Source organism: Clostridium muellerianum (genome assembly GCF_012926525.1).
GTDB classification, from domain to species: Bacteria; Bacillota; Clostridia; order Clostridiales; family Clostridiaceae; genus Clostridium_AM; species Clostridium_AM muellerianum.
Genome location: NZ_JABBNI010000036.1, coordinates 115,343 through 173,013 on the forward strand (window position 1 = coordinate 115,343; position 57,671 = coordinate 173,013).

Below are 57,671 nucleotides of genomic sequence, written 5' to 3' on the forward strand. Positions count from 1 at the left end.
AGTAAAAATCATGTTAGAAACAGCTGGATTTGATATGATTGATTTAGGTAGAGATGTTCCACTTCAGAGTTTTGTAGATAAAGCTAAGGAAGTTAATGCTTCATTTGTTTGTATGTCAACCTTGATGACAACAACAATGGGTGGAATGAAAACTGTTGTAGAGCTACTAAAAGAAGCTGGAATAAGAGAAAATCTTAAAGTTGTTATAGGAGGAGGTCCTATTTCAAAGAAGTTTTCTGATTTGATTGGTGCAGATGGATATTCTGCTAATGCAATTGAAGCAGTTAAACTAGTAAAAGGATTACTTAATATAGCATAGAAAGAAGTGAGGAATATGTTGTCACCAAAAGAACGTTTAAATAAGGCTTTTAATGGAGAAAAGGTTGATAGACCACCATGTATTTGTCCTGGAGGCATGATGAATATGGTCACAACAGAGTTAATAGAAGAAGCTCAAATAAAGTTTCCTGAAGCACACACTAATGCACAAATGATGGCTGGTTTAGCAGAAGCTGTGTATGAAAGAGGTTGTTTTGAGAATTATGGAGTTCCATTTTGTATGACCATTGAGGCGGAAAATTTTGGAGCAAAGGTTGATATGGGAACAAGGATTTATGAGCCTCATGTTGTAGAATATGCAATTGATTCTGTTAAGGAATGGAAGAAGATTTCTCAAATTAATTTTACAGAAGGAAGAGCAAAGGTAGTTATTGAGGCAATTAAATTATTGAAATCAAAAGGTACTGATGTTCCTATCATAGGTAATTTAACTGGACCTATTAGTACAGCAAGTTCTATAATGGAACCTTCTACCTTTTATAAAGAATTAAAAAAGAGCAATAAGGAAGCACATGAATTTCTTAATTTTGTTACAGATGAATTAATTACATTTGCAAAAAAACAAATAGAAGCAGGTGCTGATATAATAGCTATTTCTGATCCTAGTGGTACAGGTGAAATTTTAGGACCAAAATTATTTGAAGAATTTACTGTTAAATATATTAATAAAATTATTGAAGTTGTAAAAAAAGAGAATAAAGGTACAATTGTGCATATATGTGGGCAAATGAAGAGGGTGTATTCAGAAGTAAATAAGGTAAAAAGTAATGCCTTAAGTTTTGATTCTATAGTTAACATGAGTGATGCTAGAAAAAATTTAAAAGATAGAGTGTTAATGGGAAATGTAAGTACTTATACAATTGAGTTTGGGGAACCAAAGAAAATTGAAGAATTAACTGCAAAGTGTGTAAAAGATGGATCTAATATTATATCTCCAGCTTGTGGACTTGGAATGAAATCTCCTTTAAAAAATGTGAAAGCAATGCTAGAATATTTATCAAAAGGGGATGGAGATACTAATGTCTAAGATTTCTATTAAGTCACAGAATAAAAGCTTTGAATATACACCTGATAAAAATTTACTGCAAATTTTACTTGAAAATGATGTTTTTGTAAACAATCCTTGTAATGGAAAAGGGTCCTGTGGAAAATGCAAAATTAAACTTTTAGAAGGAAATTTACCTGATATCGGAGAAACAGAAGAGAAGCTTTTAAAAAAGGAAGAAATTGATTCAGGTATAAGACTTTCTTGCCTTGTAGTACCACAAGGGGATATTGTAATTGAAATTTTACAAAAAGAAGGAAAACATGACATACTTACAACAGGTTATACACCTGATTTTGAGTTTAATCCTTTAATTCATAAAGAGGTCTTTGAAATAGAAAAACCTACATTAGAAAATCAAGGTTCTTTTGAAGAACTTATATGTAAAACATTTGATGTTGAAAAGTTTGATTGGAGATTACTTCAGCAGCATGAATTTATAACTGGAAAAGTTACAGGAGTTTTTAATGGAAGAGAATTAATTGCAATTGAGTGCGGCGATACCACAGATATTCTCTATGGAGTTGCAGTTGATATTGGAACTACAACTGTTGTAACAGCATTAATTGACATGAAGACAGGTAAAGAATTAGCTACAGCTTCAATGATTAATGCTCAAAAGAACTTTGGATTGGATGTTTTAACTAGAATAACTTATGAAGTGGAGCATCCTGAAGATGGAAAAGAAAAACTGCAATATGCAATTGTAAATTCTATTAATGAGATGATTGGAGATATATGCAATAAATCAAAAGTAGATAGAAAAAATATTTATGAGATATCTATTGCAGCAAACTGTACAATGATGCATCTTTTGTTAGGGATTGATGCTACATCTATAGGAATGTCTCCATATTCACCAATATTTACAAAGTCAAAAAATATATTGGCTAAGGATATTGGATTAAAGGCAGCACCAGGTGCTAGATTATATTGTCTACCATCAGTTTCAGCTTATATAGGTGCAGATATTGTAGCTGGAGCATATGTTTGTCAGCTGCATAAAGCAAAGGAAAATGTTCTTTTTATAGATATTGGAACCAATGGAGAAATTGTTTTATCCAATCATGGAAAGTTGTTATCATGTTCTTGTGCAGCAGGTCCAGCTTTAGAAGGAATGAATATTAGTTCTGGAATGAGAGCAGCAGAAGGCGCAATTGAGGATGTAAAAATAACTGAAAGTGGAGTTGAAGTTCAGGTTATCGGAGATCAAAAGCCAATAGGAATATGTGGAAGTGGTATATTAGCTGTCGTAAAAGAACTGCTTCGTACAGAACTTGTAAAAAAGGATGGAGCATTTATAAAGAAAGAAAAGTTAGAGGAATCAGATTACAGATATGATATGATTCAATTAGATGGCAGAAAACGACAGTTTATTTTAGAAAGCAGTCCAGACCAAATACTAATTACACAAGGAGATATTCGCCAAGTGCAATTAGCAAAAGGAGCTATTCTTTCAGGTTTTTATGCTTTATTAAAAAAGGCTAATATTGATATGGACAATCTTGATAAAGTCGTTGTAGCAGGACAATTTGGAGCTCACCTATCAGCTGACAGTTTGGTAGGAATAGGAATTTTGCCAGAAAAAGTTGAAGATAAGCTATTATATGTAGGAAATTCATCCAAAACAGGTGCATATATGGCTCTTATGTCCGGTAAGGTAAAGGAAGAAATTGAACAACTAGCTCATCAAATAGACTATATGGAATTAGGTGCATCTGAAGGTTATGAAAAACTTTTTGCCGCATGCCTTATATTCCCTAGTTAGAATATAAATATAAGTTCTCTCAAACTAAAAATTTGGGAGAACTATTTTATTTTATGTTATAATGTGGCTAAAGATATAGTAGGATTTAGTGACAAAATATTTTTAGTTTAGATGTTATGGTAATTATAAGGAGGAGTAAGTTTGGTTATAGAAGTTGATAATAATATTTTGGATAAGCTTACTGAAACTGAAAGGATGGTAGTTGATTATATTAATTCAAATGAAAGTAATATACCTAATATGTCTATAGTTGATGTAGCAGAAAAATCATTTACTTCACCAGCAACTGTTTCTAGAACTATAAAAAAGTGTGGATTAGAGGGCTTTTCAGAATTGCGATATAAAATTTCAGCTAAGGAAGACTATAATCATGATTCTAAAAAGGTAAATGAGATATTAGGAAAATCTTTAATAGAGGTAACAAAGACAATAGAAAATATTTCGGTAAAGAATGTATTAAAAACTGTTAAGTTGATAAAAGAGTCAAAACGTATATATATTTTAGCTAGAGGTCTTACAGAACTTGTTGCTCAAGAATTTAATTTAAAACTGCAATTGCTTGGATATAATACATTTTTAATAGTTGATCCTAACATTATGAGGAAGATATGTAAAACCTTAAATGAGGATGAGCTTGTAATAGTTTTTTCTTTGAAAATTGGATCTCCAGAAATAGTAGAAGCAGCTGAAAGTGCAATTAAAACAGGAGCTAAATTGATCACTTGCTGCTGTGTTACAGGCAGCAAATTGGAAGAAATATCAGATATTACATTAATTGGGTACAAGCAATCTAGAACTGCTATAAAAGAATTTGAAGTTACTTCAAGATTACCACTGTTTATTATATCAAGAGCTATTATAGATTATTTAATAATTTAACTTATAATGGAAAGGTATGTATATAACCAAATTAAAAATAAATCAAAGAATGTAAAGATAATTAACAAAGTTAAACCAGATTCAGTAGTATATGATAATTATGAGTACATAGTTAACAGTGATATAGATGATAGTGAAGTACCACCAGGAAGATAATCCAAATATAAAAAAGAGATTTTCAAATTATTGAAAATCTCTTTTTGGTATTTTCAAAATCATTTATGTGTATGCAACACAGATAAAAACTCATCTTATTTATTTAATTGTACAAGAAATGTACGAAAGTTATGAAAACATTTTCTATATATACAAGTTAAAATAGAATTATAAATAAAGCACAAGGGAGAAAAAGAAAATGAGAAGAATTTTATCTACCAGAGAAATGCTAAAAAAAGCGAAATTAAATGGATATGCAGTACCAGCATTTAATATTCATAACATGGAAACATTGCAAGTTGTTGCAGAAACTGCAGCTGAATTAAAATCTCCAGTTATCATAGCAGGAACTCCATCCACCATTACTGACTATGCAGGAGCAGATTATATAGTTGCAATGGCAGAGGTAGCAGCAGCAAGATATGATATTCCAATATCTATTCATTTAGATCATTTTGAAAATATTGCTGAAATTAAAAATTATATAGATATTGGTTTTAAATCATGCATGATAGATGCATCAAAAAAAGCCTTTGAAGAGAATATAAGAATTGTTAAAGAAGTAGTAGAATATGCACATAAATATGATGTAACTGTTGAAGCAGAACTTGGTAAGTTAGGTGGAAGAGAAGATGATTTAGTAGTAAGTGAGAAGGATGCAATGTATACAAATCCAGATGATGCTGTAGAATTTGTAGCCAGAACAGGTGTAGATTCGCTGGCAATAGCTATAGGTACAGCTCATGGATTATATAAGGGGGAACCTAAACTAGACTTTGATAGATTGTTGGAAATTAGAAAAAAAGTTGAGGTTCCATTAGTACTACATGGTGCTTCAGATGTACCTGATGAATTAGTGAAAAAAGCTATATCTCTTGGAATTTGCAAAGTAAATGTAGCAACTGATTTGAAAATCCCATTTTCAAATGCTGTAAAGAAATACTTTAATGAAAATCCAGCTGCTAATGATCCGAGAAAATACATGACACCAGGAAAAGAAGCAATGAAGGACATAGTAAGACATAAAATAATAGTTTGTGGAAGTAATGATCAAGCTTAGAAAGACAGGTGGTGAAGAGATGATTTACACATTAACAACAAATCCAGCTATAGACATGAATTGTTATTCAAGCAGCAGTGAACCATTTAAAGTAAATAGAACTAATAATTTATCATATTCACCTAATGGCAAGGGGGTAAATGTATCACTAGTTTTAAATCATTATTCTATAGAAAGTAAGGCAATTGGCTTCTTTGGAGGATTTACAGGAAAGTATATTGTAGATGAGTTAAATAAGAGAAATATATCTACAATACCCTTTTGGATAGAAGAAAATACAAGAATAAATGTGTTTATAACTGTTGAAGGTAACAAGGAATTTAAATATGTAAATAAGGGGCCATTTGTTCCAGAAGAAACTCAAAAAGACTTATTAGAATATTTATCATCAAATTTAAAAAAGGAAGACTATTTGATAATAAGTGGAAGTTTGCCTCAAAGTATAAAACAGGATTATTATAATGAAATTTTAGATATATGTGCTGAAAAAAATGTAGAAGTTGTATTAGATATTAGTTCTAAAAAATTAAGGGAATTATTAAAATATAAACCATTATTAATTAAACCTAATGATGATGAAGTTAAAGAAATATTTGGGGTTGATTTAAAGGATGAAAATGACATAAAGAATGCATTGAAATATATTAATAAGCTTGGTGCAAGAAATATACTTTTAACTTTAGGGGAAAATGGCATGTATTTTTATGATGGTAAAAAAACTTACTATTGTACTGCACCTAAAATTAAACTTTTAAGCTCTGCATGTGCAGGTGATTCATCATTAGCAGCATTTTTAAGTGAATGGATATTTGAAGGTGATATTGAAAAAGCACTTAAAAAAGCATCTGCCACAGGAGCAAATGTTGCTGAGTCAAGTGCATTAGGAGACCTTAAGAAGGTATCCACATATATGCAAATAATAGATGTTAAGGAGGTAATGTAAATGAAAAAAATTGTTGCTGTTACAGGATGTCCTACAGGAATTGCTCATACATTTATGGCAGAAGAGGCGTTAAAAAAGGCAGCTGAAGAATTAGGTGTGGAAATAAAAGTAGAAACCAACGGTGCAGTTGGAGTTGAACATGAATTAACGGACAAAGATATAGAAGAGGCAGTTGGAGTAATAGTTGCATCAGATAAGGATGCCAGAGCTGACAGATTTATAGGAAAACCAACTATAGAGACTTCAGTTGTGGATGGAATACGTAAACCTAAAGAATTAATTCAGGCTGTACTAGATGGAAAAGTGCCTGTAAAAGGTGGAAAGGCATCAGAAAAATCCAGTACAAAGAAAAGTTCTGATGAAGTTGTAGGAAAACAATCTTTAACTAGGGATATATATAAGCATTTAATGAATGGTGTTTCTTACATGTTACCATTTGTTGTAGCTGGTGGTGTACTTATAGCAATATCATTTTTATGGGGTATATATTCCTTTGATCCAAAATCATCACAATATAATGCTACAGCAGCTATGATTAAGGGAATAGGCGGCCAAGCATTCTCAGTAATAGTTCCAATATTTACAGCATATATCGCTAATTCCATTTCTGGAAGGCCAGGTATGGTTGCAGGATTTGTTGGTGGACTTATAGCCAATACTACAGGATCAGGATTTTTAGGTGGTATTATTGCAGGATTCTTTGCTGGATACTTAATGCTTTACTTTAAAAAGTTATTATCAGGGTTACCAAAACAATTTGAAGGTTTAAAATCAATATTTATATTGCCGATAATAGGAATATTAATAACTGGTGTATTAATGACTTTACTAGGTGGACCAATAGCAGCTATAAATAAAGGTGCTATGGGATGGCTGGCATCTCTACAACAAGCAAACCCAATTTTATTAGGAATAGTTATAGGTTGTATGAGCGCGTTTGATTTTGGAGGTCCAGTAAATAAAGCAGCTTATTTAACAGGTACAATGCTTCTTGCACAGGGAAATTATTACTTCATGGCTGGTGTTTCAGCAGCATGTATAACGCCACCACTTGTAATTGCTTTAGCTACAACCTTTTTTAAGAAAAGGTTTGATGAAGAAGAAAGAGCTGCAGGTTTGGTAAACTACATTTTAGGTTGTACTCACATAACGGAAGGAGCAATTCCTTTTGCAGCTAAAGATCCATTGAGAGTTATTCCAATATTAATGATTGCATCTTCTATATCTGCTGTATTAAGTTACTTAATGAGAATTCAAGTACCAGCTCCACATGGTGGATTCTTAATATTACCACTAGTTAGCAGTCCATTATTATGGGTAGGTGCAATATTAGTAGGGTCAGCAGTTGGCGCAGTACTATATGGAACATATAGAGGATACGTTCAGAAAAAAGCAAAATAATTAGGTTTTATATTGTTATAAAGTATAGTTTAAGAGTAAAATTTAGAACTTATTTGTTATAAAGGGATGGATGATGAACTATGGAATTAAATAAATTAATAACAGAAAATACTATAGAATTAAATATAACTGCAAAGGATAAAGAGGATCTCATTGATAAAATGATTGATGTGTTAGTAAAGGATGGAGTAATACTTGATAGAGATAAATTCAAAGAAGATATTTATCATAGAGAATCCTTAAGCAATACAGGTATAGGCTTTGGAATAGCTATACCACATTCTAAATCAACAGCTGTAAAGGAACCAAGGATTGCCTTAGGAGTAATTAAAAATGGTGTTGATTATGATTCAATAGATGGAGAACCAGTAAATTTAATATTTATGATAGCAGTAAATGATTCACAAAGTGATCTTCATTTACAGGCGTTAGCTAACTTATCAAGAAAATTAATGCATGAAGAATTTAGAAATAATATACTAAATGCAAAATCAAAATCAGAAATACTAGAGATAATATAATAAGGTGAATTGAAAATAAGACTGTTGTATTGAAAGCAACAGCCTTATTTTTATATTAAGTTGAAATTTTAAGAACAATACTTCAAACACTGCATAATTCAAAATTCAATAATGCAGTGTTTATAAAAATTACTTATAAACAAGAAATCCATTTATTAAGAGTTATTTCGGGCGTCACCATTTTGTCCGTATTAAATTTGATATCAATGGCATTTGTAACAATTGCACTCTTACAAGCCTTTTCAATATCCTTTAATGTATGTCCAAGCCATCCTCCATTGGTTGCAAATGGAATTATAGTCTTGCCTGACAAATCATATTCAGATAAAAAAGTTGCAACTGCCGGTGCATAAGTATACCACCATACAGGAGTACCTATAATAATTGTATTATAGTCTTCCAAATTTACTCTAAGAGGTTTAATTTCCGGTTTAAATCCACGGTCTACTTCTTGTTTCCCTTGATCAACTACTGAATTGTAATCACCTGCATAAGGTTTTACTGTTTCAATTTCACAAATATCTGCATCAGTAGCCTTCTGAATCTGTTCTGCAATTTTCTTCGTATTCTTTGTGTATGAATAATACACAATCAACTTTTTTTCCATATAATCTATTCCTCCCAAACTTCTTTTGCTAGTGAAAATGCTGCCCATGCATTTGGCCAGCCCACATAAAATGCTAAATGTGTAATAATTTCAGCAATTTCTTCTGCAGTTACTCCATTATTTTTTGCATTTGTCATATGATATTTTAAAGAGTTGTCAAAAATTCCTTTTGTCATTAATGCTGTTACCGTAATTATACTGCGATCTCTAAGTGATAATTTATCCTCCCGTGACCATACCTCACCAAATAAAACATCATCATTTAATTCTGCAAATTTAGATGCAAATGTTCCAAGGGCATCTCTTCCTGCTGTTTGTTTTTTCATAAATATCTCCTTTTTTACTACATAATCTTATTTTAATTTTTCATATTCTTCATCTGTCACTGGTTCACACCACTCATTAGAAGCACTTTCTACTGGAACAGATAAGGACAGATGTGCAAAAGCCTCATCACATACAGCACCATGCCAATGTTTGATTTCTGGAGCAATATATACCACATCTCCACTCTTTAAAAGCTGTGGTTCTTTACCCATCTCCTGATACCAGCCATGACCACCCACACAGATTAATGTTTGTCCAGCACCATGATGAATATGCCAGTTATTACGACAACCTGGTTCAAATGTAACGTTACAGATAGTCACTTCATTACTATTCAAAAGACTTAAATAGCTTTTTCCAATGAAATAAGGTGCATAAGTAACATTTTCTTCTCCAAGTAAAAAGTTAGATACCTTTTCTAGTTTTTTTCTATCCATTTTTTTCTCCATTTCTTCTTTATATGATTTTTTATTTATTGATCCAAAATATATTTTAGTCTTGCATAAGTTCCTTTTATATCATATGATAAATACATTCTAATACCTAAACCTAACTTTAGGTCAATATTAAATTGAAACTTTTTGGAGGTAATTTATGAATTATTCTATTGGTGATATTTCAAAAATGTTAGATATATCTATATCAGCCCTACGTTACTATGACAAAGAAGGACTTCTTCCGCTTGTTAATAGAACATCTGGAAATGTTCGTGTATTTGATGATACTGATGTTGAATGCCTGAAAATGATAGAATGTTTAAAGAATACAGGTATGCCACTTAAGGATATCAAACAGTTTTTTCAGTGGTGTGAAGAAGGGGATACTACCATTGATCAGCGATATGAACTATTCCTTCGTCAGAGGGAAAAGACTGAAAAGCAAATTTCACTATTACAAAATGCTTTGGATAGAATTAATTATAAATGTGAATTTTATAGAATATCGAAAGAAAATGGGACAACAAATGTTCCTGGATTACGTGAAGAACTGGCTATGAAATTTTTAAATAACAATGCAGAAAAAGATGTAACTGACAAATAACAACGTTATTGCAATTAACGGTATACATAAATTTAATTGCAAATACCTTTACAAACATAGATTTTAAGAAAATCTATGTTTGTAAAGGTTATTTTTTTCGAAGGCTTTATAGCTGTTTTGATTTTAAGTTTTCATGGATTTTCTTTTCAAATATATGCTTATGAGAAATTTTTTGTTATTCTATTATATTAATTCTGTTAGATTTATGAACAATGTGATTAAGCCCCTCAGGAATATCCTTCATTGGTATTCTACATGAAATGTAAAACTAATGTACGAAGGAGAAAAATAGAATTAGTAACTTTAGTTTTTTTGAAATGAAGTATTGACATAAAGTTAACTTTATCCTTTATCATATGCTTGTAGATATCATTAATTATGATTAATAACCACTTAGTGAAGAAAAGATTGTTTTATGAATTATACCATTAAACAGGTTGCAGAAAAGATGGGGGTTACAGTTCCCATCCTTCGTTATTACGATAAAGAAGGACTTTTACCATTTGTGGATAAGAAGCCTAATGGAACTAGGGTTTTCAAGGACGAGGATTTTCAGGGATTGGCTATCATAACATTTATGTAAAATTCTGGAATGTCAATAAAGGACATAAAAAGGTATATGGATTTGTGCCAGGAGGGCGATAGTACGCTTAAGGAACGGCTGGAGATTTTCTTTGAAAGAAAGGAAATTGTTCAAAAGCAGATGAATGAATTAAATAAGGTGATGGAAACCATTAATCATAAGATATGGTACTATGAGACGGCAATTGAAGCTGGAACAGAAGCAATCCATAAGCAAAACAAAGAGCAAAAATAAGAAGACGAAACTAGAAAAAATTTCTGAAATAAAACAAATGAATTTTAGGAGGATAAAGTATGTATTTAGAAAAAATAAATTCACCAGAGGATGTAAAAAAATTATCAATAGATGAAATGAAGGATTTGAGTTCAGAAATCCGTAAGGTACTGCTTAAAAAGTTAAGTGAGCATGGCGGACATATTGGTCCTAATCTTGGAATTGTGGAGCTGACTATTGCACTGCATTATGTATTTAACTCACCAAAAGATAAGATTGTTTATGATGTTTCTCATCAAAGCTATATACACAAAATGCTTACTGGAAGAAAGGAAGCGTTTATCAATTCTGAAAAATATGATGAGGTTTCTGGTTATTCTAATCCAGAAGAAAGCAAACATGACTTTTTTAACATAGGACATACTTCAACATCTATAAGTCTTGCCTGTGGTCTTGCTAAAGCAAGAGACTTAAAAGCTGAGAAGGATAACGTAATTGCTATAATTGGAGATGGTTCACTAAGTGGTGGAGAAGCATATGAAGGATTGAATAATGCTGCTGAAGCAGGAACAAACATGATTATTATTGTAAATGATAATGATATGTCTATTGCAGAAAACCATGGTGGTTTATACAAAAATCTTAAGGAACTTAGAGATTCAGAAGGCAAATGTGAGTGTAATTTCTTTAAGGCAATGGGATTGGATTATCATTATGTAAAAGATGGACATGATTTTGAACAGTTAATCAGCGTATTTAACAAGGTTAAAGATACAGAACATCCTGTAGTTATTCATATTCATACAATTAAAGGAAAAGGGTTTGAATTTGCTGAAAAGAATAAGGAACAGTGGCACTGGGGAATACCTTTTGTATTAGAGACAGGAGAATCAAAGTTCTCTATGGGTGATGCAGAGGATTATGGAGACTTTACAGGAAAATACCTGTTAGATGTGATGAAACAGGATCCGAAAGTAGTTGCTATTACATCAGGAACTCCAGCAGTGATTGGTTTTAGCAAAGAAAGAAGAAAGGAAGCTGGCAAACAGTTTGTAGATGTTGGTATTGCAGAAGAACATGCCGTTGCTTTAGCTTCTGGAATTGCAGCAAATGGTGGAAAGCCAGTTTATGGAGTATACAGTACATTTCTTCAGAGAACATATGATCAGATTTCACAGGATTTATGCATAAATAATAATCCAGCAGTAATACTGGTAAATTTAGCATCTGTTTATGGAATGAATGATGTAACACATCTTGGATTATATGATATTGGCATGATGAGTAACATTCCTAATATGATATATCTTGCTCCAACATGTAAGGAAGAATATTTTGAGATGCTTAAGTGGGGAATGAGCCAGCAGGAGCATCCGGTAGCTATCCGTGTTCCAGCAATGGGAGTAATTAAAAGTGGAGTTGAAGATAAGACAGATTACTCTAAATTGAATAAATATCAGGTGACAAAAGCAGGAAAAGATGTTGCAGTGATTGCACTTGGAGATTTCTATCAGCTTGGTAAGGCAGTTGTTACAAAGCTTTCAAATGAAAACGGCATTGAGGCTACGCTAATTAATCCAAAGTATATTACAGGTGTAGATGAAGAAGTACTGGAAAGTTTGAAGAAAGAACATAAGCTTGTAATTACTCTTGAAGATGGCATTTTAGATGGTGGTTTTGGTGAAAAGATTGCAAGATATTATGGTCCTTCTGACATGAAGGTATTAAATTATGGTATCAAAAAGGAATTACTAGATCGTTATGTTCCAGAGGAACTTATGAAAAAAAATAGACTTACAGATGTTCAGATAGTAGAAAATATCATGAGTATCATCAAGTAAAATAAGATATTTCCTTGCTTAATTGGTTCTGCACTTAAGGATACTAGCATAGAAAATTTCTTAGAAATATTAGATATGCTGACCTTCACTGAATACAAAAGTGAAGGAGATTTCAGCGAATTAGTATGTAAAATACGATATGATGAAGATAGAACCAGGCTTACTTATATAAAAGCATTAAGCGGTACGGTATTTTAAAGGTTAGAGAAGAAATAATGGTGGGAGCATTAAAGGGAAAAGTTAAAAGGATCTTTTGATGCTCCCGAAACGTTTGTTGATAAAACCATTATAAAAGGCAGAGGCCCAGTAGCTGCCTTTATGAATTATATTATAGAATTCACAGCCTTTACCAAGGGCAAAGGCAAGATCAATTTTGTTTTTGATGGGTATGATATATGTCATAATAAAGAAGAAGTAATTGAGAAAATTGGTTATGATAAAAATGCAGATATTGATTATACATCTACTTCAATCTTCTGCTCAAAAGGACAATCATTTTTAGTAGGTGGAGAAGAAGCAGAAAGCTATATGCATTGTTTGAAGTAGATTTTAGATTTTTTAGGAAACCATTTCAGCATATACTAGTTGAAAGTTCAACTAGTATATGCTATTATAAATACAATATAGTTGAAAGTTCAACTATATTTATAGGAGGTGAAGTCTTATTAAAGATTTAGACAGCCATATATTAAGAGAGATAGGAACTCTGTCCCGCTGTATTCATTCTATAAGTGACCTGAAATTTAAAGAAATAAATCTACAAAAAGGTCAATTTACATTTTTAACAAGGATATGTGAAAACCAAGGAATTAATCAAATTGATTTATCAAACCTTTTAAAAGTAGATAAAACTACTACAACAAAAGCTATACAGAAACTTATTGAAGCAGGGTATATAGATAAAGAAAGAGATGACATTGATAAAAGAATGTGGAGACTTTATCCAAAAGAAAAAGCACTGGAAGTATACACATTTATTATTGAAGAAGAAAATAGAAATATTGAGGTTTGTTTTAAGAATTTTAACAGCGAAGAAAAGGAACTAGTCAGTAAATTAGTTAAGAAAATGAGAGAAAATATTGAAAGTGATTGGAAAGAAATAAAAAATTTTTAGGAGGATTTTAGAATGAGAAAAGCAGTTATTGAAGATACAAAAGAAATTATGCAAATTATAAAGGAAACTATTGCAGAAATGCAAACTTACAATAATACGCAATGGGATAAAAATTATCCTCAGGAAAAAGATTTTATGAAGGATATCCAAAGAGAAGATTTATATGTAGCAGAAAGAGAAGGAAAGTTGGTTGGTTTCATATGCATTAATAAGGTAGAGCCAGTTGAGTATAATGGGTTAAACTGGTCATTGAAAGAAAATTGTATGGTTGTTCATAGAATGGCAGTTAATCCTAACTACAGGAGAAGTGGAATTGGTACTGAATTAATGAAATTTGCTGATGAATTAGCTTTAGCTAACAATATAAGATATTTAAAAACAGATACCTATTCAATAAATACTAAAATGAACGCATTATTTAAAAAATGTGGGTATCACTTAGTTGGAGAGATGAGTTTTTTAGGAAAAGAAAAGCCGTTCTATTGCTATGAAAAAAATATTAAATAATGATTGTTTATTTAACTAATAGGTAAACAGTAAATTTAAGATTGAGTATTACAAATAGTAATTTGTGGGGATGATATAGATGACTGAGAGAGAAAAAATGTTAGCAGGTTTACTTTATGATTGTGGTGATAAAGAATTATTAGAACAGTGGCATAAGGCTAAAAATTTAATACGTGATTATAATTTGGATAATTCAGAAGATAGATTAAAGAAGAGTAACATATTAGAACAACTTCTTGGAGGATATGGAGATAATTTATGGATTACTGCGCCGTTTTATGTTGATTATGGTAATAATATTTATTTTGGAAACAATTGTGAAGTAAATATGAATTGCACATTTTTAGATGATAACAAAATTAAAATAGGTGATAATGCACTTATTGCACCTAATGTTCAGATATATACAGCTTTTCATCCAACAAATGCAAAAGAACGTTTTGGTAAGAGTAAGGATAATGGTTCTTTTGAATTTTGTAAAACACAAACTGCGCCAGTAAAGATAGGAAATAATGTATGGATTGGAGGCGGTGTTGTTATTTTACCTGATGTTACAATAGGAGATAATGTTGTCATTGGAGCAGGAAGTATTGTAACAAATGATATTCCAGCAGATACAATTGCTTACGGAAATCCATGCAGAGTTATTAGAAAGAATGTATAAACAAATTCTAATTTAAGGGTGGGTATCATAAATATTAACAAGTGAACTTAAGAAAAATAATATTAATAAAAGATTATATTTATTAAGTAAGAGTGAAAGAACCTTACTTGAAGAAACAATTAAAAGTTATACAAAGAGTTAAAAATTAGCTTTAAATATGATTGTTGCAAACAAATGGGGAGTGGAATAAAATGAGGAATAACAAATTTATTATTGTTTTTTGCAGTTTTGTTTTAATGATTTGTTTATGTTCCTGTTCAGTTAAAACTAGCAGTAATAATAAAAACTATAAGGTTGCGGTGGAGTCTATAGGCACTGACATAAGAGATGAAGACAAAAAGCTAATTCAAGATGAGGCAGAAACTGCATTAAAAAATGTACCAAAATATCTAGGTATCAATGCATTTAATGAAGAGTTAAATGGCAAGGATATTCACGTTTATGTAAAAGCTGATATTGATGTTAGCTATGCAGACTCAAGAGATATTTATTTGTGTAAAAAAATGGTAAATATAAAGAAAGAACCAGTAATACATGAAATGACTCATTTATTAACTTTAAATGATCCTTCAGGTAATCTAGGATATAAATTTGTATCTGAAGGTATAGCCCAATTAATGCAGGAATTATACGGTATAAAAGGTACTTTATTAGGTATAACAAATAAAGAAGGATATTCCAAAGTATTAAATGAAGTAAAAAATAAAAATTACTATATACCTATTTCAAATTTGATACAAAACAGCAATTGTTATACTCCAGAAAGCTACAAGGATATGGATATAGATAGTAAATTTAAAAGAAAGGTTGCATATCTTGAAACTGCATCATTTTTTCTTTTTTTAAATGATAAGTATGGAGATAAAAAAATTAGAGAATTATACCATTCAGAAAAAGGAATAGATTTTGACAACATGTGTAAAAAAGTGGTTAAAAAGGGCGTAATTGAATTGGAAAAGGAATGGAGAGATTATTATAAAGTTTAATTTTGAACCTAAGATAATCATTTGAAGGAGGATTAATTCGTAATTGAAAACTATTAAGGACCACTTGTATTGCAAAGATTAGACACACTTTTATATGAACAACACCGTGGTTTCACTCATATAATAATCACATAGGATTTTTAAAGGAGTGAAAATATATGAGACAATTCGGACCACCAGATTCTCCACCACCAACAAATATTCCTAAAAAACCAAGAGATTCATATATAATTGACTGCTTATACTCATATACGTATATATGGCCCCAATATGGAAGACATTTTTGGTTTTATCCTACAAGAGTAGAATATGGAGAAGTTTCGGGTTATATATGGACTGGACAAAATTGGACGTTTTATGGGTTTGACCTAGAAATTATTGATCAAGTTGCATGCTATCCAGTTTCTACCCTTTACTAAAGCTCTATTAAAATAAATAGTTCTTTTAAAAGCCCCTTATGCAATTAATTGCATTAAGGGGCTTTCTGTCATAATATAACTTATACTTACACTGTTATTTGTTCCCTTAAAAAAGATATTTCGCAATATTTTTTATAAAAAGTGTTGACTTTATATATCACAGTGATATAATAAAAACATAATATATCACTGTGATATATATAAGCGATATGTTGTAATAATATACATAAATGGAGTGAAGTCAAATTGTCAAAGATAAATAAAACTAAATATGCTATTTTAGGAGTACTTAGTCAAATGTCGGGGTCAGGTTATGATATTAAGAAGTGTTGCGATAATTCTATATCATATTTTTGGAATGAAAACTATGGTCATATATATCCAGTACTTAAAAAGATGGAAGAAGAGGAGTTAATAGTAAAAAGGGTAGAACAAAATGAAGGAAGGCCCTCTAAAAATGTATATTCAATTACAGAAAAAGGTAGTGAAGAATTAAGAAAATGGCTTATGCTTCCTATAGAAAGTAGCCCTCTTAGATCAGAACTTTTACTTAAAATATTTTGGTCAAAGGATATACCCGTTGAAAATATTATTGAAAAGATTAAAACAGAAAAAGAGAAGGCTGAAAAGAATCTTCAGGAATATTCAAAGGTTGAGGAAATTTTAAAAGCACAGGAAGGTCGTGAAGATAAAAAGAATTTATTATTATGGCTTACTACCCTTAATTATGGAAAATATGATGATGAGGCAAAAATAAAGTGGTGTGAAGAAACCTTAAAATCTTTAGAAAAATTAAAATAAAAATGGAAAGTAGAAAGGAAGATTAATTATGGGAAATGCAATAAAAGGTAGCCTTAATAAAAATCAATCGCTATCAAAAAATATATTTAACAAAGATTTTGTTGTAAGTGCTATTATACCTATTGTAATATTTTATGTTTTTAACAAATTTAAAATGCCACTTAACGGCATAATATTGTCTGGAATATGGAGTATTGGTGTGGTTATAGTTAATTTTATTAAAGAACATGAAATTAATGTACTGGCAACAATGGCAGCAATTTTTTCTGGAGTTGGATTAATAGGTACTATTATATCAAAAAATCCTACTTTTTATTTCATATCTCCTATAGTAAGAGATGTTTTATATGCTTTAATCTTCTTTGGCTCTTTATTTTTAGAAAAGCCTTTAATTCAATTAATAGTTGAACAAAGCTATTTTAAAAATCCTCCAGAAGAACTTAGAAAAAATGCAAAGTATAAATCAACATGGATAATTTTAACTATTGCTTGGGGTGCATTAAATGTGAGTCAAGCAGTAATAGGTATTATATTATTAAATCTAGTATCTATGCAGTCATATTATGCTATAATTACTCTTTATTCAAATATTTCTACTCCTCTGCTTATAGCTTTTTCTATATCATTTCCTAGCTGGTATTGGAAAAAATAGTTTTATCCGAAAATCTAATGACATTGAGATGAAAAGATATGTTAGTATATTTTGTATCATACTGTGTCATGAGAAATGAAAAGAACAATTCAAATGATGTGCTATGTCATTGTCGTAATAAGTGCAGTTGAAGGAGTTTAAGGAAAAACAGAAACAGTAAAGTAGTTACTTGAAAGATATAACATTTGAGTGGGAAATACCAATCAGTGCAAAAACAAATCACTATAATTTTGGCCAAAAATTATAGTGATTTGGTAATATGATTTATACAAGTCCGTCCTACCTTTATTAGATAGTCAGAATAATTTAGCATTAGTATAAAAAATGATGCTATAATTGATAGCACAAATATCAAAGGCCACACTGCATTAATACCCATAAGGTGAATATATTTACTCATAACTGAAGTTCCAAGTGTTGCACCTATAGCCCAACTTATACCGGTTAAAGCACTAAATCTAGCTCTAAAATTTGCAGGACTATTATTTGCTAAATATGTGTCAATATTTGTGCATGTTAATATCTCTCCAATAGTCCATAATACTGTAGACACAACAAGTAGTGGAAGGTAGTGGGTTATTCCTATCATGCCAAAACCCAAAGCATAAAATACACCTGACATTGATATGTTCATAAGCGGGCTATTTTTTTTCGTAAGATTAGTAATAACCAAAGTTAATAGTATTACTGTAAAAGCATTAATACTTGTTAGTAAACCAAATATCTCTGAGCTTTTTGAAGCATATATTTTATTTAATTGTAATGGCAGAGAAAAATTGCTTTGAGTATATGCAACATCATATATTATATATATGAATAAAAAAATTACAATTTTAGGTCTTTTTAAAATAGCCTGAATGGTGCTGCCTGATTCTTTCTTTTCTTTAAAAGCTAAATTTGTGCTGATGACTTTTGATTTAGTTTCTTCAATATATATTAATGAAATACATACCACTATAAGTGATGTTAGGGAATCTCCTAAAAAAAACAATTTAAGATGGTTATTAAATAGAAATCCGGCTATCATAGGGCCAAAAGCTGCTCCAATATTAATTCCTAGATATTCTAATGAAAATCCAGCATTTCTTTTATCAGGAGGCAGGAGATCTACTACCAGTGCATTCAGTGCAGGTCTTACTGCACCATTAAAAAATGTTGAAATTAAAATTAAGAATATAATAATAGATGGATTTTCCATAAAAGCGCAGGGAATAAGAGTTAAGGCTGATACAGTTTGTGCTAAAATGTAAGTTTTCTTTCGTCCAACTTTATCTGCTAGCATTCCACCTAGTATTGATCCTGGTACAATTAGTAAAGAGCTGATTGTAGCGATAATGCCGATAATTTCGATATTCATTTTTAGTTTTTCTGTCAGATACAATGTTAGAAATGGAACTACAAAGCCCCCTAATCTGTTTATAACATGTACAAAAAATAAAATGTATATACTTCTAGGGAGACCTCTGTATATAGAGAACTTTTTAAGCATGTATGCACCTCCTAGTACAGTAATTATAGAGGACAATTGCCAGAGGACAGAGGACAATGAAGGTGAGTTTTCTTCCTTATGTCAGAAAAATTCTCATTTCTTGTATGTGAGAAAGTTAAGTTAGCATAATTATTTAGTGTTTATATTGTACCACAATTGAATAATTATGGAAATGAAAATGTTTTTTTAAAGTTGTATTTATTTAAGAAAGGGTGACATACATAATAAATAAACCAGTACTTAATATTGAAAGTACTGGTTTATATAAAATGTTATTTAATTCTAAATTTATTTAGCTCCATTTGTACTTCATGTATTAAATCATTCAATGTGTTGGCATGATTACTAACTTCTTCCGATGAAGCAGATTGCTGTTCAATAGAAGCTAACATTTCTTCAGTTGATGCAGAGGTTTCCTGGGATAAAGCTGAAATATTTTCTATCATTTCTGTAACCTTAAGTTTTTGATCAACTAATATTTTAATAGAATTTGTCTGATTTTTAATATCATCCAATGATAACATTATAGAATCTTTTAATGAACTAAAAGAGGCATTTACGTTTTCAACAGCAGCTTTTTGCTCAGAATTTGTCTGGTTAGTTTTTTTCATTTCCAAAACTGCATCTTTTGTATCATTAATTACTGTAGTAATAATATCTCTAATATTTTCAGAGGATATTTGGGATTGTTCTGCAAGTTGTCTAACTTCATCAGCTACAACAGCAAATCCCTTTCCAGATTCACCAGCTCTTGCTGCTTCTATGGAAGCATTTAAGGATAAAAGATTAGTTTGTTCAGAAATACCAGATATTACATCAACTACTTCTATTATATTAGCTGTTTTTTCATTTAAGGTATTTATGATATTTTCTACCTTTAACAAGGAATTTTCTAGATTTGCATAAGTTTTAGACAAATCACAAATATCCTTTTCTCCTAATTTAAGACTTTGATTTGAAGTATTAAGGGCCCCATTTGCCTTTTCTGAATTCTGCATTACAGAATCTATTTCTTCACCTAGTTTTTGAGTAGCTCTTGAACCTTTATCCATGTTAGTAGCTTGTTCCATAGTTCCTTTAGATATATGATCTATAGCATCACTTACTTCATTAATAGCTTTTGAATTTTCAGTAGCTATTCTCATTAATCCTTCCGAACTATTCTCAACCTGTTTAAACTTTTCATCTATATTAAGCAATAGAGATTTTACATTTTCTAGCATGTTGTTATAATCATTTGAAATCTGAATCCCCTCTGTAATATTATTGATTTGTAGGGGAGTTATAAAATCACCTTCGGATGTCCTTTTAATTGCTGTAGAAATTTTAGTGAATATATTCATTATGTATTTTGAAATAAAAATAGCAATTATCATAGCAATTACTATTCCAATTATAATTGAGGTAATGCTAAAGTATACTAAATTTTTTGTTGAATTTGTTATATAGCTGTAAGGCATAAGTGATATAATTCTAATTCCTAACTTGTCATAAGTTGAATACTCTACATAATACTTTTTATTAAGCAGATTGACATTTTGGTTGCCCTCTTTATTTTGATAAATTCCATCTACCCAACTATACTGTTTTGCAAATTCAGTTTTATCTTCTATGATATTTTTAATATCTTTTTTATTATTATTTTTTACAGAAAGATTAACGCCAACTTCTTTTCCTAACCCGGAAGTTAATAACGTTCCAGTTTGGTCACTTATAATAAGTTTATTATTTGTGCTGTTTTCAAATTGTTTTCTTAAATCGCCTAGAGAGTTTAGATTTATGTCATATCCAACTACACCTATTATGTTATTGTCTTTTATAACTGGATAAGAAACTGAAATCATCATATTTCCAGTTATTTTATCCTTATAGGCGTCGAACCAGTTTAGTCCATTTTTAGAGATGGTATCCTTATATGTTTTTGTGTTTTTAGGATTATCAAAATTTGTATAAGGTGCAATAAACATTTTGTTTTCAGTACCATCAATATAATAGACTCCTGCTAAGGATTTATCCGAACTCAAAAATTTCTCACTTAATTTTTGTATGCTGTCAAAGCTGTTAGCTTGGCCATATAAATTAGATATAGAGTTTGCATAATTTTTAATTGATAGTTCATATCCATTAAAATATGTTGCCATAGTAACCTTAGAAGTTTTAACAATTGAATTATTCTGACTCTTTAAATTAGAAGTAATGGAACTTTGTGAATGGAAATACATTATTGTAGTAGTTATTATAAGACATACTAGTACAGTTAATATATTTAATGATTTTAAAATAAAACTTAGACTTTTTTTACTAGACTTGATCATAATATTTGTGAACCTCCTTATATGATAATTAATATTGTGTAGTTCATATATATAACAGGATTTATATATGCCGTAAATAGGCAAATTAAAATGCTTTTATGGTACGTACAAATCACTAGTTAAGCTTGGAACTTCATATTTAGTATAGCTGATTTTTTTACAAAATTCAACAAAGGTATTTTATTTATGAATAAATGTATTTAGTAACCAGTTGGATCTGAAACAAGGTTTTATTTATGCGGTTTAATTTTAATTATAGCGCTATGATCTTAAAGGCAGATAACATGAAAGATACTTAATTATGAAGGTATTTTCAAGAACCCAGGTACAGAAAAATTTTATACTGGGTTCTTCATATTTAATATAATAAATTGAATTATTGTAAAATATCATATAACTATTTAGTCTTTACTGGATTTTCAATCCTTTTTATGCAATCTTCAAGCCAATCTATATAGCTTTGTTCTCTCATAATAGCTCCATTTAAAACAATATAATCACCAAAACTAGAACAAGATATTTTAGATATATCCTTTTTATTTAAAAGTTCCCCCATAGAATTTTTTAGGTAATTTAGTCTTTCTACATGTTTGTTCAGTTGACTTTTAAACTGTTTTAATAAGGTGTCAATATCCATTTCATCACAAAAATAGGCTTTAAGTCTGAAAATATCCTTAGGTGTTGGTTCTAAAGGTTCATCTTCAGTAAGCCACTTTTGCAAATCCTTTTTTCCACTTTCAGTTATTGTGTATAATTTTTTTTCTAGCTTTTCTCCCTGTATTACTGTCTCATAAGAAATAAGTCCTTCATCTGTTAATTTCTTCAGCTCAGGATATATTTGACTGTGTTTAGCATACCAAAATTCTACTAAACCCTCATTAAATTCTTTTGTTATATCATAGCCAGTTAATGGTTTTCTATTAATAAGTCCTAGAATTGCATATTTTAAAGTCCTCATATTATATAACACCTCGTTCTTTCTATACAGTTATTTTATCATTACTTTATAGAAAGTAAAATATAACATGGAAAAATAAACATGTAAACATTGACATGATAGATTGTTAAATATATAATTATCTATATACTAATTAAACGTTTAATTACCCATATTATGTGAAATTAGGAGTGGTTTTATGAATAAGTATAAAAAACTATTTGAACCAATCAAAATTGGAAATTGCGAAATAAAAAATCGTTTTGCATTAGCACCAATGGGACCATTAGGATTAGCTGACAGCGAGGGTGGATTTAATCAAAGAGGAATCGATTACTATACTGAAAGAGCAAAAGGTGGTACAGGTTTAATTATTACAGGAGTTACTTTTGTAGATAATGAAGTTGAAGAACACGGTATGCCAAATTGCCCATGTCCTACACATAATCCTGTTCAATTTGTTAGAACTGCAAGAGAAATGACTGAGAGAATACATGCATATAATGCTAAAGTATTTTTACAAATGTCAGGTGGTTTTGGTAGAGTAACTATACCTACTAATCTTGGAGAATTTCCACCTGTTGCACCATCAGCAATTCAACATAGATGGCTTGATAAAATCTGCCGTGAGCTTACAGTAGATGAAATTAAGTCCATAGTAAAAAAATTTGGAGATGGAGCTTATAATGCAAAGAGAGCTGGTTTTGACGGAGTTCAAATTCATGCTGTTCACGAGGGATATCTTATAGATCAATTTGCTATTTCATTATTTAATCACAGAACAGATGAATATGGTGGAAGTTTAGAAAACAGACTTCGTTTTGCACGTGAAATAGTTGAAGAAATTAAAAATAGATGTGGAGAAGATTTCCCAGTAACTCTTAGATATTCACCAAAGAGCTTTATTAAAGATTTAAGGGATGGAGCACTTCCAGGTGAAGAATTTGTTGAAAAGGGAAGAGATTTAGAAGAAGGAATTGAAGCTGCTAAATTACTTGTATCTTATGGATATGATTCATTGGATACAGACGTTGGATCATATGATTCATGGTGGTGGAGTCATCCACCAATGTACCAGGAAAAAGGACTTTACAGACCTTATGCTAAATTAATGAAAGAAACTGTAGAGGTTCCTATTATATGTGCAGGAAGAATGGATGATCCAGATATGGCACTTGAAGCTGTTGAAAATGGAACATGTGATATTATAAGTCTTGGAAGACCATTACTTGCAGATCCTGATTATGTAAATAAGTTAAGAAGTAATAATTGTAAATCAATTAGACCTTGTATATCATGTCAGGAAGGATGTATGGGAAGAATTCAGCACTATTCAATGCTTAACTGTGCTGTAAATCCTCAGGCTTGTAAGGAAAAAGACAATACACTTCTTCCTATATTAAAGAAGAAAAAGGTTTTAATAGTTGGTGGAGGAGTAGCAGGTTGTGAAGCAGCAAGAGTTTTAGCGCTTAGAGGACATGAACCAGTGGTTTATGAAAAGAGTGATAGACTAGGAGGAAACCTTATTCCAGGTGGAGCTCCAGAATTTAAGAAAGATGATATTGCTTTAGCTAACTGGTATGCACATACATTAAAAGAATTAAATGTAGAAGTAAATTTAAATAGTGAAGTTACTAAAGAACAGGTTTTAAAGGCTGACTTTGACAGCATAATAATTGCTACAGGTTCTACACCAAAGGTATTTTCACTTGGAGATGATAATAAAGTATTTACAGCAGCAGATGTATTAACAGAAAAGAAAGACTGTGGAAATACTACTGTTGTAATAGGTGGTGGTTTAGTTGGATGTGAAACTGCACTTGACCTTGCAAAGAAGGGCAAGAAGGTAGTTATAGTAGAAGCATTAAATAAAATTCTTGCACTAAATGGACCTTTGTGTTCTGCAAACAGTGAAATGCTTGAAAGACTTATTCCATTTAATGGTATAGAGGTAAGAGCAAATTCAAAGGTTAAATCATATAAAGATGGAATTTTGGAAGTTGAAACAGAAAAGGGAATAGATAAAATAAAATGTGATTCTGTAATACTTTCTGTTGGATATAAAGAAGAAAATTCTTTATACAAGGAATTAGAATTTGAAGTTCCAGAAATTCATCTTTTAGGAGATGCTCGTAAGGTTGCAAATATCATGTATGCTATTTGGGATGCTTATGAAGTTGCAAATCATATATAATTGAATAAATCTAAGTTTGAATAAAAAATAGTATTTATAAAAAAGACTGTCTCAAAATAATGAGGGGCAGTCTTTTTTATTATGATAGAAATGGATATTTTTGAAATTAATATAATAAAATCAACTATTTACCGTAAAACTATATAAAAAATAATATATAAAAATGTAAAAAATATTAATATAATTAAGTTAAGAAAAATCAGTAAAGTATAAAGATAAGGAGGTAAAAATTCAAATAAAATATTATAAAAAATTTAGTATTATGTGTAAGTTGCTGCTGCAGATCAAGCAGCTGTATTTAATTATCTAAAAACATTTTAAGTAGGAGGCAACTCAATATGATGTGGTTTAATAATTTAAAAATGAAACAGAAGATTATATCTAGCTTTATTTTAGTATCATTATTTGTAGGTATTGTTGGAGGGATTGGGGTACTAAATATGGGGAAGATAAATTCAAATTCTTCTCTTATGTACAATGATGATTTAGAAATATTAAAAGATCTTCAACAGGTAAACTCAAATTCTTTACATGGACGTTTGTTAATAATAAATCTTGTTGAATCTAGGGATTTTAATAAAGTTAAGGAAACTCAAGATGAACTAAGTAAGTATAGAGAACAAAATAATAAGATGCTAAAAGAATATGAGGAACATGGACTAAATTCTACAGAAAAAGGTATATATGCACAATTTCAAAAAGATTTAAAAGATTATAGAGAAGCTTCTGGCAATGTAATAAATCTTGTTTCAAATCAAAAATATGATGATGCTATGGTAGCAAGTAAAAAAAGTGCAGCCATTAGAGATAAATTGACTACTTCACTTGATAAATTAATACAAATAACTGATGATGAAGCAAGTAATAGGAACAAAAGCAATAATAAATTGTATAAAAATTCTTTTTATGTTGTGGGTGCAGCAAGTATTTTTGGACTTATCATAGCAATTATTCTTGGATTTATAATAGCTTCAGTAATCTCTAATAGAATAAGACAGGTATTAGTTTTTGCAGAAGCAGTAGGAAATGGAGATTTAACTAAATCTATAAACATTAATTCTAAAGATGAAATAGGAAGTTTAGCTGAATCACTAAATAAAGCAGTTAACGGTGTAAGAAATTTAATATCACAAATAACTTATAGTGCTGGGGAAATTAGTGCGTCTAGTGAAGAATTATCTGCTACAACCCAGGAGATTTCATCAAAGATGGATTTAGTTAATAGATCAACAGAACAAATTGCTAAAGGTGCTCAAGATTTAAGTACAGTTACTGAAAAAGTAAGTGTTTCAACACAAGAAATTGATGAAACTACAAATAAATTGGCAAAATAATCCAGTGATGCAGCTATTTCTGTAAAGGAGATTAGAAATCGTGCTATTGATATAAAATCAAAAGCATCAAAAAATATTGAAGCTGGAAACTTAATTTATGAAGAAAAACGTTCTAATATTATAAAAGCAATTGAAGAGGGTGAAGTAGTTCAGGAAGTGAAAATAATGGCTGATTCTATAGGAAGTATTGCATCTCAAACCAATCTTCTTGCTTTAAATGCTGCAATTGAAGCAGCAAGAGCAGGAGAACATGGAAAAGGGTTTGCAGTAGTAGCTGACGAAGTTAGAGAACTTGCAGAACAATCTGCTGAAGCAGTTACGAATATACAGACTATGGTAGTACAGATACAAAATGCATTTAGTAATCTTTCACAAAGCAGTCATGAGGCACTAGATTACATAGCAAATGATGTTAAGCCAAGTTACCAGCTGCTTATGGATACAGGTATTCAGTATGAAACAGATGCTGAGTTTGTTAGTAATATGTCTGAAAAAATTGCTATATTATCTAAACAAATGAGTGAGGTAGTAGAACAGGTAAGTGGGGCTATTCAAAATGTATCTGCTACGGCTCAAGAATCTGCAGCAGGTTCTGAAGAAATATTAGGTAATATACACGAAATGACTTTAGTAATTAGTGATGTTTCAAAGTCTGCTCAAAGTCAAGCTGAACTTGCACAGGAGCTTAATAATATAGTTCAGCAATTTAAGATATAAATATACAGCAGTTTAAAAATATTCCTAAGCAACTGCCAGTAAACGAAGAAACGTTAAGCTGTATTCCGGCTGATATATGTTGTGCAGGAACACTCGCTTCATTTAAGAAGTTCTAATGCCTGAGATATTAAAAAATGTCTACCTCCTCAAATGCGACGTCCTGTCGCTTTCGGAGCTTTTGCCGTCCTGGCAAAAATTACGGTATTTTTAGAGTAATGAAACTCCACTTCCTTTTGTCAGAGGAGTAAGCGATTCGCACAAAATCATAGATGGAATTACCTACCCATAATTCGTAATATAAGAATATTACGATATATTCTATCATTTCTCTACTATTTCTTTAAAACAATTATCTTCTTCCGATTTGCTACTTTCATGAATAACATTTGCCAAGTAAACTCCACCAATCACTAATACTGTACCAATGATTTGAAGTATAGTAAATTTTTATTTCAATATAATTATTCCTGCTATTACCGTAACAATGGTAGAAATGCCTACAAAAGAAGCAGACTTATTTGTACCTATATATGATATTGCCAAATTATAGAGAAGAAAATCAACTACAGAACAGCCTATACTTAAATAGAAAACCGCTATAAGAAAATCGATATTTGTAAATGGAAGAATAAAAAATTCTTTTAATGTGCCAGACCTTAAATTTTCAATAAGTGCAATTGTAACTCAATTATGTATGAGCAAAACTACACATAGAACATACAATACCCCCAGTAAAGTTAATTATCTGACCTTTTTACAGGTCGATAATAGAATATTCATAATCTAATGTTGTTATAAATTTGTACATATCGTCTGTAGAAATAAAAATGGTTTTAGTGTTGTCATTAGCATGAAAACTCATATATTTTTCTGAAAGCATTTCTTTATCAAGGCATACCTTTATGTCATGTTCTGAGTTGTTAAGCAATCCAAATAATGATACAATACCAGGAGGCAATGACATTTTTTTCATTAATTTTTCAGGCGAGCAAAAGCTCATACTCTTTTCATTGATAATTTCGCCAAGTTTTTTCATATTCAAACGCTTTGTATCATCCATGATGACTAAATAATATGCAGTTTTTTTTCTATTGCATAAAAAAAGGCTCTTTGTACGGACACCTTCTTTACCTACAATATAACTGTCTGCTTCTTCTGTTGTTAATGCTGGTGGGTGCTCAACAAGGTCATAAGTAATACCCATTCTTTCCAAAGCCTCATATACAATTTGATATTGTCCCATAATTTTCATTCCTTTCATAATTCATTTGATATTTTATTTTTCTTAAAATAATAGTAAACTATATAGTAACCATATAGTCAATAGTCTTTTCAGGCAAATTTAATATATAAAGGGATGATACTATGAAGAATGAGAATGATGGAAGATATTGTTATTTTACAACAGGAGAATTTGCTAAGCTATGCAGCGTAAATAAACAGACACTGTTTCACTATGATAGAATCGGACTCTTTTCCCCTGAGATTGTAGCAGATAACGGCTATCGATATTATTCCTACAAGCAACTCGAAGTTTTTGGCGGAATTTCCATTCTAAAGGAAATGGATATGCCTCTAAATGATATTAAAACATATCTTGAAAATAGAAATCCTCAGAATTTACTTGAGTTACTTGAAAAAAAACAAAAGGAGGCTCAAATAAAGATAGAAAGACTCTCTTACCTTAAGAAGTATCTCGCTGCTAAATCTGAGATTGTACTTGAAAGCATGAATGCTTATGAAGGCTCTGTTTCTTATGTTACTTTACCGGAAGAGTATTATATTTTTTCAGAGTATCATGGTGAGCCTGAAATCGGCGAAATAACCACCGCATTTATCGAGCACATGAATTATTGTCACAGCCTTGGAATATATAGCCCTTACCCGGTAAGCGGCATCATAAGAACTAATAATATGCCCGGTCCAGAGGTTTACGGCTATGCCCAGATTTATACCAGAATTCTAAATAAAAAGGGTATTTCTAATATTTCTATAAAACCTGCTGGTACTTATGCGGTAATTTACCATACCAGCGGATTCCGCAATGCGTATCATAGCTATCAAAAACTTGCCGTAGATGTAAGAAGCAAAGGTTATCAGCTCGGGGATTTTTTTTACGAAGACACCATGCTTGATGAATTGGCAATGCACGGCTATGATAACTATGCCTTAAGGATATCCGTACAATGTATTAATATTTGATATACTTAGTAAACTCAAATATAACTCTTGAATGTTTATTTCACAATCATAAAAAGTGATACATATAAGTGAAGTGGTATATTATTGAAAAATAGTACCATCTTATTTTTTTACCTAAAGCTTGATTTATACGGGCTTTTGCCACCGCTTTCATAGCGGTTTAGCCCATTTAAAATTGATAGACTTGATAAGAAAAGAAAGACATAATAATTTACTAGTGTTCATCTGATTATAGTTTTGGATAGTACTTATTATAACATGATTTACAAAATATAACATATGGTATATATTAATTACCTATTTTTCAAATCTTTTAGAATCAAGAATTTATGTGTTTTGAAATTAGATTTATACTACTAAATTGAAATTAACTTTATTATATTAGAACATCAGGCTTTGCCTTAATTTTTAAAACCTAAATTATAAAATTATCAACATTAATACGTATAATTAAAGTTAAAATCAAAACTTTCACTGCACTTTGTTAATATCCATACCATACATATATAATATTTCGAAGTTAAGATTTTTTAAGCTTTTTCAAAATTTACTCTTGATAATTTTAATATAGTGTTAAAATGTGGTCTAAAAAAATTATAGGTGGAAATTATCCACCTATAATTTTAAATAAAAGAAGTTAGTGATGTACTTACCGTTCTAATTTCCACCAAAAACATTCATCATCTTCCATATAAAATACCATTCCAATTTTCTGTAATACCTTCTGTGATGGTATATTGTTTTTTAATGTATCTGCAATTATACATTTTACATCAGAATTCAAAAATGCCCATTGAGTAAGCCTTCTTAATGCTTCAGTCATATGTCCTTTACATCTATATTCATCTTGCGAATAATATCCTATTATAACTTCTCCATTTTCGTTAGGATACCCCTTTAGCATTATGTGACCAACAATTCGATTTTCTGACTTTAAAATTATAATCCAAGTTGTATACCACATGTAATTCATAGGATTATTTTTTACACTATTTAATCTTATTTTAAAAACATTTTTTTCTCTATAACCAATGTTTTTATCGGTAATAGTTAAACCTAAATTTTTTTCCATTTTATTAAAATCATCTATTGAAAGTCTAAGATTATATTCATCTAAAGGTAAGATAAGTAACCTTTCTGTATTAAGCTTTAGCATATTTATATTAACCTCCACTTTTGATATAGTCTCATATCCACAAAGAGAAAATATTTTTTTAGAAAATCTAAACTCTTTTCAAGGTATTTTTGTTAAATAAATTGTTAAGATTAAACTTATTATATTAAGTTAAAGTTTTGTATTTGTGAAAATTGAGTATATAACTATTAGTTTGGAAGAATGTAAAAATGATTTAAAAGCTTTTGTAAGCATAATAACAATTTAATATTTTAAAAAATAAAGTGTACCCATTGAGAATTGTCATAGGTACACTTTAGTTAGTTTATAAAATTTAATCTTAAGGTTATAAAGAAGCGAGAAATGTTTCATATGTGTCTTCAAATGAGTCATATGGGTAGGGATTTCCACCATTTGTGCTTTTGCATTGGTTGTCACTAAATTCTTGTCCAATTGCGAAAAGATCCCCAACAGTTATAGAATGTCCTACTTCGCAGGCTATTTTACAGAAGGCATCCATAGGATCATCTGCTGAACGAGTTGCAAGAAGCCTCTCTTTTAGCAAAGGATCTTTTTTAGCATCAGAATAAAGTAGTTCTAATTCTTTATTTACATCGTTCATCATTACATCTCCCCCATAATTTAAATTAATATTATTATAGCACTATAGTAGGATTTGACAACTGAATATAAATAGCTATTTGCAGGCAGTTAAAATTTATGTATGCTGTTCTTTTTAAATTTACCTGGTGGGGTTCCTACATACTTTTTAAAAATCCTTATAAAGTGAAAATAATCATTAAATCCACTTAACTCACAGGCTTCAGTAACGTTTTTTCCGGTTTGAAGTAATCTTTTAGCCATAGATAACCTTTTAAATAAAATATATTCATGAAGTGTGCTACCAAAAGTTTTTTTAAACAGACGGCTTAAATAAAAACGATTAATGTTAAATTTATTTTCTAAAGTTTCCAGTGAAAGATTACTATTTAGATTAAAATCTATGTATTCTAAAATGGGAGTAAGCATATCAGGGGTAGTTGAAATTTCTTTATTTTGAATATTTTCATCAAAATTATTGTTTATAATCATAAGCAATTCCATTAAATATGCAGTAAGCAAAATTTCAAATCCTAAAACTTCACTGGTATAAGTGTCTTCAATTTTTTTAAATATATCTATTACTTTTTTTAGTTGTTTTTCTTCAAAAAAGATTTTATTATTTTCACCATGAGGTCTGTTTATAAAACAGTTAAGTAAATTGTACTTAGGAGAACTAAGAATTTTAATAAGAGATGGATTTACTTGCATTGAAATTACATCGTAAATCTCACCAGGCACAACTACTGATTTATGAATTTCATTATTATTTGTTATAAGTAAATCACCGTGGTTCAAGGAATAAACTTTTTTTTCAATAAAATATTTTGCATTTCCGTTAATAAAAAAATATATTTCAAAGTAATTGTGAAGATGAAATTCTGTATAACGAAATTTTACAGGAATGTGCATGAAATGAATATGTTTTTTTATGTCTTTATAATACAAGTCTAACATTTTTGTCTTTCCTCCTAGGTATATAAGTCAATAAAAGCAATAAATTATGCAATAAATGCAAAGAATATGATTTTATTTTATCTTATAATAAACAAGTCAACTATGCAAATAAAAAAGAATTATATGAATTCATATAATATAAAGGAGGGAATTTTAGTAAAGGTGACAGCTAATACTTACATCTTTTACTAAGGATAAAAAATGACAAATAAAAAGACAGCTTATGTATATCTAATAATAACTTTTTGTGCTTGGGGTAGCTTATATGTAGTCAGTAAGTTTGTACTGGGAAAAGTTCCTGTAGTTACAGTACTTTTTTTGAGATATTTTATTGCGGGAATTACTTTGTTTTTTATGAATAAAAAAAGCAAAGCAAAAAAAATAGAACGTGAGGACTTAAAATATATTTTTTTGGTAGGTTTTGCAGGATATTTCTTATCGGTAGGTGCTCAACTTATAGGAATAAAATTGTCTAATGCATCTATAGCTTCTTTAATTAATGCTATGAATCCAATTACTATGATGTTTTTTGCAGCAGTTATTCTTAAGGAGAGATTAACCATTAAGAAAGTATTTTGTGTTGTTTTAGCAATGCTTGGTGTATACATTACCATTGGGGATGTAAGAGGAAATGGACAGGCATTAGGAATTTTATTTTCCATTTTTTCTGTGATTTTATGGTCACTTGTGTCTGTTATGGTTAGACGAATTACTCAAAAGTATGGTGCACTGCAGATTACTACATACAGTATGTTTATTGCAACTTTATGTACTTTACCAATTTCAATAGGTGAGCTTATAGTTACTCCTAATGTGCAATTTAACTGGTCAGTTATACTTTCATTGATTTATATGGGTATTGTTTGCACTGCTTTAGCCTATGTATTGTGGAATAAAAGTTTATCTATAATAGAGGCAGGAACATGTTCATTGTTTTATCCAGTACAACCAATGGTATCAGTTATATTTGGTGTGATGTTTTTAGGAGAGCATATTAATATGAATTTTATTTTTGGTGCAGTTCTCATTGTTGGGGGAGTATTATTTAGTATTCTGGGGAAAAAAAGCACCAGCAAGCTTACAAAGCAGGCATGTTCTCATTAAGATATTCATTGCTTTTGGGAATTTGTAAATATGTAGTATGTATCAGGACAAAAAAAGTAGGGCTGCTATTGTTTGATATGTTAATCGGGGAATAGAGTCTTTTTATATGTTAGATTATTACGAATGAAAGTCAAGGAATAAAGTTAACCTGTATAAGAAAAGAATCTTGTACAGGTTTTTTGTAAAAAAGTTGTTCAAAAAATTGGTCTATATCAACTAAATTTTGAATAAATTATAAGTTATTAGAGGAATTGAAACTTTTTTGTAGAAATTTATACATACATATAAAGATTTTAATGCCATACAATAATTATCAAAATATTGGGGGTAGACTAAAAAATATGATTAAAAAAAATGATTATGATATTGATATAGATTCAATTGAAATAAAAGATGTAATTGATATTGAGGTTTTACAAAAGTTTCAAGATAACTATGCTAAAAGTATGGGAATTGCAAGTATAATTGTGGATAGAGTAGGAAATCCAGTAACTAAGACAAGTCTTTATACAAGTTTTTGCAATGATTTTATACATGCTACTGATATAGGAGATAGAAGGTGTGCAAAGTTCCACAGGAGAGGTGGAGAGGAGGCTTATAGGACAGGTAGGCCTTATATTTATACATGTCATGGTGGTCTAATTGATTTTGCAGCACCTATTTTAATAGAAGGTAAACAAATAGGAACTATCTTAGGTGGTCAGGTTTTAACAAAGAAACCTGATGAATTAACATATATAAAAATAGCAGAAGAAATGGGAATAGATCCACAAAAGTTAGTTGGATCATTGAAGAAAATTAAAATTATTTCAGAAGAAAGATTAAAGGCTGCTGCAGAACTATTATTTATAGTTGCAAATGAACTTTCTCAAATAGGTTATGAAGAATTGAAGCTTAAGAGAAATTCCAAAAGCTTAGAGAAAGAAGTAATAAAGAAAAATTTACAGCTGGAAGAATCTAATGAATATAATAACTTAAAGACTCAACTTTTTTCAACTGTATCACACGAATTAAAAACACCAATTAATATTATATATAGTTCATTACAGTTATTAGAAAGTTTTCATAAGGACAGTTCATCTGCAAATACTGATGAGATGTTTTCAAAATATTCAAAAGTAATGAAGCAAAATTGTTTTAGATTGATTAGACTTGTTAATAATCTAATAGATATGAATAAAATAGAATTAGGTTTCTTTAATTTGAAATTAAAAAACAATAATGTTGTTAAAATTGTTGAAGATATTACATTATCAATAGTTGAATATGCAAGGTTAAAGAATATTAATATAGTTTTTGATACTCAAATAGAAGAAAAAATAATTGCAATTGATGAGGAAAAAGTTGAAAGAATTATGTTAAATTTATTATCCAATGCTATCAAGTTTACTGATAGAGGAGGAAAAATATATGTAAATATATATGATGAAGATTCTAATATATTGATTTCAGTGAAAGATACTGGAACAGGTATTCCACATGATATGCTTGAGAAAATTTTTGATACTTTTACACAGGTAGATGCTTCACTAAGAAGAAATGTTGAAGGTAGTGGTATTGGACTATCAATTGTAAAGTCACTTGTAAAGATGCATGGTGGAGAAGTTAGTGTAAAAAGTAAATTAGGTTTTGGCAGTGAGTTCATAGTTAAATTGCCTTTAAAGCTTATTAAAAATAAATCTAATGCAGATAAACAGGAAACCAATAATTTAAATAATAGAAAGGAAAAGGCTCAAATTGAGTTGTCTGATATATACTTTTCTTAATATTTAAGTTTTATTTTACTATTAGGTATAGTTTTTTTGCATAACCATGGATTTTACATCATGTTTATGCAAAAGAATATCTCTATTGTTAGTGGCTTTATAGTTACCATTAGAATAAATTATTTTATTATTAATTTCTATTTTTATTATCCCCTTCCCAAAGAATTTAGAGTAGTAGAAGGCGTTTCGTCAAAATCAGTAGTAAAAATTCAATATTGCTAATGATGATTAATGGTTACTTTTTCATTAAAATATAATCATAATAAGCCGATATATAGTCTTCATTATCTATCTTTCTTTGAACTATTCGCTTTTCCTTATAGATAATTTCAAATTTATCAAAATGTTGTTCAATTTCATTATCGCTATAATGACAATAAAACACTTCCGTATTATCATTAATATCTACGAACTCTCCTTCACCTACCTGTTTCCCTTTACCATATGAATCACATTCTTCACTTAAAAAATTCACATAGCATAGTCCTCCATATTTTAATACTCGGTAAAACTCCAATAACGCAAGTGAAAAGTCACTTTTTTTCATATGTACAGATGTATTATATGAAAATAAGAAACTAAAAAATTCATTATCAAATGGAATTTTTTTTATATCACCTTGGATAATATTTAAATCTGTATTATGGTTATCACAGAATAAATTTGCACTTTCCAATTGTTCTTCACATATTTCAATTCCATAAGTTTTATATCCAAATTCATAAAATAAAGAGAGTGGTGGATTACTGCCACCAGCACCACAGTCGAGAATAATTTTTTCGTTGGGATTGGTATTGCAATATTTCAAAAAGTTATATAACGGAAACGCAGATATGAGATTATGCATATTTCATCCTCACTCCCTACACTATATTCCTAACTTTATATTAATAGAATTTAGTATATTATTTTTGGTACCATATATCACTACATAAAAGTTAAAATCAAAACTGTATTTAATCTTAGATTATATTTTAATATAATGTTGAAATGTATCCTAAAAAAAGTTATAGATGGATTGTCCACCTATAATGTTAAATATAAGAATGTAGAGTAAACCTTTTACTCTTGTATATTTGGATTTTTATTAGGAAAACAACAAATCACTGTATCAAGGTACTCAATACCACAAAAAAATTCACATATTGAAGTATCTTTAACTGCACATTTATGTATATTTAAACCTTCTTTTTCATTCCAAGGACAAATACTTTGTTTCCAATCTACTTTGCCATTACTCGTTAAGTCTATGTTCATATTTGCACCTGAAAGTTTTTGGATTTTTTCCTCCATAATTTCTCCCTCTTTTTTTAATTGTCATTAAATACTATTGTTCATTAGATTAAAACTTTGTATAATACTTATTATAACATATTTTACAAAATATAATATATGCTATACATATATCAGTAGAAATACAGTTGAAAGTTTCTTAGGTCACTGGCAGTTGAGTCACGTCATTTTTAAACTGCGAAAGTTGAGTAAATATAAAAATTTAGTTATAGTATAGAAAAGGGATTTTTCAGAGTGCATGCATGTGTATTTTAAAAGACTATTTTTATCTTTTGAAATAATCTTTTTGAATACAAAATTACCATAATGATGGTAAATAAGTAAAAGATGATGTTTATCATGAAGGAACTTGTTAAAAGAGCTAAGCAGGGAGACAAAGCTGCAGCTGATTGTGATGTAACTTATAAGGCCATTAGGGTGAGAAGAGAAGCACTTAGTAGACTTAGACGATACTTAAATAATTAGCTTATTTTGTGTTTCAGGATATATTTAAATAGAAGGTGATGCAGATTTATATTAAGTAAAGGCTGCATCACTTTTAATATTAATTCAACTTTGTGAGTTTAAAAAAGTTGTGTAGCAATGTACTTATTATATTAAATTAAACTTTTATATGTGAGAAATCTTAATTTAATATTTAAAAATAAGGCTTTTTTATATACATAACAATTGTGTGGATTGTGTTGAAATATGTGGATTTGTGTGAGATAAACAGTTATAATTATGATATGAAATGAATATGAGAGGGGATGTATAATTGAATACTAAAAATTCTTTATCAAGAAATCCAGGTAGAAAAATAGCTTCATTAATAGTGTCAGCAATATTGATTTTTTATGGAGTATTAGGAATTAATACAAAGGTACAAGCTAGCACTATTACAAATAACATTTTAGGTTTAAAAAACAATAGCGCAACTACATCAAGAGATGTAATAACATTGCAAAAGAATTATTTATCTGGAACAATATCTTCAGGTAATGTTGTTAAAAAAACTGTAATAGAAAAGTCTTATAATACTATGCAGGCATCTTCTGAAGATGCAGTAGAAGTATACAGTGTAAGTGATATTCAGAATGTACTTACAAATGCAATAATTAATGGCGATACATCTGTAAAAATAGTCTATAATGGAGATACTGCACTACCAGGATATCCCAATGTATTAGTAGATATTACAACAGATATACAAAACACTGAAGGAAATGACTATGAAAAACAACTATTAAGTCAATGTTCCTGCGGAGTATCCTACATAGAAGGAGCTAATCAATTTACAGCAGATTATACTCTAGATTATATAGAAACAACTTCTCAATCTGCACAGGTAAAGTCAAAAGTAGATGAAATATTATCACAAATAATAACCCCTGATATGACAGATGTTCAAAAAGAGAAAGCAATAAATGATTACATTTGTAAGAATGTAGCTTATGACACCACACTCACAATACATTCAGCTTATTCTGCATTGTTTGGAAATGGAAAAACAGTATGTTCTGGGTATGCACTATTAGCATATAGAATGTTAACTGAAGCTGGACTTGAGGCTAGAATTATAACTGGTGAAGGTGATGGACAAGCACATGCTTGGAATTTAGTTAAAATAAATGGTAATTGGTATCATTTAGATGTTACCTGGAATGACCCAATACCAGATAAACCTGGAAGAGTAATGTACACATACTTTAACTTAAGTGATGAGGAGATGAAAGCTGAAAATCATGAATGGGATGCTTCAAACTATCCAGCTTGTAGTAAAGTATATTCACCTCAAGATACTACAGTAGTTCATCCAACATCAGTTACAATAAGCAAGACTCTAGATAATTTATTAGTGGGAGGAACAGATACATTAACAGCAACTGTAGCTCCAAGTAATGCTAGCAATAAAAAAGTTACATGGAAATCTATTAATACTTCAATTGTTAATGTGGATGATAGTGGAAATATTACAGCTGTGTGGCCTGGAGAAGCTGATATTACAGTTACGTCAGAGGATGGAAATAAAACAGCTTCCTGTCATGTAGTAGTAAAAGCGGATAATACTAAAAATGCAGGTAAATTTACGGACTACCAAACAGTAGACAAGAATAAAACATGGACACTTGTATTTACTGCTGATGTGGGATTTGATGATCAAACTAAACAGGGTATAACTGTTACAGATAGTAATGGCAATCCAGTAAGTGTAGGTATTCAAACAGGAAAAGATAGTAAAACAATTATAGTAACAGCTCCGTCAGAAGGTTATACACCAGGAAAAACTTATATATTGAATATTGGAACTAAAGCACATTCTGCAAAAGGTACAGCATTAAAAAATTCATATAAATTACATTTTAATATTGTTTAGTGATGTAGCAACAAAAACTGTTCCAATCTCTGTTGCTAGGTCTAAAAGAGAAAGCACCAGATTTGCTGGTGCTTCATTTATTTTGCGTTTTGTTTTTGTAAGTATTTGTCTGCATCATTAGGAACAACAAGTTCATAAGGTATAAATACATTTTTATTAACCTTTTCACCTTTAGCTATTTTATATGCTGTGTCTATTGCAGTAGATCCTTGACCTTCAGCATTTTGAAATACTGTAACTTTAAGACTACCTTCCTTCATAAATTTTAATGCATCTGGTGTAGCATCAGTGCCTGCAACAAGCACATTATCTAGTTTTTTAAATTCTTTTAGAGCCATTATAGCACCTATAGCCATTTCATCATTATTACATACAACAGCATCAAATTTAATGTCGTTTTTGATCCAGTTTTCAGTAATTTGCATACCTAGCGTTCTTTGCCATTTACCAGTATCTTCAGCTACTATTTTTATATCAGGGTAATTTTTAAAAACTTGTTTTACCCCTTCAGTTCTTTTAATGGCGGCTTCCTGAGTATCTTCACCTCTTAATAGTACAACATTACCCTTACCATTTAACTGTTTTACCACATATTCTCCTTGCATAATACCTGCTGTTATGGAATCTGAACCAACATATGATGCAGCATCATTTTGATTCTTGAGAAAACGATTGACACTAATTATTGGAACATTTGAGTCATTAGCTAATTGTGTGTATTCAGCAGATTTATCAGTATCAACTGAAATTACTATTATAACATTACATTTTTGAGCTATTAAATTCATTATTTGAGATTTTTGTTTTGTAGCATCGTTTTTAGCATTTACAAATATTACATCAGCATCAGATAAGTTTTTTGCTTCTTTTTTTGCAGCATTCATTAAATTACCTAACCAGTTATCATCAAAAGTAGACATTGCAAAACCTATTCTATATTTTTTGCTGCTATATTTAACTAAATCTTCAGTTGATTTTTTTGTAACACATGATGTAAATATTAGTGAGGTAGTAATTAATATAGATAAAATACTTAAAAGTTTATTGAATTTTTTCATAAGTCTTCCTCCCTATATTTTAAACTGATCTATTAACTGCTTTAGTTCATTTGACATTTCGGATAGCATAGTTGTAGTAGAAAAAATTTCTTCTACACTGGCTGTTTGTTCTTCTACAGCAGCTGCTACATCATGGCTTGAGTTGGAAGATTTTTTTGCAATACTTGCTATATTTGTACTCATAGCTTCCACATTAGAAATTTGCTTTAAGATGCTTTCAATTTCTAATGTGATTTCTTTCACTTGTTCATCTACATGACTGCTAGTACTTAAAATTTCTTTAAATGAAGTTCTTGCTTCTTCTGCCATTACTGTACTTTCTTTAACCTCTTGTACTCCAGATGACATATTGGCAGATAGTTCTTCTGATTTTACTTGTATATCCGCTAACATCTTAGCTATTTCTTTTGTTGCATTTTCAGAGTCTTCCGCTAATTTTCCAACCTCCTCTGCCACTACAGCAAACCCTTTTCCGTTCTCACCAGCTCTTGCTGCTTCAATAGCAGAATTTAAAGCAAGTAAATTAGTTTGAGAAGCAATGTCAGTAATGGTATCAACTATTTTTTTAATTTCTAAAGATCTTTGCTTTAATAAATCTGCGGTGGATTGTATAGGAATAATTTTGTTCTCTATTACTTTTATTTGTTCTACTAACTTTTTTAATTTTTCTTTTCCTAAAACTGCTGCATTTGTTGCATCACTTGAAGTATTTAAAACTTTATGAGCATTTTCGTTAATTTTTTTGTTCGATTCAAATAATTTGTTTACAACTAAAGCGGTTTTTTCAGATTGTTCTGCTTGTTCAAGTGCGCCAGATGATACTTCTTGAATTGATAGTGCAACTTGTTCTAGAGCCTTTGAACTTTGTCCAGTATTTACTTGAAGATTATATGCTGCAGTTGTAATACTACCACTTTCCTTATTAATTTTGCTTATTAAAGATTTCAAGTTGCTGTTCATTTTATTAAAGGATTTTGCCAGAATGCTAAGTTCATCGGAGGAGGTAACATCTATAGATTCTAATGCTAAATTATTATCTGCTATAGCTTGTGCATATTTTACTAATTTTTTTATAGTACCTATTATTTTGTTTACAAGAAGAGTAGCTACAGCAAAGCTTAAAATACTAATGGATATTATAAGAACTATAGTAACTATTCCCATTATATTTGCAGCTTTAGATAAAGAAAGCCTTTGGGTTTTTTGGTCATTAAGCTGATTTGTAAGCAATTCTCTTATGCTGTCATCTGAAGAACTTGAAATTAATGTAATCTTTTCAAAATACTTTTTAGCTTTTTCTGGATCACCTGCTTTATTGGCATCTATTAATTTTTGTAGTGTCTCTTCATAAGTAGACATGATCCTTTCCATTACATCAACAGATTTCATGCTATCTAAGCTTGTAGTATTACTTTTTATAAATGAAATATTACTTTTTATTTTATTTAAGCTGTTGAAAGCCGCATTTTTAGAATTTTCATTTTTTTGTAGTACAACTTGATTAACATTACTCACAGATTCATCAGCTAAAGAAAAAATTTCATTTGCTTTAACAGTTACTTCAATCATAGTATCTAATCTAGACATTAAACTTTTCATAATTGTAAAAGTTACAGCACTTAATATAGTCATAATAATAATGATGGAGCTTATGGTAGCAATAAGTTTTGTTTTTAAGCTTGAACCTTTCATAGATATTTTACTTTTTTTTGTATTTTGATTATCTTTTTCCATAATAAAATCCCTCCTTTTGAAATGATTTTTAATTACAATTATGCTGTAAAGTAAACTGTTGTAGTAATAATAAGGTTTTTAGATTTTAGCTGTATGATGTAATTTTTTTAGTGTTTTCGTCGATAGTGTTAGAATTTTAAAAAAAGTCTGATAATTTAAAACGTTATGTTTTGTAATTTAAGATATACATTAGTGAATTACATACAATATTTACTGCTTGTTTAGTTTTATAAATTTAGTATGAAATAAAGAAATTGATAAGATGGCCCATTAACTTTATTATATATATTTTAACACATTTTATCAAAAAAGCTTATTTATTTTATATAAAATTTTTGAAATTGTTAAAATAATAGCACATAATTAAATAATATAGAAAAAGTTACTGATTATGTGGTAATAAAAGCTGATAATACTAAAAATGCAGGATTTTCAGTTTTTTGTTCATATATTTTGTGGCACTTAAGCATTACAAACATATACTGAAAATAGGAAAGGAGGTTTTTTTAAATTGTTTAAAGTTAACATAAATATGCCACCAGACTATGTTGAGAAAAAAGGGAACTTGGAATTAAGAATATATTATAGAGCTAAATTTAAAGGTGGCGTTTCGCTTCCACCATATATATTAAAGACCGCCTAAAAGTTACTTAAATAGGTACTTATAGGCGGTTGTTTTACAATTTACATTTATTTTTCAGTTTTTAATAACACAATATCCTTTAAAGCCTTAAGTGGTGCTGACATCCACTTGTTTACATGATATATCATTTTAGCATGTATTAAAATATTATTAGTTTCTACTGGAAGTGCTATGAGTTCGCCATTTTTAATTTCCTTATCAACAGCTATTCTTGGCAATAAGCTTATACCTAATCCCTCTTTAACGCACTGTTTTATTGCTTCTATACTACCAAGTTCCATAATAGAATCAACTTTTACATTTTGTTTTTGAAATGTTTTTTTCAATTCCATGCTGTAACCACTTTCAGACTCAATAAGAATAAAGGATTGGTGTTCTAATTGGCTTATGGTTATTTCCTCCAAATCAGAAAAAGGATGGTCTGGTGTTGCAACAAAAATAGTTGAATCATCAAAAATATCAATTTGAAAAAGATCCTTTCTTTTAGATTCATCATGAAGATTAAATGCAACATCAATGATATTTTTCTCCAATAGTTCATGGAAGTCAAGACAATCTGCCATCTTCAGTGTTATCCGAACCTTAGGGTAAATTTTGCTATATTCTTTAAGTAGTGGTGGAAGCCAAAAGGCACATAACGTTTCTGAAGCTCCTATTCTTAAGCTGCCCTGAACCTTTTCACCTTTATTGAATAATTCATGTATTTCTTCAGCATCTTGAATCATTTTTTGTGCTGGAGCAATTAATTTTTTACCTTCTGCATTTAAAAATACTTTTTTGCCAAGTCGTTCAAAAAGCTTTACGCCAAGTTCTTGTTCTAAATTTCTTATATGATCTGAAACAGTTGACTGAGAATAATTAAGTTCTTCAGCTGCTGCTCTAAAATTAAGTAATCTTGTTAATACAATAAATGTTTGAAGTTGTTTAACATCCCAAAAAACACCACCAATCGTAAAGATCGATTAAATTGATTTAAATAATCTGATTATCAATATATGTTTTTTATGATACTCTAGTATAAAATGCAGTTCAAGTTAATTTTTATAGGATAGTAAAATTAATTGATGCAAAAGAAAGGGAGTGAGTTTTAGTGGGAGTTTAGTACCTATAATGTATTCTCACTAAATATAATTTATGGACACCAATTATATTAAAGATATGACTTATTCATTAGGGGCTGATGTATGTGGCATGGGAAGTATAAATAGATTTAATGATGCTCCAAAAGGCTTTCATCCACTAGATATTTATTCTGAAGCAAAGTCAGTTATATCAATTGGAAAGCATTTTTCAGCAAGCTTGTTTGATGCAAATACTAAAGCACCTTATACACTTGTAAAAAATAAAATAATTCAATTGTTAGATGATATTTCTATTAAGCTTACTTTTTATATTGAATCACAAGGTTACAAAGCAATTCCTATTCCAGCAGATGAACCTTATGAATATTGGGATTCTGAAAATAAACATGGTAGAGGAATATTATCACTAAAACATGCAGCTCAAGCATGTGGCATAGGCTGCATTGGTAAAAATACCTTGTTAATAAATGAAAAATACGGTAATAGACTTTATCTTGGAGCAGTAATTACAAATATGGAATTAACTTCAGATGCTTTAGTACCTAACTTATGCATTGAAGGCTGTAATATTTGTCTAAAATCATGTCCTCAATGTGCATTAGATGGTATTACAATAGATCAAAAAAGATGCAGACAAGCATGTGTTACAGCAACAACTGGTGGAGGGAATATATATTCATGTTACACCTGTAGAAAAGTATGCCCATTTTCAAAAATATGATTAATTATTCTTAATTTTTTGCTACTGAGGAAATATCATCAATGATGCAATCTTTTAGTGAAGCTACAGAAACAATTTCTAAAGGAGTCCAAGACTTAAATGCTATTACAGAAGCAGTTCAAGCCTCAATGGATGAAATAGCAATGAATACAAGTAACTTAGAGGATAAGGCTGAAGAATCTAAAATATCTGGTAATGATATTTAAAGGATTCATTACCTTATGTTATAATATTATTGCAGTTATTATGTTTAGCAAAGGAAATGAGTAATGTGAAGGGAGATGATAAGTTGTCTCTATATTTAAATACTAATAAACCCTTTGAAAATTATAAAAGATTATTAAATACAGATTATTTTGTTGATAAATCAAATATAATAGAAAAAACAAATAAAGTCATTAATACAGCTAATAGTTATATATGTATCACAAGACCAAGACGATTTGGTAAATCTAGTGTTGCTGATATGTTAGGAGCATACTATTCTAAAGCTGTAGATTCTAAAGATATTTTTGATAATCTTAATATAAGTAAATCTGATAGTTATGAGGAGCATTTAAATAAGTATAATGTAATCAATATATCTTTTAATGCAATATCTGAAAACGGAAATACTTATGATGATTATATTAAGATGATAAGAGATACCATAAAAAAAGATGTAGCCCAAAAGTATCACTATATTAATCCAGATGATTATTTTAATTTAAGCTCCATGTTATATGATACCAAAGATAAATTTATTTTTATTTTTGATGAATGGGATTATATATTTACTAATAATCTTTTTGTAGAAAATCAAAATGATTTTTTAGAATTTTTAAGAAATCTTTTAAAGGATCAGCCTTATGTGGCTTTAGCATATATGACAGGAGTTCTACCTATAAAAAAATATTCTAGTGGTTCGGCTCTTAATATGTTTGACGAACATACATTTTTAAAGGATAGAAGATTTGGTGATTATTTTGGTTTTACAGAAGAAGAGGTTATGGGACTCTGCAACAAGAATGGAAAAATGAATTTTAAAGAGCTTGAAAGTTGGTATAATGGATATTTTACTGCAACAGGAATTAAGATATATAATCCAAGGTCTGTAGTAAAAGCACTTCAAAATAATTATTGTGAAAGTTACTGGACCAATACTGGAGCTATGGATGAAGTAGCGGAGTATCTTAAATATGACATACTAGAAATTAGAGATGATGTTATAGAAATGGTTTCAGGAGAAGAGATTGATATAACTATTGATGAAGATTTTAGAGCAGGTCAAGGAGCACCAAGAAATAAGGAAGAAATATATTCTGCTATGATAGTGCTTGGATTTTTATCTTATCATGATGGATATTTAAAAATACCTAATAAAGAGTTAATGAAGGAGTTTGAGAAAGCTCTTCAAGATGAATCATTTGGATATGTTTCAGAGATAATAGAAGATTCCAGAAATATGTTAAAAGCAACAGTTAAAGGTGATACGAAAACTGTTGAATCAATACTGCATGATATTCATAATTCTGAAATACCAATACTTCAATATAACGACGAAAACAGTTTAGCTTGTGTTTTAACTTTAGCATATCTTTCTGCTAGAGATACTTACAGAGTAGAACGTGAGGAGAAAACAGGAAAAGGTTATGCTGATTTTACTTTTCATCCTAGAAGAAAAAATGATATTGCCCTTATAATTGAACTTAAAAAGGATGAATCTACAGAGGTTGCAATAGATCAAATAAGGAAAAAAGAATATGTGGAGAAATTTAAAAGAGAAAATGAGGATAAGAAAATTTTAGCAGTAGCAATATGCTATAATTCAAAGGAAAAAGAACATGAATGCAAAATTGAAGAAATTTAAAATATAAGTACTGAGGAATTAATAGATGATAGTGACTTAAGGCATATTCAAAAAATAACAAGTCAGTATGTTAGTATATTTGACTTGCTATTTTCTTTCATATGCCTAATAGCATAAAAGTATTAGAATTAGAAGAATACTGAACCATAGCATAGGAATGAATGTAACACATAAGGGGGGAATATGCATGAGAGATGTATCAGAATGTATTGTGAGACAAGGCTCCGCGCAAAGACCACATGAAAATACAAGTAGTGTCTTGTTCGGAGCTGAGTTTTGACTGAGATAGACTAAAATATTTTTGTGTAGACTTTGCTTTATATTTACAGATTAAATGTAGATAGGAGCATGAAGTATGAAGTATGAAAAAGCACAAAATATATTGCCACAGAATATTATTGAATTAATTCAACAATATGTGGATGGGAGTTATCTGTACATCCCCAGGAAAAGTAATAGTAAAAAAGCTTGGGGAGAATATAGTGGTATAAAAAATAGTTTAAAGAAAAGGAATAGAAAGATTTTTAATAGATATAAACAAGGAGTATCTGTTAAGGAACTTGCAGAGCAATTTTATCTTACTGAGTATAGTATTAGAAGGATAATCAGAAAAGAAAAACACGGAATATAGAAAAAAAGCGGTATTTTTATCAATTTAGATGATATAAAAATATCGCCTTTTATTTTTCATAGTATGAACAACTTTATTACAGAATTATTTGTGAACTAGATAAATTGTAAGAGGTGAGCTTATAATTTAATTATAAATTAATTGAAATCAAATAGAGGGATAGGCATATGAATACAAGTTTTCATGCTATTGACATGGATACATGGCCAAGAGCACACACATACAATTACTTTACAAAAACAGTATCAACACTTATTTATTCTATTAACGTAACAATGGATGTTACAATTCTTAAGAACACATTAAAAAGTAAAGGCTTGAAATTTTTCCCTACATATCTTTATTTGGTAACTAGAGCTATTGGAAGACAGCAGGAATTTCTTATGACAATGCAGGATGATGTGCTTGGATATTGGGACTCACGAACTCCTTTTTATCCATTATTTCATGTAGATGATAAAACAATAACATTTCTTTGGACAGAATATGATGGGGATTTTGAGATATTTTATAAAAATTACATTTCAGATGTGAAACAATATGGGAAGAGTCATGGTATTATGTTATCAAAGGAAGCACCACCTCCTAATAACTATATCATATCTTGTGTTCCCTGGTTTAGTTTTAATAGTTTATCAATGCAATTGCAAAATGCAAAAAATTATTATGCACCAATTTTTGAATCTGGTGGATTTACTGAAACCAATGGTACAATTATGATGCCTCTATCTATTACGGTTAATCATGCTGCAGTTGATGGTTATCATATAAAGATGCTTTTAGAGGAATTACAATGGACAATGAATCATCCTGAAGAGTGGATTAAAGATATAGAAATGTAACTAACGCAAGGGTGAGAAATAGATGAGTTAAGAATTAATGACCGTATTGGAGAAATCCAGTACGGTTTTTTACATGGCAAATAAAGATATCTAGTTAAATAATAAGCATATTCCGAAAGATTAAAAATATGAGATGATTATTAAAATGATTTAGTTCAGGTATTGTATTAGCAAATAGCTTGTATTAAAATAAACAAGAGAAAATCAAGGAGCTATTTTATATACAAGGTATATCCATTTGATAAACAAATTTAGCTCAAAACCATAAGTGTAAAGGAAGCGAATGTCATAATGAGTTCTCAAAATCGTAACATAGATATGTGTAATGGTCCGTTGTTTAAGAAGATATTTATTTTTGCTTTGCCCATTATGGCAATGTATATCTTGCAACTATTATTCAATACTGCTGATATGGTGGTAGTAGGGCATTTTTCAGGCAGCAAGGCATTGGCTGCGGTGGGGGCTACAGGTTCACTCATTAATCTTATTATAACCTTATTTATGGGATTGTCCGTAGGTACCACCGTTGTTGTAGCTAGGGATTGTGGTGCAGATCGGCCAGATGCTGTAAGTCGATCTGTTCATACATCTATTGCCATTAGCATTATTGGTGGATTGATTGTCATGGTGATAGGTATCATACTTTGTAAGCCTTTGCTGAAGATGATGGGCACGCCAGAGGATATTATCGGGTTGTCCGTAATATATATGCAAATCTACTTTGTAAGTACGCCTGCTAACATGGTATACAATTTTGCAGCAGCTATCTTGCGTGCTGTTGGTGATAGCCGTCGTCCAATGTACTATCTTATTATTGCTGGTATATTACACGTGGCATTTAATCTTTTTTTTGTAATTGTACTGCATATGGGAGTAGCTGGCGTGGCATTTGCTACAGTTATTTCCGAGTATATCTCGGTGCTGCTTATTATGATGTGTTTATACAGATGTGAGGGAGCTATACGTTTCATACCACGCAAAATGCATATTGATAAACATAAGCTAAAAGACATTGTGAAGATTGGTTTGCCAGCGGGAATGCAGGGATTATTGTTCTCTATTTCAAATGTGCTGATCCAGTCAGCAGTTAATTCTTTTGGATCCACTATGGTAGCTGCTAGTGCAGCAGCAAACAATGTTGAAAATTATATAGGCACTACAATGAATGCTTATTATAATGCAGCAATTTCTTTTACCGGACAGAACATAGGGGCAAAAAAATATAATCGAATTGACACCATTGCAAAAGTGTGTACAATATTAATTTTTGCCACATGGATTCTTCTAGGTGGTGCCACAGTAATTTTTGGAAAACAACTGCTTGGTATTTTTACCTCTGATCCAGAGGTCATTAAGCTTGGTATGCTGCGTATTAATATCATGATGGTTGCATTCTTTACCTGCGGCATGATGAATGTGTATCCAGGGTTAACCCGTGCCATGGGTTATTCTATATCGCCTATGATTTCCACACTAGTAGGTGCCTGTCTTATGCGAATTCTTTGGCTGGCTACAATTTTTAAATGGTATCCTACAGAGGTCATGCTTTTTGCCTGCTACCCTGTCACTTGGGCGTTGGCGGGAATCGGACAGGTAGGCATTTTCTTTTATGCTAGACGCCAAATTCGAAAGATTAATGTGCCGTGTGCTGGGACCAGAGATATATAGAATTGTAACTACAAATGAAATGATTATTGAAGGTTAAGGTTTAAATCACATGCTTTAGGCATCTTCAAAAAAATAATAAGGACAGATGTTAATCTATTTTTGTAATACTGTGTCGATAGACCCCTTAGATAGCTTAAGCTTCTGCAGAACATGTCGTCTTGTATTACAAAAAATATCCATCACATATTGGACTTGTTATTTTCTTTTAGATGCCTTAATAATAATTTATGTTATTAGTAGCATAGATTTTATATATTTTGAAATATTACTTAATTAATTTAAGTTCAATATCTCTTCCACTAGCATATCTTTCTAAAAGTTGTTTACCGTATTCTAAGTATTCTTCAATATCAGTCTTACCACTAAAAGAAAAAATGCACATTAAAATTTCACTTACATTATTTACTATCATAGCTCTTTTTGAATCACTTGTAGGACTTCCAAAGTTACCAATAAAATCAGATAATACAGGAAGATTCTCTATGTTTATATTTTCCTTACCAATGCCTTTATATTGTTCTCCTTCTTTACCTATAATTAAGGAAATTGGTGAATGAAGATTTTTAATATTATATGAACCCACAGGAAACTTAGATTTCAATGATATTAAATTATTAATGTCCACTATATTGTTAACTTTATAAATTCCTTTTCCCTGCAGAATTCTTCTTATTAATGCTTCTGAAGACATCCTATACTTACTAGGCACTTTACCTAGCTTTTTATAAACATCTCTTCCTTCTTTAATCCTAGGTGATGATGCTAAATCTTCTATTTGTATTTCATTCTTTAATACTTCACAATAATCGTTAATTTCTTTCAATAAAATTTCACCGCTGTTTTCTACATCTACACATGCTTGAATACAGCCTAGTGTTATTTCAGGACAAATTTTCTTTAATTCTTCGCAAATTGTAATATCTACCATAATGTAATCAAACTCCTTAAACTTATTAATTTTAATATATTGGGATAGAACCAAAAAAAAATTCCTACTACTGCACTTATTAATATTTCCGCATCCCCAAAAATTGAAACATAAATTAAAGATATGAAGGGAGTTAAATGTAGCAAATTGTCTATCTACTGCCTAAGGCTTAAACCCAAATATATAAGATATACTAATAACCTCTTTCATCCCCTTAACCAATAAAAAATAAAGAACTATCAAACATAGTTCCTATACATATTATTATAGCTATTTAGTGATATAAGTCTTTTCTAAAATCTAGTTAATTTTTAGCTTATTTTTTGATTTTTTCTGAACTTGGCAGGGGTCATTTTTTCTAAATACTTAAATACTCTAGTAAAGGATGAATTGTGTTCATAACCTACAATTTGTGAAATTTGTAAAATTGTTAAGTTTGAATTTAAAAGGAGTTCTTTTGCTTTTTTTATTCTTAAATTTTGTATATATTCAATAGGTGAAATCTTCATTTTATTTTTAAACCATTCGGTATAGTAACTGATATTATAATGTTCAATGCTGGCTAATTTTTTCAAATCTATATTTTCGGTGAAATGTTCATTTATATATTTTATAGAATCAGGTACACTTTCATTTGCAATAAAATCATAACAGTAGAGGAATAGGTTGGTAATGGAATTAGAACTTTTTTTATTATTAGCTTCATTTAAAAGCAAATATCTTATGGCTTTCCATTTATCATCAAATAAGATTTCCTTTCCACCAATTAGTTTTTCCATATCAGATTTGTTAATTATACTGCTATAAATGTCTAAAACCAAAAATTCATTACTTTTGTTGGCTCTAAAGCTGTGTTTACAATCTGGAGGAAGAAAGAATAAGTGGTTATCTTCTAGTGTTAAATTTTTATAATTAGTTTCTATATAAAGCATACCATGAATGGGTAAAATTAATTGTGCATAAGAATGAGCATGTGTATTAAGTTTATAATCATATATTCTACGTTCACAAGTTACACTGTTCAATAGTATTCACCTTTTCTTTTTATATGAAATAGTCCTAAATTTATATGTTAGGCTTATTATAGCATAAATGCATGATTTTTTAGTAACAAATTTATAGTATACCTTTAGCATTTAAATGTATTATTTGTATCAGATGATATACTAGTTAAAATTGCCAATAAGTCCCATGTTGCTTTATTATTTTGGTACAAAATAATTTATAAAATTATCAAAATGTAAAGCAATTGTAACAATTTATGTTAATAATCATTGGTGGTATTATAAATATAAGAGAAATATAATTAAGAGGAGATATAAAGGATGCTGGATAAAAATTTAAAAGCATAAAATAAGTTTACAAGAGTAATATATATTGTGAAGTATTCATGCCACTCTTTTTATGTGTGGTCATGAATAATAAAGAATTAGTATTTTTGTATTAGAGGAGAAGATTGTGAGACAGAATGCTAAATCTGCAATAATTGATTCATTTAAACAATTATTAAACAAGAAATCTATAGACAAGATTACAGTGAAGAGAGTTTGTGAACATTGTGATGTAAACAGACAGACTTTTTATAATCACTTTACTGATATTATGGATGTTTTTAAATTCATATTTTTTGAGGAATTATCAATAGAGATTGCACAAAACAGAACCTTTGAAACCTGGAGCGGCGGGTTCCTGGCTACAATGAATTATATGAAGAAAAATTCCAAAATGATTTTACATGTATATAAATCTTCTTATTGGCCTGAAGCCAATAGCTACATTACTAATCTTTCTAACAGGCTGTTGAATGATGTGGTTGAAGAGTGTGTTGAAAAAATGGGAGTAAAATTAAAGAAAAAGGATAAAAATTTCATTGTTAACTTTTATAGACATGTGTTTAATGGACTTATGATAGACTGGGTAAGTGAAGGAATGAAAGAGGAACCAGAAATTATCCTAAAAAAGCTTTTGATCATGATAACAGGAAGTATTCCTCGCTCTGTGGCTGTCTTTGTAAAGGAAGAAATAAAAAAATAATTTTTAAAGAAAAGAGAAAGTGTTCAAAATAGACACTTTCTTTTTTTTGTCTATTGAAGATGTTATGTAAAAAATTGTAAAATAGATATTATAGAATACTAAAAGTTTATGTTAAGGAGGTTAAGACATGTTTGTTTTTAATTACACCAATGGCGCATCAGCATTAAGTGTATGGGGTGTTTGGATAATTGTTTTTGCAGCGCTCTTTGGTCTTAATGAAGTAGCCCGTAGATGGAAATATGTTGGCTTTTTCTGTTTTGTTATTTTACCTATAACATTATCAATATTATGGTTTACAGTATTAAAAGATACAACGTATACAGACTGGTTTCATTTGGCAAAGGTGTATTCTTCTACAGCTGGATGTATAGGTTTTTGGTGCATAAGACATGTTAAATTTAAAAATAAGTTCACAGGTAAACAATGGAGGTTATCTGATAAAAAATGGGCTTTATGTTTCCCACCACTTATCCTTACTATTAATATTGTAGAGGCAGTAATACGTGATTTTCAAGTTGGTATTCAATATCCAGCTGGAGGAAATTTAATAGATGAAGCAATGTATGTACTTGGTGGTCCATGGAATTTCATGAATGGTATAGCAGGTATTTTGAACATAATAACTATAACGGGATGGTTTGGAATTTGCATAAAAAAATGTACTGCTAAAGATGGCAGTAAAGATATGCTGTGGCCTGATATGCTATGGTTTTGGATAATAGCTTATGATTTATGGAATTTTGCTTACACATATAACTGCCTTCCAGGTCATGCTTGGTATTGCGGTTTTGCTTTACTATTAGCTCCAACCCTTTGTGCATTTACTGTGGGAAAAGGAGCATGGCTACAACATCGTGCACAAACACTGGCAATATGGTGTATGTTTGCACAGACATTTCCATTATTCATTGATAAAGGTGCCTTTGCAGTTTCCTCATCCTATAATACAGTAGCACTATTTGCATTTAGCTTTGCAGCATTAGTTTCAAATATAGCAGTATTTATTTATATGATTTACAAAGGAGTTAAAACTAAGAGAAATCCTTATCTTGGAGAGCTTTATACAGATTTGAAAAAATATAAGGAAGTCAAAGTGCTTTCAGAACAAATGACATTACAACAGAATAAGGCATATTCAAAAAAATAACAAGTCAGTATGTTAGTCTATTTTGCGTCATACTGCGTCAACAGAACCCTTTGATAGAACAACTATCAGCGGAACCTGTTTCCTTGTCTGACACAAAATATACTAACATCTTTGACTTGTTATTTTCTTTCATATGCCTAATGTTTTTTATCATTAAATATAGCCATGATTATGTAAATAGTTTTTTGTTTATTATCTTTAGAATAATTCTATACAATTTGGTCATATGGTAATGTGTAGGAGGTATTTTCAATGTATTATAGTAATGGAAATTATGAAGCATTTGCACGCCCTTTAAAACCAGTTGATGTGGACAAAAAATCTGCATATTTAGTTGGAGCAGGTTTAGCTTCCCTGGCAGCTGCATGTTTTTTAATACGTGATGGTCAAATGAAAGGTGAAAATATTTATATTCTAGAAGAACTTAGTATCTCAGGAGGAGCCTGTGATGGTATTAAGAACAGTGAAAAAGGTTTTATTATCCGTGGTGGTCGAGAAATGGAAAATCACTTTGAGTGTTTGTGGGATTTATTCCGATCTATTCCTTCCATTGAAACAGAGAATGTTTCTGTTTTAGATGAGTATTATTGGTTGAATAAAAAAGACCCTAATTACTCTTTGATAAGAGCAACGGTAAACAGAGGTAAGGATGCCCATACTAATGGGAAGTTTGGACTAAGTAAAAAAGCTTCCAAAGAGCTTGTAAAGCTTTTTATGACTCGAAATGAAGATTTGTATGATAAGAAAATTTCGGATGTGTTCTCAAAGGAAGTTATTAATTCTAATTTTTGGCTATATTGGAGAACCATGTTTGCCTTCAGAGATTGGCACAGCGCATTGGAAATGAAGTTATATCTTCAGAGATTTATTCATCACATTGGCGGATTACCAGACTTATCTGCTTTGAAGTTTACAAAGTACAATCAATATGAGTCATTAATTCTACCAATGGTAAAATACCTTAAATCTCATGGTGTTAAGTTCCAATATAATACCGTGGTAACAAATGTTGTTTTTTATATTAAAAATGATAAAAAAATTGCTGAGAAGATTGTTTATAAAAATGGTGGCAAGGAAGAATGCATTAAACTTACTAAAGATGATTTGGTATTCATTACTAATGGAAGTTGTACAGAAAATTCTACTCTTGGAGACCATTATCACGCACCAAAGTTTAATAGCTCTATATCAGGATGCTGGGAGCTTTGGAGAAACATTGCAAAGCAGCACCCAGCCTTCGGTAACCCTGATAAATTCTGTACTAATACAGAACAAACATTTTGGGAATCGGCTACAATTACAACACTTGATAACAAGATACCTCCCTATATTGAGAAAATTTGCAAACGTGATCCTTTTAGTGGAAAGGTTGTTACTGGAGGTATCATTACAATAAAAGACTCAAATTGGCTTATGAGCTATACTTTGAATAGACAGCCTCATTTCAAAGAACAACCTAAAGATCAGCTTGTGGTTTGGGTATATGGTTTATTCTCCGAAACTTTAGGAAATTATATCAAGAAGCCACTACGGCAATGTACAGGCTTGGAAATTACAGAAGAATGGCTTTATCATATTGGTGTGCCTGAATCTGAGATTCATAATCTAGCTTCAAACTCTGCACGATGCATACCTTGCATGATGCCATATGTTACCGCATTCTTTATGCCAAGAAGAGAAGGTGACAGACCTAAGGTTGTGCCAGATGGCAGTGAGAACTTCGCTTTCATTGGTCAGTTTGCCGATACAGCACGTGACACGGTGTTTACAACGGAATATTCGGTGAGAACAGCTATGGAAGCAGTTTACACATTGCTAGATATAGATCGTGGTATTCCAGAGGTCTTTGCTTCATGTTATGATGTCCGTGTATTGTTGGATTCTACAGTAAAGATGATGGATGGCAAGAAGCCTATGGATATGAAGTTGCCGTTTCCTTTGAACTTTGTTAAAAAGAAAGCATTAAAGAAGATTTCAGGAACTGTCATTGAAGAGTTATTAAAAAGGTATAATATAATCTAGCTTAATTTAACTTCAATTTGGCAAGTAAATCTATAAAACATTGATAATACTTAATTCCTTTATAAAAGTTTTTTGAAATATAGCAATATCAATGCGTAAGGATTACTTGCCAAATGAAAGTTTAATTTGTTACATTTTTAAAATTAATAAATGAGTAAAAATAAAAATTAAGATCAAATGGAGGTGGAACTAATATGGATACATTTAAAGTTCTTGAGATTAAGCAAAGTGTTTTTGAGAATAATCATCAACAAGCAAATTTACTTAGGGAAGAATTGAAAAAAAACAAGACCTTTTTATTGAACTTAATGTCATCACCAGGTTCGGGTAAAACAACCACTGTTTTAAGAACCATTGAAGCTTTGAAAGATGAAATGAGAATTGGCGTTTTAGAAGCAGATATTGACTCGGATGTGGATGCCCATACTGTCCTTAAGACCGGTGCTAAAGTAATCCAACTGCACACAGGTGGAATGTGTCATCTTGATGCGGATATGACAAAACAAGGTTTAGAGGGACTGGGAACAGAAGATGTTGATTTCGTCATCTTAGAAAATGTAGGAAACTTGGTTTGTCCAGCAGAATTTGACACTGGTGCATCAAAAAATGCCATGATTTTAAGTGTACCAGAAGGAGATGACAAACCTTTAAAATATCCTTTAATGTTTTCTATTGTTGATGTTTTATTAATTAACAAGATTGATGCCATAGGTGTTTTTGACTTTGATATTGAGGCAGTTAAACAGCGTGTAAAAAAGTTGAACCCCAATATTAAGGTTATTCCAATCGCTGCAAAAACTGGACAAGGAATAGATGAGTGGGTTGAGTGGATACGTAGTGAGGTTAAAAATTGGAATGAAAAATAGTACCATAATTAAATTTTATTTGGGGAGGAATGAATATGGTAAAACCTAAAGTATTGGAACTTGCCAATAAGATTGCTAGTGGTATTACTGGAGGGTTAATGAAGGTAACCCCAAAAGATCCAGAGTATAGAATTATAGAGCCAGTTGTTACGGATGAAATGGCAGAAGTAGCACTTTGCCTGGAGTTTCACAAACCTAAAAGCGTAGAGAAAGTTGCTGCGCTCTGTGGTAAACCTGTGGAGGAAGTAGAGAAAGTATTATTCCAATTGGCAGTTGATGGTGTTATTAAATTGGAACCAGAAAATGGTGTTAACAAATATTTTCTTGAGCTTTTTGTTCCTGGTGTTATGGAATACATGGTTGTTAACAAGGAAAATGTGGCTAAGTATCCGGTAATTGCTGAGTGCTTTGAAGAATATACAAGAAAAGTAGGTGGAATGCTTGCAGGAAATGTTCCTCCAGGATTAGGGATAATGCGGGTTATTCCCATTGAAAGCTCCATTGAGGGAGATACCAGAAAGGCTTCTTATGAAGAAATTGCAGACCTTCTAAATAAACATGATACTTTTTCAGTTACAGATTGTGCATGTCGTGTAGTAAGAAGAACTATGGGTGAGGGATGTGGTCATACAATTGAAGAAATGTGTATTCAGCTTGGTCCAGCTGCTGACTTCTATATTCGTACAGGAAGAGGAAAACGAATTACTAGGGAAGAGGCTTTTGCTATTATTAAACAAGCGGAAAAGGAAGGGATGATACATCAGATACCTAATTCAAACGGTCCGGGAAAAACACTAGCCATTTGTAATTGCTGTGGATGTTCTTGCTTATCCTTAAGAAATGCAAACCTTTTTAGAAATCCTGACTTTGTTCGATCAAACTATGTGGCACAAGTGGATCGGGATAAATGCGTTGCTTGCGGTGAATGTGTGGAAAATTGTCAAGTTAATGCATTAACATTAGGACAAAATTTATGTACCAGCAAAAAAAACGTTATTCATCAAGAAAAAGAAACGCCATATGATACAGAGTGGGGACCAGACAAATGGAATAATGATTATAGACATAGAAAAGTTGTTGCTGAAAGCGGAACAAGTCCCTGTAAATCCCAGTGCCCAGCTCATATAGCTGTTCAAGGGTATGTAAAGATGGCAGCTCAAGGAAGGTATAGAGAAGCACTAGAGCTTATTAAAAAAGAAAATCCATTTCCAGCAATCTGCGGACGTATTTGCCCAAGAAATTGTGAAGCTGCATGTACAAGATCAGGCGTAGATGAACCCATCGCTGTTGATGATATTAAAAAATTCATTGCAGATCAGGATTTAAATTCTCATCAACGGTTTGTACCTGAAAAGAAAGCACAAAGACCAGAAAAAATTGCTGTAATAGGTGCAGGTCCTGCGGGACTTTCTTGTGCTTATTTTCTAGCTGTTGATGGATATCAGGTAACGGTATTTGAAAAGCAAAAAGTGCTTGGTGGAATGTTAGCACTTGGAATTCCATCCTTTAGATTAGGAAAGGAAATAGTAAATTCCGAAATTGAAGTTTTAAAAGAATTAGGAGTTGAATTTAAAACAGGCATTGAGATTGGTAAGGATGTTACCTTTCATGGACTTAGAAGACTTGGCTATAAAGCATTTTATGTAGCAATTGGTGCTCAAGCCGGTAAAAAGCTGGGGTTAGAGCATGAAGAAGCTGAAGGTGTAATCACTGGTGTAAACTTTTTACGTAAAGTAAATCTAGGTGAAGATTTAAAAATGGAAGGGAAAGTTATTGTCATTGGTGGAGGGAATGTGGCTATTGATGTGGCTAGAACTGCTGAGAGAATTGGTGCTTCGCAAATAGATATGTACTGTTTGGAAAATCGAGAAGAAATGCCTGCCCTTGAAGAAGAAATTGATGAAGCTTTGCTAGAGGGCATTACAATAAACAATTCATGGGGTCCAAAGAGAGTGCTTCAAGAAAATGGACGTGTTGTGGGCGTAGAATTCAAAAAATGTCTTTCTGTCTTCGATGAAAGTGGAAAGTTTAGTCCTAAGTTCCATGAAAATGAAACTAAGATTGTTAAGGCAAACAATGTTCTGATTTCAGTAGGACAGGGAATTGATATGGGGGGATTATTAAAAGACTCAAAAATGGAATTAAATCCAAATAAAACAGTAAAAGCTGACCCACTTACTTTTCAGACAGGAGAGATAGAT

At 30.5% G+C, this 57,671-nt stretch carries 57 protein-coding genes and 3 pseudogenes (2 of these 60 running past the window's edge); 42 read left to right on the plus strand and 18 right to left on the minus strand.

The window, feature by feature from the left end:
* From HBE96_RS16670 to HBE96_RS16710, 9 genes are all read left to right on the plus strand, one after another.
* On the plus strand, positions 1-319 hold the final stretch of the coding sequence (locus tag HBE96_RS16670) for a corrinoid protein (protein ID WP_169298857.1). The gene continues 338 nt to the left of window position 1, outside the view; 319 of the gene's 657 nt are visible here — the last part of the coding sequence; its start codon lies off the left edge, out of view; the stop codon is at positions 317-319.
* 15 nt (positions 320-334) lie between these two features.
* Complete coding sequence (locus HBE96_RS16675) at positions 335-1,366, plus strand: methylcobamide:CoM methyltransferase MtbA (protein ID WP_169298858.1); 1,032 nt, start codon at positions 335-337, stop codon at positions 1,364-1,366.
* Positions 1,359-3,152, plus strand: coding sequence for an ASKHA domain-containing protein (locus HBE96_RS16680; RefSeq protein ID WP_169298859.1), 1,794 nt, complete (start codon positions 1,359-1,361; stop codon positions 3,150-3,152). The genes HBE96_RS16675 and HBE96_RS16680 overlap by 8 nt, the downstream gene beginning before the upstream one ends.
* A gap of 141 nt (positions 3,153-3,293) precedes the next feature.
* Complete coding sequence (locus HBE96_RS16685; RefSeq protein ID WP_169298860.1) at positions 3,294-4,031, plus strand: MurR/RpiR family transcriptional regulator; 738 nt, start codon at positions 3,294-3,296, stop codon at positions 4,029-4,031.
* Positions 4,032-4,037: 6 nt separating this feature from the next.
* A complete protein-coding gene (locus tag HBE96_RS16690; protein WP_169298861.1) occupies positions 4,038-4,187 on the plus strand; it encodes a hypothetical protein in 150 nt (49 codons plus the stop codon).
* 199 nt (positions 4,188-4,386) lie between these two features.
* Positions 4,387-5,247, plus strand: a complete 861-nt coding sequence (locus HBE96_RS16695; RefSeq protein WP_169298862.1) for a tagatose bisphosphate family class II aldolase — start codon at positions 4,387-4,389, stop codon at positions 5,245-5,247.
* Positions 5,248-5,266: 19 nt separating this feature from the next.
* Complete coding sequence (gene pfkB, locus HBE96_RS16700; RefSeq protein WP_169298863.1) at positions 5,267-6,190, plus strand: 1-phosphofructokinase; 924 nt, start codon at positions 5,267-5,269, stop codon at positions 6,188-6,190.
* Positions 6,191-7,591: a PTS fructose transporter subunit IIC gene (locus HBE96_RS16705; RefSeq protein ID WP_169298864.1), complete on the plus strand. Its 1,401-nt coding sequence runs from the start codon at positions 6,191-6,193 to the stop codon at positions 7,589-7,591.
* An 80-nt stretch (positions 7,592-7,671) separates the two neighbouring features.
* On the plus strand, positions 7,672-8,112 hold the full coding sequence (locus tag HBE96_RS16710; RefSeq protein ID WP_169298865.1) for a PTS sugar transporter subunit IIA: 441 nt from the start codon (positions 7,672-7,674) through the stop codon (positions 8,110-8,112).
* Between the two features lie 133 nt (positions 8,113-8,245).
* On the opposite strand, the gene HBE96_RS16715 is transcribed toward HBE96_RS16710, so the two are convergent.
* Genes HBE96_RS16715 through HBE96_RS16725 form a run of 3 tightly spaced genes read right to left on the minus strand, consistent with a single transcriptional unit; the run spans position 8,246 to position 9,483 of the window.
* Positions 8,246-8,719 carry a flavodoxin gene (locus HBE96_RS16715; protein WP_169298866.1) on the minus strand — a complete coding sequence of 158 codons (474 nt, stop codon included), beginning with the start codon at positions 8,717-8,719 and terminating at the stop codon, positions 8,246-8,248.
* A gap of 5 nt (positions 8,720-8,724) precedes the next feature.
* The gene (locus tag HBE96_RS16720; RefSeq protein ID WP_169298867.1) at positions 8,725-9,045 is read right to left on the minus strand and encodes a carboxymuconolactone decarboxylase family protein; all 321 of its coding nucleotides are present in this window, start codon (positions 9,043-9,045) and stop codon (positions 8,725-8,727) included.
* A 27-nt stretch (positions 9,046-9,072) separates the two neighbouring features.
* Positions 9,073-9,483, minus strand: coding sequence for a cupin domain-containing protein (locus tag HBE96_RS16725; protein ID WP_169298868.1), 411 nt, complete (start codon positions 9,481-9,483; stop codon positions 9,073-9,075).
* A gap of 157 nt (positions 9,484-9,640) precedes the next feature.
* Between HBE96_RS16725 and HBE96_RS16730 the strand changes: the two genes are divergently transcribed.
* The 13 genes and pseudogenes from HBE96_RS16730 to HBE96_RS16780 all read left to right on the plus strand — a co-directional run bounded on the left by HBE96_RS16730 (position 9,641) and on the right by HBE96_RS16780 (position 17,867).
* Positions 9,641-10,087: a MerR family transcriptional regulator gene (locus HBE96_RS16730; protein WP_169298869.1), complete on the plus strand. Its 447-nt coding sequence runs from the start codon at positions 9,641-9,643 to the stop codon at positions 10,085-10,087.
* A gap of 415 nt (positions 10,088-10,502) precedes the next feature.
* Positions 10,503-10,670, plus strand: a complete 168-nt coding sequence (locus HBE96_RS26420; protein WP_243186972.1) for a MerR family DNA-binding transcriptional regulator — start codon at positions 10,503-10,505, stop codon at positions 10,668-10,670.
* A gap of 9 nt (positions 10,671-10,679) precedes the next feature.
* Positions 10,680-10,904 (plus strand): MerR family transcriptional regulator, encoded by a 225-nt coding sequence (locus tag HBE96_RS26425; protein WP_243186973.1) that lies wholly within the window; start codon positions 10,680-10,682, stop codon positions 10,902-10,904.
* 59 nt (positions 10,905-10,963) lie between these two features.
* The gene (locus HBE96_RS16740) at positions 10,964-12,724 is read left to right on the plus strand and encodes a 1-deoxy-D-xylulose-5-phosphate synthase (RefSeq protein WP_169298870.1); all 1,761 of its coding nucleotides are present in this window, start codon (positions 10,964-10,966) and stop codon (positions 12,722-12,724) included.
* 75 nt (positions 12,725-12,799) lie between these two features.
* Positions 12,800-12,922, plus strand: a complete 123-nt coding sequence (locus tag HBE96_RS26740; RefSeq protein ID WP_281064356.1) for a hypothetical protein — start codon at positions 12,800-12,802, stop codon at positions 12,920-12,922.
* Between the two features lie 36 nt (positions 12,923-12,958).
* Positions 12,959-13,270 (plus strand): annotated as a pseudogene (locus tag HBE96_RS16745) (elongation factor G); the annotation flags it as partial.
* Positions 13,271-13,475: 205 nt separating this feature from the next.
* On the plus strand, positions 13,476-13,838 hold the full coding sequence (locus HBE96_RS26990) for a MarR family winged helix-turn-helix transcriptional regulator (RefSeq protein WP_425350761.1): 363 nt from the start codon (positions 13,476-13,478) through the stop codon (positions 13,836-13,838).
* 12 nt (positions 13,839-13,850) lie between these two features.
* Entirely contained in the window at positions 13,851-14,345 is a 495-nt protein-coding gene (locus HBE96_RS16755; protein WP_169298871.1) for a GNAT family N-acetyltransferase, read from the plus strand.
* A gap of 79 nt (positions 14,346-14,424) precedes the next feature.
* Complete coding sequence (locus HBE96_RS16760) at positions 14,425-15,009, plus strand: sugar O-acetyltransferase (protein ID WP_169298872.1); 585 nt, start codon at positions 14,425-14,427, stop codon at positions 15,007-15,009.
* A gap of 191 nt (positions 15,010-15,200) precedes the next feature.
* Positions 15,201-15,995: a hypothetical protein gene (locus tag HBE96_RS16765; protein WP_169298873.1), complete on the plus strand. Its 795-nt coding sequence runs from the start codon at positions 15,201-15,203 to the stop codon at positions 15,993-15,995.
* A 158-nt stretch (positions 15,996-16,153) separates the two neighbouring features.
* Positions 16,154-16,414: a transporter gene (locus HBE96_RS16770; protein ID WP_169298874.1), complete on the plus strand. Its 261-nt coding sequence runs from the start codon at positions 16,154-16,156 to the stop codon at positions 16,412-16,414.
* Between the two features lie 246 nt (positions 16,415-16,660).
* Positions 16,661-17,215: a PadR family transcriptional regulator gene (locus tag HBE96_RS16775; protein WP_169298875.1), complete on the plus strand. Its 555-nt coding sequence runs from the start codon at positions 16,661-16,663 to the stop codon at positions 17,213-17,215.
* Positions 17,216-17,243: 28 nt separating this feature from the next.
* Positions 17,244-17,867, plus strand: coding sequence for a VC0807 family protein (locus HBE96_RS16780; protein WP_169298876.1), 624 nt, complete (start codon positions 17,244-17,246; stop codon positions 17,865-17,867).
* Between the two features lie 241 nt (positions 17,868-18,108).
* On the opposite strand, the gene HBE96_RS16785 is transcribed toward HBE96_RS16780, so the two are convergent.
* The 3 genes from HBE96_RS16785 to HBE96_RS16795 all read right to left on the minus strand — a co-directional run bounded on the left by HBE96_RS16785 (position 18,109) and on the right by HBE96_RS16795 (position 22,629).
* Positions 18,109-19,356: an MFS transporter gene (locus tag HBE96_RS16785; RefSeq protein WP_169298877.1), complete on the minus strand. Its 1,248-nt coding sequence runs from the start codon at positions 19,354-19,356 to the stop codon at positions 18,109-18,111.
* A 272-nt stretch (positions 19,357-19,628) separates the two neighbouring features.
* On the minus strand, positions 19,629-21,671 hold the full coding sequence (locus HBE96_RS16790; protein WP_169298878.1) for a methyl-accepting chemotaxis protein: 2,043 nt from the start codon (positions 21,669-21,671) through the stop codon (positions 19,629-19,631).
* A gap of 397 nt (positions 21,672-22,068) precedes the next feature.
* The gene (locus tag HBE96_RS16795; RefSeq protein WP_169298879.1) at positions 22,069-22,629 is read right to left on the minus strand and encodes a PadR family transcriptional regulator; all 561 of its coding nucleotides are present in this window, start codon (positions 22,627-22,629) and stop codon (positions 22,069-22,071) included.
* 178 nt (positions 22,630-22,807) lie between these two features.
* Here HBE96_RS16795 and HBE96_RS16800 point away from each other — a divergent pair, with 178 nt between their 5' ends.
* From HBE96_RS16800 to HBE96_RS26885, 3 genes are all read left to right on the plus strand, one after another.
* Complete coding sequence (locus HBE96_RS16800) at positions 22,808-24,802, plus strand: oxidoreductase (protein WP_169298880.1); 1,995 nt, start codon at positions 22,808-22,810, stop codon at positions 24,800-24,802.
* Positions 24,803-25,140: 338 nt separating this feature from the next.
* On the plus strand, positions 25,141-26,136 hold the full coding sequence (locus tag HBE96_RS26880) for an MCP four helix bundle domain-containing protein (RefSeq protein ID WP_169298881.1): 996 nt from the start codon (positions 25,141-25,143) through the stop codon (positions 26,134-26,136).
* Between the two features lie 129 nt (positions 26,137-26,265).
* Entirely contained in the window at positions 26,266-26,853 is a 588-nt protein-coding gene (locus tag HBE96_RS26885; protein ID WP_342590198.1) for a methyl-accepting chemotaxis protein, read from the plus strand.
* A gap of 754 nt (positions 26,854-27,607) precedes the next feature.
* Here HBE96_RS26885 and HBE96_RS16815 read toward each other — a convergent pair.
* Positions 27,608-28,096 (minus strand): prolyl-tRNA synthetase associated domain-containing protein, encoded by a 489-nt coding sequence (locus HBE96_RS16815; protein ID WP_169298883.1) that lies wholly within the window; start codon positions 28,094-28,096, stop codon positions 27,608-27,610.
* 122 nt (positions 28,097-28,218) lie between these two features.
* On the opposite strand from HBE96_RS16815, the gene HBE96_RS16820 reads away from it, so the two are divergent.
* Positions 28,219-29,055, plus strand: a complete 837-nt coding sequence (locus HBE96_RS16820) for a MerR family transcriptional regulator (protein ID WP_169298884.1) — start codon at positions 28,219-28,221, stop codon at positions 29,053-29,055.
* A 649-nt stretch (positions 29,056-29,704) separates the two neighbouring features.
* Here HBE96_RS16820 and HBE96_RS16825 read toward each other — a convergent pair.
* The 3 genes from HBE96_RS16825 to HBE96_RS16835 all read right to left on the minus strand — a co-directional run bounded on the left by HBE96_RS16825 (position 29,705) and on the right by HBE96_RS16835 (position 31,726).
* Positions 29,705-30,211, minus strand: a complete 507-nt coding sequence (locus HBE96_RS16825) for a GNAT family N-acetyltransferase (RefSeq protein WP_169298885.1) — start codon at positions 30,209-30,211, stop codon at positions 29,705-29,707.
* 304 nt (positions 30,212-30,515) lie between these two features.
* Entirely contained in the window at positions 30,516-30,794 is a 279-nt protein-coding gene (locus tag HBE96_RS16830) for a hypothetical protein (RefSeq protein WP_243186974.1), read from the minus strand.
* A gap of 86 nt (positions 30,795-30,880) precedes the next feature.
* On the minus strand, positions 30,881-31,726 hold the full coding sequence (locus tag HBE96_RS16835; protein ID WP_169298886.1) for an AraC family transcriptional regulator: 846 nt from the start codon (positions 31,724-31,726) through the stop codon (positions 30,881-30,883).
* 201 nt (positions 31,727-31,927) lie between these two features.
* Here HBE96_RS16835 and HBE96_RS16840 point away from each other — a divergent pair, with 201 nt between their 5' ends.
* Positions 31,928-32,830 (plus strand): DMT family transporter, encoded by a 903-nt coding sequence (locus HBE96_RS16840; RefSeq protein WP_169298887.1) that lies wholly within the window; start codon positions 31,928-31,930, stop codon positions 32,828-32,830.
* Between the two features lie 341 nt (positions 32,831-33,171).
* On the plus strand, positions 33,172-34,596 hold the full coding sequence (locus tag HBE96_RS16845) for a sensor histidine kinase (RefSeq protein ID WP_169298888.1): 1,425 nt from the start codon (positions 33,172-33,174) through the stop codon (positions 34,594-34,596).
* Positions 34,597-34,831: 235 nt separating this feature from the next.
* On the opposite strand, the gene HBE96_RS16850 is transcribed toward HBE96_RS16845, so the two are convergent.
* Both HBE96_RS16850 and HBE96_RS16855 read right to left on the minus strand, forming a co-directional pair.
* Entirely contained in the window at positions 34,832-35,404 is a 573-nt protein-coding gene (locus tag HBE96_RS16850; RefSeq protein ID WP_243186975.1) for a class I SAM-dependent methyltransferase, read from the minus strand.
* Positions 35,405-35,658: 254 nt separating this feature from the next.
* Complete coding sequence (locus tag HBE96_RS16855; protein ID WP_169298890.1) at positions 35,659-35,889, minus strand: hypothetical protein; 231 nt, start codon at positions 35,887-35,889, stop codon at positions 35,659-35,661.
* 339 nt (positions 35,890-36,228) lie between these two features.
* On the opposite strand from HBE96_RS16855, the gene HBE96_RS26745 reads away from it, so the two are divergent.
* Complete coding sequence (locus tag HBE96_RS26745; protein WP_281064357.1) at positions 36,229-36,354, plus strand: hypothetical protein; 126 nt, start codon at positions 36,229-36,231, stop codon at positions 36,352-36,354.
* Positions 36,355-36,646: 292 nt separating this feature from the next.
* Positions 36,647-38,245, plus strand: coding sequence for an Ig-like domain-containing protein (locus HBE96_RS16860; RefSeq protein WP_169298891.1), 1,599 nt, complete (start codon positions 36,647-36,649; stop codon positions 38,243-38,245).
* A gap of 77 nt (positions 38,246-38,322) precedes the next feature.
* Here the strand turns inward: HBE96_RS16860 and HBE96_RS16865 are convergent, their stop codons facing one another.
* Positions 38,323-39,303 (minus strand): sugar ABC transporter substrate-binding protein, encoded by a 981-nt coding sequence (locus HBE96_RS16865; RefSeq protein WP_169298892.1) that lies wholly within the window; start codon positions 39,301-39,303, stop codon positions 38,323-38,325.
* A 12-nt stretch (positions 39,304-39,315) separates the two neighbouring features.
* Positions 39,316-41,037, minus strand: coding sequence for a methyl-accepting chemotaxis protein (locus HBE96_RS16870; RefSeq protein ID WP_169298893.1), 1,722 nt, complete (start codon positions 41,035-41,037; stop codon positions 39,316-39,318).
* A gap of 511 nt (positions 41,038-41,548) precedes the next feature.
* On the opposite strand from HBE96_RS16870, the gene HBE96_RS26750 reads away from it, so the two are divergent.
* Positions 41,549-41,680, plus strand: coding sequence for a hypothetical protein (locus HBE96_RS26750; protein WP_281064358.1), 132 nt, complete (start codon positions 41,549-41,551; stop codon positions 41,678-41,680).
* Positions 41,681-41,727: 47 nt separating this feature from the next.
* Here HBE96_RS26750 and HBE96_RS16875 read toward each other — a convergent pair whose 3' ends face one another.
* Positions 41,728-42,405, minus strand: coding sequence for a LysR family transcriptional regulator substrate-binding protein (locus tag HBE96_RS16875; RefSeq protein ID WP_243186976.1), 678 nt, complete (start codon positions 42,403-42,405; stop codon positions 41,728-41,730).
* Positions 42,406-42,441: 36 nt separating this feature from the next.
* Positions 42,442-42,639 (minus strand): annotated as a pseudogene (locus HBE96_RS26755) (LysR family transcriptional regulator); the annotation flags it as partial.
* A 175-nt stretch (positions 42,640-42,814) separates the two neighbouring features.
* Here HBE96_RS26755 and HBE96_RS16880 point away from each other — a divergent pair.
* From HBE96_RS16880 to HBE96_RS16905, 6 genes are all read left to right on the plus strand, one after another.
* A complete protein-coding gene (locus HBE96_RS16880) occupies positions 42,815-43,483 on the plus strand; it encodes an epoxyqueuosine reductase (protein ID WP_169298894.1) in 669 nt (222 codons plus the stop codon).
* Positions 43,484-43,524: 41 nt separating this feature from the next.
* Positions 43,525-43,689 carry a hypothetical protein gene (locus HBE96_RS16885; protein ID WP_243186977.1) on the plus strand — a complete coding sequence of 55 codons (165 nt, stop codon included), beginning with the start codon at positions 43,525-43,527 and terminating at the stop codon, positions 43,687-43,689.
* 56 nt (positions 43,690-43,745) lie between these two features.
* Positions 43,746-45,332 carry an AAA family ATPase gene (locus HBE96_RS16890; protein WP_206154971.1) on the plus strand — a complete coding sequence of 529 codons (1,587 nt, stop codon included), beginning with the start codon at positions 43,746-43,748 and terminating at the stop codon, positions 45,330-45,332.
* 355 nt (positions 45,333-45,687) lie between these two features.
* Positions 45,688-45,963, plus strand: a complete 276-nt coding sequence (locus HBE96_RS16895) for a CD3324 family protein (protein ID WP_169298895.1) — start codon at positions 45,688-45,690, stop codon at positions 45,961-45,963.
* A 167-nt stretch (positions 45,964-46,130) separates the two neighbouring features.
* Positions 46,131-46,805 (plus strand): CatA-like O-acetyltransferase, encoded by a 675-nt coding sequence (locus tag HBE96_RS16900; RefSeq protein ID WP_169298896.1) that lies wholly within the window; start codon positions 46,131-46,133, stop codon positions 46,803-46,805.
* Between the two features lie 291 nt (positions 46,806-47,096).
* Positions 47,097-48,473, plus strand: coding sequence for an MATE family efflux transporter (locus HBE96_RS16905; RefSeq protein WP_206154972.1), 1,377 nt, complete (start codon positions 47,097-47,099; stop codon positions 48,471-48,473).
* Between the two features lie 265 nt (positions 48,474-48,738).
* Here the strand turns inward: HBE96_RS16905 and HBE96_RS16910 are convergent, their stop codons facing one another.
* Entirely contained in the window at positions 48,739-49,401 is a 663-nt protein-coding gene (locus tag HBE96_RS16910) for a B3/B4 domain-containing protein (protein ID WP_169298897.1), read from the minus strand.
* 300 nt (positions 49,402-49,701) lie between these two features.
* Positions 49,702-50,426, minus strand: a pseudogene (locus HBE96_RS16915) (AraC family transcriptional regulator).
* Between the two features lie 433 nt (positions 50,427-50,859).
* Between HBE96_RS16915 and HBE96_RS26440 the strand changes: the two are divergent.
* From HBE96_RS26440 to HBE96_RS16940, 5 genes are all read left to right on the plus strand, one after another.
* Entirely contained in the window at positions 50,860-51,435 is a 576-nt protein-coding gene (locus HBE96_RS26440) for a TetR/AcrR family transcriptional regulator C-terminal domain-containing protein (RefSeq protein WP_169298899.1), read from the plus strand.
* A gap of 127 nt (positions 51,436-51,562) precedes the next feature.
* Entirely contained in the window at positions 51,563-52,582 is a 1,020-nt protein-coding gene (locus HBE96_RS16925; protein ID WP_169298900.1) for a DUF5692 family protein, read from the plus strand.
* Between the two features lie 252 nt (positions 52,583-52,834).
* Positions 52,835-54,604: an oleate hydratase gene (locus HBE96_RS16930; protein ID WP_169298901.1), complete on the plus strand. Its 1,770-nt coding sequence runs from the start codon at positions 52,835-52,837 to the stop codon at positions 54,602-54,604.
* Positions 54,605-54,798: 194 nt separating this feature from the next.
* Positions 54,799-55,470 (plus strand): hydrogenase nickel incorporation protein HypB, encoded by a 672-nt coding sequence (gene hypB, locus HBE96_RS16935; protein ID WP_169298902.1) that lies wholly within the window; start codon positions 54,799-54,801, stop codon positions 55,468-55,470.
* Between the two features lie 35 nt (positions 55,471-55,505).
* Positions 55,506-57,671, plus strand: the 5' portion of a protein-coding gene (locus tag HBE96_RS16940; RefSeq protein ID WP_169298903.1) for an FAD-dependent oxidoreductase. The gene runs 534 nt beyond the window's last position; only the first 2,166 of its 2,700 coding nucleotides appear in the window; it begins with the start codon at positions 55,506-55,508; its stop codon lies off the right edge, out of view.

Excerpts from the sequence above, each read along its gene's own strand:
- HBE96_RS16675 (WP_169298858.1), top strand. The coding sequence starts at position 335 with ATGTTGTCACCAAAAGAACGTTTAAATAAGGCTTTTAATGGAGAAAAG.
- HBE96_RS16680 (WP_169298859.1), top strand. The coding sequence starts at position 1,359 with ATGTCTAAGATTTCTATTAAGTCACAGAATAAAAGCTTTGAATATACA.
- HBE96_RS16690 (WP_169298861.1), top strand. The coding sequence starts at position 4,038 with ATGGAAAGGTATGTATATAACCAAATTAAAAATAAATCAAAGAATGTA.
- HBE96_RS16695 (WP_169298862.1), top strand. The coding sequence starts at position 4,387 with ATGAGAAGAATTTTATCTACCAGAGAAATGCTAAAAAAAGCGAAATTA.
- pfkB (WP_169298863.1), top strand. The coding sequence starts at position 5,267 with ATGATTTACACATTAACAACAAATCCAGCTATAGACATGAATTGTTAT.
- HBE96_RS16705 (WP_169298864.1), top strand. The coding sequence starts at position 6,191 with ATGAAAAAAATTGTTGCTGTTACAGGATGTCCTACAGGAATTGCTCAT.
- HBE96_RS16710 (WP_169298865.1), top strand. The coding sequence starts at position 7,672 with ATGGAATTAAATAAATTAATAACAGAAAATACTATAGAATTAAATATA.
- HBE96_RS16715 (WP_169298866.1), bottom strand. The coding sequence starts at position 8,719 with ATGGAAAAAAAGTTGATTGTGTATTATTCATACACAAAGAATACGAAG.
- HBE96_RS16720 (WP_169298867.1), bottom strand. The coding sequence starts at position 9,045 with ATGAAAAAACAAACAGCAGGAAGAGATGCCCTTGGAACATTTGCATCT.
- HBE96_RS16725 (WP_169298868.1), bottom strand. The coding sequence starts at position 9,483 with ATGGATAGAAAAAAACTAGAAAAGGTATCTAACTTTTTACTTGGAGAA.
- HBE96_RS16730 (WP_169298869.1), top strand. The coding sequence starts at position 9,641 with ATGAATTATTCTATTGGTGATATTTCAAAAATGTTAGATATATCTATA.
- HBE96_RS26420 (WP_243186972.1), top strand. The coding sequence starts at position 10,503 with ATGAATTATACCATTAAACAGGTTGCAGAAAAGATGGGGGTTACAGTT.
- HBE96_RS26425 (WP_243186973.1), top strand. The coding sequence starts at position 10,680 with ATGTCAATAAAGGACATAAAAAGGTATATGGATTTGTGCCAGGAGGGC.
- HBE96_RS16740 (WP_169298870.1), top strand. The coding sequence starts at position 10,964 with ATGTATTTAGAAAAAATAAATTCACCAGAGGATGTAAAAAAATTATCA.
- HBE96_RS26740 (WP_281064356.1), top strand. The coding sequence starts at position 12,800 with ATGCTGACCTTCACTGAATACAAAAGTGAAGGAGATTTCAGCGAATTA.
- HBE96_RS16755 (WP_169298871.1), top strand. The coding sequence starts at position 13,851 with ATGAGAAAAGCAGTTATTGAAGATACAAAAGAAATTATGCAAATTATA.
- HBE96_RS16760 (WP_169298872.1), top strand. The coding sequence starts at position 14,425 with ATGACTGAGAGAGAAAAAATGTTAGCAGGTTTACTTTATGATTGTGGT.
- HBE96_RS16765 (WP_169298873.1), top strand. The coding sequence starts at position 15,201 with ATGAGGAATAACAAATTTATTATTGTTTTTTGCAGTTTTGTTTTAATG.
- HBE96_RS16770 (WP_169298874.1), top strand. The coding sequence starts at position 16,154 with ATGAGACAATTCGGACCACCAGATTCTCCACCACCAACAAATATTCCT.
- HBE96_RS16780 (WP_169298876.1), top strand. The coding sequence starts at position 17,244 with ATGGGAAATGCAATAAAAGGTAGCCTTAATAAAAATCAATCGCTATCA.
- HBE96_RS16785 (WP_169298877.1), bottom strand. The coding sequence starts at position 19,356 with ATGCTTAAAAAGTTCTCTATATACAGAGGTCTCCCTAGAAGTATATAC.
- HBE96_RS16790 (WP_169298878.1), bottom strand. The coding sequence starts at position 21,671 with ATGATCAAGTCTAGTAAAAAAAGTCTAAGTTTTATTTTAAAATCATTA.
- HBE96_RS16795 (WP_169298879.1), bottom strand. The coding sequence starts at position 22,629 with ATGAGGACTTTAAAATATGCAATTCTAGGACTTATTAATAGAAAACCA.
- HBE96_RS16800 (WP_169298880.1), top strand. The coding sequence starts at position 22,808 with ATGAATAAGTATAAAAAACTATTTGAACCAATCAAAATTGGAAATTGC.
- HBE96_RS26880 (WP_169298881.1), top strand. The coding sequence starts at position 25,141 with ATGATGTGGTTTAATAATTTAAAAATGAAACAGAAGATTATATCTAGC.
- HBE96_RS16815 (WP_169298883.1), bottom strand. The coding sequence starts at position 28,096 with ATGGGACAATATCAAATTGTATATGAGGCTTTGGAAAGAATGGGTATT.
- HBE96_RS16820 (WP_169298884.1), top strand. The coding sequence starts at position 28,219 with ATGAAGAATGAGAATGATGGAAGATATTGTTATTTTACAACAGGAGAA.
- HBE96_RS16825 (WP_169298885.1), bottom strand. The coding sequence starts at position 30,211 with ATGCTAAAGCTTAATACAGAAAGGTTACTTATCTTACCTTTAGATGAA.
- HBE96_RS16830 (WP_243186974.1), bottom strand. The coding sequence starts at position 30,794 with ATGATGAACGATGTAAATAAAGAATTAGAACTACTTTATTCTGATGCT.
- HBE96_RS16835 (WP_169298886.1), bottom strand. The coding sequence starts at position 31,726 with ATGTTAGACTTGTATTATAAAGACATAAAAAAACATATTCATTTCATG.
- HBE96_RS16840 (WP_169298887.1), top strand. The coding sequence starts at position 31,928 with ATGACAAATAAAAAGACAGCTTATGTATATCTAATAATAACTTTTTGT.
- HBE96_RS16845 (WP_169298888.1), top strand. The coding sequence starts at position 33,172 with ATGATTAAAAAAAATGATTATGATATTGATATAGATTCAATTGAAATA.
- HBE96_RS16855 (WP_169298890.1), bottom strand. The coding sequence starts at position 35,889 with ATGGAGGAAAAAATCCAAAAACTTTCAGGTGCAAATATGAACATAGAC.
- HBE96_RS26745 (WP_281064357.1), top strand. The coding sequence starts at position 36,229 with ATGAAGGAACTTGTTAAAAGAGCTAAGCAGGGAGACAAAGCTGCAGCT.
- HBE96_RS16865 (WP_169298892.1), bottom strand. The coding sequence starts at position 39,303 with ATGAAAAAATTCAATAAACTTTTAAGTATTTTATCTATATTAATTACT.
- HBE96_RS16870 (WP_169298893.1), bottom strand. The coding sequence starts at position 41,037 with ATGGAAAAAGATAATCAAAATACAAAAAAAAGTAAAATATCTATGAAA.
- HBE96_RS16875 (WP_243186976.1), bottom strand. The coding sequence starts at position 42,405 with ATGATTCAAGATGCTGAAGAAATACATGAATTATTCAATAAAGGTGAA.
- HBE96_RS16880 (WP_169298894.1), top strand. The coding sequence starts at position 42,815 with ATGGACACCAATTATATTAAAGATATGACTTATTCATTAGGGGCTGAT.
- HBE96_RS16885 (WP_243186977.1), top strand. The coding sequence starts at position 43,525 with ATGATGCAATCTTTTAGTGAAGCTACAGAAACAATTTCTAAAGGAGTC.
- HBE96_RS16890 (WP_206154971.1), top strand. The coding sequence starts at position 43,746 with ATGAGTAATGTGAAGGGAGATGATAAGTTGTCTCTATATTTAAATACT.
- HBE96_RS16895 (WP_169298895.1), top strand. The coding sequence starts at position 45,688 with ATGAAGTATGAAAAAGCACAAAATATATTGCCACAGAATATTATTGAA.
- HBE96_RS16900 (WP_169298896.1), top strand. The coding sequence starts at position 46,131 with ATGAATACAAGTTTTCATGCTATTGACATGGATACATGGCCAAGAGCA.
- HBE96_RS16905 (WP_206154972.1), top strand. The coding sequence starts at position 47,097 with ATGAGTTCTCAAAATCGTAACATAGATATGTGTAATGGTCCGTTGTTT.
- HBE96_RS16910 (WP_169298897.1), bottom strand. The coding sequence starts at position 49,401 with ATGGTAGATATTACAATTTGCGAAGAATTAAAGAAAATTTGTCCTGAA.
- HBE96_RS16925 (WP_169298900.1), top strand. The coding sequence starts at position 51,563 with ATGTTTGTTTTTAATTACACCAATGGCGCATCAGCATTAAGTGTATGG.
- HBE96_RS16930 (WP_169298901.1), top strand. The coding sequence starts at position 52,835 with ATGTATTATAGTAATGGAAATTATGAAGCATTTGCACGCCCTTTAAAA.
- hypB (WP_169298902.1), top strand. The coding sequence starts at position 54,799 with ATGGATACATTTAAAGTTCTTGAGATTAAGCAAAGTGTTTTTGAGAAT.